This window comes from Methylotenera sp., from assembly GCF_030653755.1.
Lineage (GTDB): Bacteria > Pseudomonadota > Gammaproteobacteria > Burkholderiales > Methylophilaceae > Methylotenera.
On the sequence record NZ_JAURYU010000045.1, the window covers coordinates 57,672 to 115,342 of the forward strand.

Genomic DNA, 57,671 nt, shown 5'->3' on the forward strand with positions numbered 1-57,671 from the left:
TCAGCATGCAGACTTAACGGTTGCGAGGTTGTATCGCCCCATATCTCCATCGCCTGCATCTCAGTGATACGATTTGTATCCATTAGGGGCCAAATATCTAACTGACTTAGCCATTGCATATTGTTAGGACTAATTGCATAGATGCGCTGATCCCAATCATCTGCTGGATAACGCAAACGTTGCTGCGTTTGACTATCGACCAACACAACCTGATACCCAGCTTGAACCAAAGCAACGGTTGCAGCCAACCCCACAAGCCCTGCACCTACAATCGTTACATCTGTTTTTAATTGAGTGGCTGTCATTTCCCAAAACTCATTTTACGCACCAAGTGACGTTTAACAGGCTTAACGATATCAAACAAGCCTAAGCCTGCGCTTCTTAATTTGGCGAAGCCTAAAATGTCATTTGAGAAAATATTGACAAGAAAATCTGTAAATAACAGACCATTTTTAGTGTCAGTTTTTCGGCTTGCACGATATGCAGCTAACATCTCTTTAGTGCCAATGTCTCCTGCCGCCGTGTTCATTATTTGTTGCGCTAATACTTCAGCATCACGCAGCCCAACATTAAAGCCTTGTCCAGCAACAGGGTGCATTGTTTGCGCAGCATTGCCAATCACGACAAGATGTGGCGTGTCCACCGTTTGTAATTGTGATAGCTTCAATGGAAAGGTCATGCGTTTTTCTACGGTTAAAAAACGTCCAACACGATCTCCAAATTGCGCATGGAATTGTGTTAGAAACTCAGCGTCACTTAAATCCAGCAATGGCGATATCAATGCTTGCTTGCCTGTCCACACCAATGAAAAATCTCGTTCACCGTTAGGTAGTAACGCCATGGGGCCATCAGAGGTAAATCGTTCAAAAGCTATATTATGATGAGGCAACTCAGCACTAACCTTAGTGATTAAGGCATCATGCCCATACTCTTTAGTCTCACGCTTTAAACCTGCGGCTTCTTCCAAACTACGCCCACCATCTGCCAGCACTGCTAGCGGGCTATTTAGCTGGACAATTTCGCCGTGACGGCGATAACGGATAGTCGCTTGGTTCACATCATAGGTAATCGCCTCAGCCTGCGCTTCATCAACAAACTCAACGATGGGGAATCGTTGCAATTCAGCATTGAGCACGGTACATAAGGCACCGTAAGATAATACATAACCAAGCGCTTCTTGCTGATAATCCGATGCTTGCAGGATGCTACGACCTAGACTACCTTTTTGCGACACATGAATCGTATTAATGGGGGTAGCATAAGCAGATAAAGACTGCCAGATACCTAGTTTTTCAAGAATCTGTCTAGTGCCATAAGACAAAGCAAGCGCGCGCGTATCTTGATTTGCTGCGCCTTGTTTACGCACTTCAAGCACAGTACTGGCAATATTATGTTTAGCCAACAGTAACGATAGCACCATACCAACTGGCCCACCGCCTACAATCGCAATATTTCCTGATGTTGATATCATTGGTTAACCACGCATCAGCGCCTCAATATCAGCCACAGATTTTGGCGCATCTAGTGTTAAAACTTCACATACACCATCTGTCACCAACACATCATCTTCTATGCGAATACCGATATTCCAAAAATGTTCTGGCACATTATCTGCTGGCCTAATGTAACAACCAGGCTCCACTGTGAGTGTCATACCTGCCTCTAACTTACGCCAATCACCCACTTTATTTTTATACTCACCAGCATCATGCACATCTAAACCTAGCCAGTGCCCAGTTCGGTGCATATAGAACTGACGATAAGCGCCACTTTCCAATACAGCATCTTTACTACCTTGACACAGCTTCATGTCAATAAAGCCTTGCACCAAAACATCTAACGCGGCCTCATGTGGTGAGTTCCAATGATTTCTTACTGTGACTTGTGCAATTGCCGCGGTTTGTGCAGCTAAGACTAAATCATATACATCTCTTTGCGCTGCGCTAAACTTACCATTCACAGGAAAAGTGCGTGTTATGTCCGAAGCATATCCATCTAACTCACATCCAGCGTCAATCAGCAACAGATCGCCATCTTTCAATACACTATTATTGGCGTTGTAGTGCAAAGTGCAGGCATTCGCCCCTCCTGCCACGATGCTGGTATAAGCTGGGGCCTGCGCACCTGACCGATAAAATTCATGGAGAAACTCCGCCTCCACCTCATACTCCATTTGACCCGCACGCACATACTGCATGGCGCGCGCATGAGCACATGAAGCGATTTTGGCAGACTGTCGCATCAGGTCTAATTCGTAGCTAGATTTATAAAGCCGCATCTCATCGACCAACTTACGCACATCCACGACGCCATCAGGGGCGCTCATACCGCTTCTGGCTTGCGCTTTCACTTGATTTAACCAGCTAGTGACACGAGCATCCCAAGCCACATCGGCGCCTAAGCTATAAAACAATTTTGGTTGATTTGCCAATAACTTAGGCATCAACTCATCTAAGGTATTAAAACTGTATGCTTGATCAAAACCAAATTCATGCTTTGTGGCGTCTGGCCCATAGCGGAAACCATCCCAAATCTCACGCTCAATATCTTTATCGCGACAGAAAAGTATACTTTTACTATCTTCTCCTGCAACCAATACCAACAAAGCTTCTGGCTCTTTAAAACCTGTTAGATAGTAAAAATAGCTATCAAACCGATATGGATAATGGCTATCACGGTTTCGAATCAGCTCGGGCGAAGTTGGGACAATGGCAATACCATCACCCATCGCTTTGATAAGCTGATGACGGCGCGCTTTAAATTCATTTAAATTAAACATGTTAGGTTAGTTTCTCTTCTAAGCTTTAAACTCTGACCAAGGCTTTCAACTCTGACCAAGTAACTGCTGATTTAGTGCCATTAAACGTTCAGGCGTGCCTATATCGTGCCAAACACCTTTAAAATGTTCGGCTGTCGCTTTATTGTTAGCGATCGCTTGCCTTAACAAGGGCGCAAGTTTTGCGGGTTCTCCGCGCTTAATCTCAGCAAATAAGGCTGGGTGATAAACGCCAACACCAGAGAAGGTGAGCTTAATATCGCCTTCTAGCTTAATTGTCTCATTTTCAAAAAAAAAGTCGCCTTGACTGTGCTGTGGGGGGTTATCAATTAATACTAAATGCATTAATTTATTTGGTGCCAATACAAGATGTTCAAACGGGATGTCTGTAAACACATCTCCATTAATCACAAGAAATGGCTCACTACCCAATAGCTCAAGCGCATTGGCAATGCCGCCAGCAGTCTCTAGTGCCACATGCTCTGGGGAGTATTGAATATGCAAGCCCCATGTAGCACCATCCCCCAAAGCCGCCTCTATCTGGCTGCCTAGGTGCGCATGATTAATCACTACCTCTTTAAAGCCAGCTTGAGCCAAGTGTTCTAAATGCCAGACAATCAAAGGCTTTTCACCTACGGGCAACAACGGCTTAGGGGTGTGGTCAGTCAGTGGTCGCATCCGCTCTCCACGCCCTGCCGCCAATATCATCGCTTTCAAATTAGCACCTTTGGTCAAAAAACTGTTCTGTCATTATCTGGTTTTACTGCAGATGGCTAACTAAAAGGTATAACCGACTTGTGGTGTTGTACCTTCAAAACTCTCTAATAAGCGCAGCATTGGTTTTAACTCAATATAGCGCTCGCACACCTTACGCAAATACGTCATGACAAGCGGCATATCTTTTAAATAACCATCTTTACCATCACGATGGTAAAGCCTTGCAAAAATACCCAACACTTTAATATGACGCTGCGCACCCATATACTCAAAATCACGATAAAACTCGCTAAAGTCGTCAGGCACAGGAAGGTTTGCTTTTCGTGCAGCCTGCCAATAGCGCACACACCAATCAATGATCTGCTCCTCTTCCCAGCCGACATAGGCATCTTTCAACAAAGACACTAAGTCATAGGTAATCGGACCATATACCGCGTCCTGAAAATCCAACACGCCGGGATTATCTGCACAAACCATCAAGTTGCGCGCATGGTAGTCCCGATGCACATATACCTTACCTTGAGCCAAAATGTTTTGATTCAGTATCTCAAACGTTTTATGTAGGACAGCTTGCCATTTTTCATCTAAGGTAACATTGAGGTGTTTGCTAACATACCAATCTGGAAAAAGCTGCATTTCACGCGTGAGTAGTGCGGCATCATAATCAGGTAGCACATCTGGCTTACTCGCTAACTGTAATTTAATCAGCGCCATATTGGCATCATGATATAAATTCGGTGCGCTTTCTTTATTTAACTGACTTAAATAAGTGACATCTCCCAAATCACTCAGCAATAAAAAGCCATTTGCTAAATCCTGAGCAATCACTGTTGGCACATGCATACCAGCCCCGCCAAACAGCGCTGCAATTCTCACAAACGGCTCACAGTTTTCTTGTGGCGGTGGCGCATCCATTGCGATGAAGGTCTCTTCATCCCCATTGTCTGCAACCAGATGCACTCTGAAATAACGCCTAAAGCTTGCATCCGCAGAAGCGGTGCTTAGCCTAAATTCAGTAGATTTTAATACAGTGACTAACCACTCACTTAACTGCTGCTGCCTAACATCTTGTTGACCGTGATTCACATCTATCTTTCTAAATATTGATATATCTTGAGACCATGTATCGTTAACACTTCTATCCAAGTATAATTTGCCTTTAATTACAAATTAATACTGAAAAACTTAAAATCTTTTGTCTAAATTTAAGGTACTTACCGCAAGCTTAGCCAATTGCAAGAGCAATTTTTTGATTGCCAAAAATTGCAATATATGAGATTTTAACATCGATAAAATAAAAACAGTTTACCTATATACAGTGCTTCTAATTTCAACGTTAAACTCTACACATCGCCAGATGGTTTATTCATGCTAAAAAGTCGTTTTTTAGCTGCGATCTCCCCTATTGTATTTGCATACGCATTGCAATCGCACGCCAATGAAACTGCTCTTCCAGAGGTTGCACAATCAGAGAGCTTACCTATTAACGAGCAAGAGGCTGGTAGCATCGTCATCGATGGCGACAAACTAGAACTTCATCTTGATAGAAAAATGAGGGCCATCGGCAATGCATCCATCCATCAAGACGAGCAGAGCGCCTATGGCGATACTATCGAATATAACGTACAAAACGATGAGTTACATGTAACAGGTAATGCACGCATTGAAGTTGGCAATGCCACAATAACAGGGCCTGAGCTACGCATGCGTCTTTCAGAAAGCATTGGTGAAATGCGTGAAGCGTCGATCATCATGGAAAAGCAAGCCATTACACCCAAGCTAATGGATGACCAGACGTCAACTTCAAGAATCAGTAGTAAGAAAAATCCATACATTGGGAGTCAAAACGCAGCAAATGCATTCTTAGAGGACGATACAGGGACTAATAATTTCAGTGGGAATCAATTATCTTCAAGACCATCCAATGTTCGTGGCAATGCGGAAGCCATTTATTTTGATGGTGAAAACAGAAAGCGCTTAGTAGACGCACGTTACACAACCTGCCCAGTTGGCACGGATGACTGGTACATCAAAGCAAGTGAAATAACGCTAAATAACTACACCAATTCTGGCAGTGCTAAAAATGCATACATTGAATTTAAAGGTGTACCCCTTTTATACACACCATGGATAGATTTTTCATTTAACAATCAACGTAAAAGCGGATTGCTTGCACCTACCATCGGCAGTACAAGTCGTAGCGGCTTTGAGGTGTTAACACCGTTTTATTGGAATATCTCGCCCAATATGGATGCGACCCTTGCAGTACGCGCGCTTAGTAAGCGCGGCGTACAATTGCAGGGGGAGTTCAGGTACTTAGAAGAAAACTTCTCTGGTACCAACAGTGTAGAATATTTACCTAGCGACAGCCTAAGTAATGAAACTCGCTATTTCGCCAATCTAAAACACAGGCACCAACTGGGTAATGGATGGTCTGCTGGTTATAGCCTTGAGAAAGTATCAGATAATGAATACTTTTCAGAGCTATCTACACGAATTGTCACGACGAGCCGTATTAACTTACCGCAACAGTTTAACGTTGATTATGCAGATGACACTTGGCGCTTCAACGCGATTGCCCAAAAGTTTCAAACCTTAGACGACCTATCATACCCATATGAGCGCCTGCCACAAATGACACTAGTAGGTGACAAGCAATATGGTCATATTAATTTAAATCTATATAGCCAACTAGTTGCTTTCGACAGCAATAAAAACAGCCCTATCAGACCAACTGGCACTCGCGCCACGCTTTACCCCAGCGTTACCGTACCATTTACCCAACCTTTTGGTTACGTCACGCCCAAATTCGGCATTCATCACACGAGTTACAATCTAGACAATGTTCCAGCAAACCAAAGCTCACAACAGCGAACACTTCCAATATTTAGTCTAGACAGCGGATTGTTTTTTGATAGAGATTTTAAGATTGCTAACCGAGGTTATTCGCAAACCATTGAACCACGGTTGTTTTACGTTTACATACCTGGTAATAAGCAATCAGAAATTCCAATCTTTGATACCAGCTTAGCTGACTTAAACTTTTCCTCACTGTTTAATGAAAATCAATTCACAGGCAATGATCGCATCAATGACGCGAACCAGTTGAGCTTTGCACTGACTACGCGCTTTATTGAAAGCAGTAGTGGCACCGAACGTTTATCAGCTTCGATTGGTCAGCGCTATTACTTTTCAGACCAAGAGGTTGCGCTGGACTACAACAACCTCTCATCATTTCGCAAAAGCAACAGTTCAGACATCATCGCAGGTGTGACTGGTCAATTAAAAAACAGCTGGAGAATCGACACATTCTGGCAATACAATACTGATGACTCATCTGCAGTAAGAACAACCATGACAGGGCGATACAACCCTGAGCCTGGCAAAACGCTAAATTTAAGCTATAGCTATCGAAAAGATTTATTGGACCAATTCAACATTTCAAGCCAATGGCCTCTGAGTAAAGGCTGGTATGGTATTGGCCGAGTCAACTACTCGCTTCGTGAGAAAAGTATCATCGAAACGCTGGCAGGTTTAGAGTATGATGCAGGTTGCTGGCAAGCGCGTGGCGTGGTTCAACGCGTTAGTACGGCAACGGCAGATGCAAACTATGCATTATTTTTCCAACTTGAACTCGGCGGACTCGCTTCCATTGGCGCAAACCCATTATCAGTGATTAAACGAAATGTTCCAGGCTATGTCAGCTCTGGCTTCATTCCTGAAAATCCTCAACAATCATATTACGAGTAACTATGTTGCGTAACTTTATTAAAATTTCATTCTTAATTGCATTTAGTTTTAACCAATACAGTGCCTTAGCTGCTGACGTGGTCAAAATGGACCGCATTGTTGCAGTTGTCGACCAAACTGTCATTACTGAACAAGAGCTAGAAAGCCGCATTACCTCGTTGAGCGCTCAGTTGAGTAAACAAGGCACTGAGCTCCCAGAAGAGAGTATTCTGCGTAAGCAAATTCTGGAGCGTCTGATTTCTGATGCGCTTCAACTACAATATGCTGCACAAACAGGTATTAAAGTGGATGACACTCAGCTCGATAAAACCATTGAGCGTATCGCCGAACAGAACAAAATGACGACTCGTGAGTTTCACGATGCACTTAACCAAGATGGCATTAGCATCCGTAAGTTTAGAGCAGACATCCGCAACGAAATCATCATCGCTAGATTGCGTGAACGTGAAGTAGAAAGCCGAGTCAATGTTAGCGAATCAGAAATTGACAACTACTTAACGACGCAAGCTTCAAGCAATCAAAATCAAGATGAATATGAAATCTCTCATATTCTTATTCGCGTGCCTGAAGATGCAGCCCCAGAAGATGTACAGAAAGCAAAAGCAAAAGTAGATGAAGCATTAGCAGCCCTAGAAGCTGGTACCAGTTTTGCAAAAGTATCTGCTAGCCTCTCTGATGCGCCAAATGCACTAGAAGGTGGTAGTATCGGCTGGAAATCAAGCGCACAAGTACCAACCTTATTTTTAGATGCCTTAAAAACCATGCAAGCGGGCGACATTTCAGCAGCATTACGTAGCCCTAATGGGTTTCATATTCTAAAAGTGAACGACAAGCGCGGCGGCAGCTCCCCTCTGATTATTGAACAAACGCATGCGCGTCATATCCTGATTAAGCTTTCTGAAATTATGTCTGAAAAAGATGCAAAACAGAAAATGGACGGTATTAAAGAGCGCCTTGATAATGGTGAAAAATTTGAGGTGCTAGCACGTCAATTTTCAGAAGATGGTACAGCATCGAATGGGGGGGACTTAGGCTGGGTTAATCCAGGTGATACCGTACCCCAGTTTGAAAAAGCAATGAATATGCTTAAACAGGATGAAATCAGCGAACCTGTACTCAGCCCCTTTGGTTGGCATGTGATTCAGGTGATAGAACGTCGCAAACAAGATATGAGTAAAGAGGCTGCTCGTTTAAAAGCGCGTCAGGAAATTCGCACAAGGAAAGCGGATGAAGCTTATCAAGATTGGGTACGTGAGCTTCGAGATCGTGCATTCGTAGAACTTAGGCTTGAAGATAAGTTTTAATAGTACTAAATAACAGTACTCATTTAACTGCGCTAAACCAACACTATACTAAAGTGACAAAACCATTAACACGTATTGCTGTAACTGCAGGCGAGCCTGCCGGCATTGGCCCTGACCTGTGCATCATGTTGGCACATCAACCACTTGATGCGCAGTTAGTGGTAATTGCTAACGCAGAGATGCTGCGGGTTCGTGCAAAATCCCTCAATCTTGCACTTAACATCACGGCATATGACGCTAATACGCATCACACACACACAGGTACTGGGTCACTCACCGTTTTAGATTTATCAACAGAAAGCCCCGTGATTGCAGGCCAACTCAATACTAGCAACAGTGATTACGTACTAGAAACCTTAAAAAAAGCGGCTTTAGGCTGTATCAAAGGTGAGTTTGACGCCATGGTCACGGCACCTGTTCATAAAGGCATTATTAATGATGCCGGTATCGCTTTCAGCGGCCATACTGAGTTCTTGGCAGAATTAACCAATACAGCACAAGTAGTGATGATGCTGGTCGCGGGCAATCAATCAAACAGTATGCGCGTTGCGCTTGCCACCACGCATCTAGCGTTAAAAGATGTACCGCAGGCCATCACCAGAAAAAGCCTAGAAACGACTATTCGTATTTTGCATCATGATTTGGTCAATAAATTTGGTATTCAGAACCCTCGTATTTTAGTGGCGGGACTCAATCCTCATGCTGGAGAGGAAGGCTATCTAGGCCGTGAAGAAATAGAAGTGATTAACCCCATGCTAATCAACCTGCGCGAAGAAGGAATGAACCTGATTGGCGCATTGCCAGCTGACACCTTATTTGCAAAACACCATTTAAAAGATGCAGATGCCGTATTAGCGATGTATCACGACCAAGGACTACCTGTGTTAAAACATGCAAGCTTTGGTGAAGGGGTTAACGTCACATTAGGCTTACCGATTATTCGCACCTCAGTTGACCATGGCACCGCATTAAACCTTGCGGGCACAGGCAATATTGAAATTGGCAGTTTATTAGCAGCGATTCAATTAGCTATTCAACTTTCCAACAACAAGCCATTGCTTGCTTTGTAAACTTCCACAAGCACTTATCTATTATCGACTGACGCTATGAAACACATTGCAAAAAAACGCTTCGGACAAAACTTTCTGACTGACCAAGGTGTTATTTCTAGTTTGGTTGAATCCATCTCGCCAAAGAAAGATGACCTGATGGTAGAGATTGGGCCGGGCTTAGGCGCATTAACCAAACCGTTGATGCAACAACTAGAAATGCTACATGTAGTGGAAGTAGATCGTGACATTATTGCTTGGATGGAAAAAACCTATGTGCATAACAAAATCACTATCCACAATTCAGATGCGCTCAAATTTGATTTTTCAAGCCTGGGTAACGCAATTAGAGTGGTGGGCAATCTGCCGTATAACATTTCCACCCCTATCTTGTTTCACCTACTCGATAACGTAGCTGTAATCATTGATATGCACTTTATGCTACAAAAAGAAGTCGTAGAGCGCATGGTGGCAGCTCCTTCTACCGCCGCTTATGGAAGACTCAGCGTCATGTTGCAATACCGCTTGCAAATGGAGTATTTATTCACCGTACCTCCTGAAGCCTTTGACCCTGCACCCAAGGTCGAGTCAGCATTTGTACGCTGTGTACCTCATGCATCTTTACCATATACGGCAAAAGATGAAGCTTTATTTGCACAAATAGTCACGGCTGCATTTGGCCAACGCAGAAAAACGCTGCGCAACACACTCAAAGGCTTACTAAATGACGAAGGATTTGAGGCCGTAGGTATCGACTCACAACTTCGCGCTGAAAACCTAAGCGTTGCAGCGTTTGTGAACATCAGTAACTACCTAAGCCAGAAAAATTAAGTGTTACATCATCAATATCAACAAGAAATTGAGCCGATTAATCGCCTTAGCATCAATAATTTTAATTGGCTAGATTTAAGTAATGTCCACAGAGTACTCTGTGGTTAACGCTATTTTTAAGATAAAATCTACACTCAAACTTACAATTAAGGACTTCCAAACAATGCGAATCATTCTTTTAGGCGCTCCAGGTGCAGGCAAAGGCACTCAAGCTACTCACTTACGTGAGAAATTTAATATTCCACAAATTTCTACAGGCGATATGCTACGTGCAGCAGTAAAAGCTGGTACGCCGCTTGGCTTAGAAGCCAAGGCATTTATGGACAGCGGTGGATTAGTGCCTGATGCTGTGATTATCGGTCTAGTAAGTGAACGTATTAAAGAAGCTGATTGCGCCAATGGCTTTTTATTCGATGGTTTCCCACGCACCATTCCACAAGCAGAGGCGATGAAGAATGCAGGCGTAGGTATCGATTATGTGGTTGAAATTGACGTACCAGACGAAGCAATCATTGAACGCATGAGTGGTCGTCGTAGCCACCCAGCAAGCGGCCGCACTTACCACGTTAAATTTAATCCGCCAAAAGTAGAGGGTAAAGATGATGTGACTGGTGAAGATCTAGTACAACGCCCTGATGATGCAGCAGAAACAGTGAAAACACGTTTAGATGTTTACCACAGCCAAACCAAACCATTAGTGAAATACTACTCAGACTGGGCAAGCAGTGGCAACGCTGGCGCACCTAAACACATATTTGTGAACGGATTAGGTGATATGAACGTGATTCGTGACAATATTTTTGCAGCTTTAGTATAAAATCTAACTTAACAATCGTAATAAATGATTTTAAAATAGATCAGTAAACTAGCTATAGGAGAGGTCTTTATGCTCAAAAAAACATTTGATGATGAAATGCTCGAACGCATTATTGAGGCCTCTCTTATTTATATGTGCGCATGCCCGGCACAAGTCGCAAAAGAACTGTTAGACATGCGGCAACTTTATGCCTACCAACAAAACTGCCTGAGTAATAATCCATTAAACACTAAGGTACATGAACTGATTGCCGAGACAGTAACCGTCAATCATGAGCGCATGGAAGCAACACTAGATTCAATCCTTACCCTCGAGAACTGGGATCGTGAAACCCTGCAAATGCCAGAAGGCTTAAGAAAATTAAGAGATAAAATAATAGAAGAATCGTAGCAGCAGTCCTGACATCTCAATCAAGTCTAAAGATGAAAACTTTTTTAACGCTTTAGACTAGCCTTCATATTACTTTCCTGAGTAATTAGTACAAAACTCCAAAGTTGACTAATTTACTGACAAGCCTACATCTGTCAATATTCCCCCTCAATGATGTGTGTTTTGACACTTCGCTTATTCATACCCTACAAGGTATAATTCGATAATCTAAAAATTAACTCTTAAGCTACCTTCATGCAACAGCAATATCCTTTCAAAGACATTGAACAATCAGCACAAGCCTATTGGGAAACCAATCAAACCTTTGCGGCAAATGAACACTCTGACAAACCTAAATACTATTGTTTATCTATGTTCCCATACCCGAGCGGGCGTTTGCACATGGGGCATGTACGTAACTACACGATTGGTGATGTATTAAGCCGTTTTCATAAAATGAAAGGCTTCAATGTCATGCAGCCGATGGGCTGGGATGCATTTGGCCTGCCTGCTGAAAATGCAGCCATCAAAAACGAAACTGCGCCAGCCGCTTGGACTTATAGCAACATTGAGCACATGAAAGCTCAACTTAAACAACTGGGCTTGGGTGTAGACTGGAATCGTGAAATTGCGACCTGCAAGCCTGAGTATTACAAATGGGAGCAATGGCTGTTTACCGAGCTATTCAAAAAAGGCCTGATTTACAAAAAAACCTCAACAGTAAACTGGGACCCAGTGGATGGCACCGTACTTGCTAATGAACAGGTGATTGATGGTCGTGGCTGGCGCAGTGGTGCTTTAGTAGAAAAACGTGATATTCCACAGTACTTTATGAAAATCACGGCGTACGCCGAAGAGCTGCTTAACGACTTAGATCAGCTAGAGGGCTGGCCTGAACAAGTAAAAACCATGCAGCGCAACTGGATAGGTAAAAGCTACGGTTGCGAAGTGGAGTTCCCTATCGTTGGCCAAAACGACAATCTCAAGGTATATACCACACGCCCAGATACATTAATGGGGGCAACTTACGTTGCCGTTGCCGCAGAGCATGCACTAGCCACACAAGCCGCCCAAAACAACCCTGCATTGGCTGACTTTATTGCTGAATGCAAACGTGGTAGCGTAGCTGAAGCTGACGTTGCAACTGCCGAGAAAAAAGGCATGGCAACTGGCTTATTTGTCACGCACCCATTGAACGGCGAGCAGTTGCCAGTATGGGTGGCTAATTATGTATTGGCTAGCTACGGTGAAGGTGCAGTAATGGCTGTGCCTGCACATGACGAACGCGATTTCGAATTTGCTGGCAAATATAATTTACCAGTGAAAGCGGTTATTAAACATAGCGATACCGACACATTGCCAATGACTGAGCATGGCATCTTATTTGATTCAAAAGAGTTTGATGGCTTAGATTTTGATGGTGCAAGCACTGCCATTGCAACCGCCTTGTCATCTAAAAACTTAGGCAAGCGCCGCACACAGTACCGCCTGCGTGATTGGGGTGTTTCACGTCAACGTTACTGGGGCTGCCCAATTCCTATTGTTCATTGCCAAAGTTGCGGTGAAGTCCCTGTTCCAGGAGAACAACTACCAGTGGTATTGCCTGAAGATGTAGTGATGGATGGCGTTGGCTCCCCAATTAAAAAAGACCCAAGCTTTTATGAAACAACTTGTCCAACTTGTGGTGGCAATGCAACACGCGAAACAGATACCTTAGATACATTTTTTGAATCATCATGGTACTTTGCACGTTACGCTAGCTTTGATAGCACAACGGCGATGGCAGATGAGCGCGCTAACTACTGGCTACCTGTTGACCAATATGTAGGTGGTATTGAGCATGCGATTTTGCATCTATTATACGCACGCTTCTTTAACAAACTCATGCGTGATGTAGGGCTGATTAAAAACGATGAGCCATTTACAAACTTGCTTACACAAGGCATGGTACTTAAAGAAGGCACCAAAATGAGTAAATCTAAGGGCAACACAGTTGACCCGCAAGAGCTCATTGATACTTACGGTGCTGATACTGCGCGTTTATTCATGATGTTTGCCGCCCCACCAGAGCAAAGCTTAGAATGGGCAGACAGTGGCGTGCAAGGTGCACATCGCTTTTTACGCAGACTCTGGCAAGCCACTTATGACCACGTTGCGCTCGGTACTGTGGCAGCCTATACAGCTGGTGACTTAAATGCCGAACTTAAAACATTAAGACGCCAACTACATCTGACTATTGAAAAAGTAGCTGATGACTACGGCCGTCGTCATAGTTTTAACACAGCGATTTCATCAGTGATGGAGCTGATGAACGCGCTTGCAAAAGTCGAAGGTGTTGATGATGCCTCGCGTCAAGTACGCCAAGAGGTGTTACAGAACGCAGCGCTGTTACTATCACCAATTGTGCCGCACATTTGTCAGGCTTTATGGGCTGAGCTATGTCCAAACAGCCATATTCTTGATGCTGGCTGGCCAGTTGCAGATTTATCAGCGACAGTACAAGATAGTATCGAATATGTAATTCAGGTTAACGGAAAACTACGTGGCAGTATCACCGTTGCAAAATCTGAAAATAAAGAAAATTTAGAGAAGCTGGCTTTAGAGCAACCTTGCGTACAAAAATATATTGAAGAAAATATGAGTGTGCGCAAAGTAATTGTCGTACCAAATAAACTTATTAACGTCGTTGTGGGGTAAACCATGCAATACCTGAACTTAACATTTACACGTCATTTAAGTTGGGTCATTTTAGCCACCATGCTAATTTCAGCATGTGGCTTTCAATTGCGTGGCACAGCACCTTTAGCATTTACAAAACTGCACATACAAGGAGCAGGACTTAGCATAAAGAAAGATCTAAAGCGAGCCATTGAAACCAATGGCGTTAAGGTCGCTGAGCAAGCGGAAGATGCAGAAATGTTGGTTGATTTACTCAATGAAGCAAGTGAAAAACGCATTCTTTCTTTAAGTGGTCGTGGCTTGGTGAGAGAGTTTGAAGTTTACTATACAGTTAATTTCAGAACGCGTTATGCAAGCAATCCATTATGGGGAACAGCGCAAACCATTCAAATTCGTCGCGACTTCTCATATAACGATGACTCATTATTAGGTAAATTAGAAGAAGAAGCCAGATTAAATACCGACATGCGAAAAGAAGCGATCAGTGCAATATTGCGTCATCTTTCTGCTAAAACGCCTTATGTACAAGAAGCAACTCAATAAAGCAAGCTAATGCGTTTAACCCAAGCACAACTGGAGCCTCATTTAAAACAAGGCTTACAGCCAATCTATGTATTGGTAGGTGATGAGCCTTTAGCGCAACGCGAGTGTCTGGATGCGATTCGTGTTGCAGCCACCAACCAAGGCTTTGATGAGCGCACTAGCTTAATCGTTGAGCGTAGTTTTAGCTGGCAACAAATCCAGAATTTTGGTCAGTCGATTTCATTATTCTCCAGCCGCCGATTATTAGAATTAAATATTCCCAATGGAAAACCTGGCGTCGAAGGTGCCAAAGCATTACAAGCGTTAGCTGTTAAAGTATTACCAGATACCACGGTGATTATCATTTTGCCAACGCTTGAGCGGGATGCAAAAAATAGCGCATGGTTCTCAACGTTAGAAGCACATGCGCAAGTCATTACCCTCAATGAAGTAGAAGCTGCAAACCTACCAAAATGGATTGCTAACCGCCTCGCACAACAAGGACAGCATACCAGTATTCAAACATTAGAGTTTCTTGCACATCAAGTTGAAGGTAATCTGCTTGCAGCAAACCAAGAAGTACAAAAACTAAGCCTGCTCTACCCACAAGGTGAACTATCAGATGAAATCGTACGCGAAGCTGTCCTTAACGTATCACGTTACGATGCGTTCCAACTCGGTGAAGCTGTGCTTGCTGGTGATGCAGAGCGCACCGCAAGAATTCTGCAAGGCCTGCAAGATGAAGGTGAAACTGCCGTGGCCGTGATGAATCCGCTTATGTGGGTGTTACGTCCATTAGTACGCATCAAACAAGCGGAAATGCGTGGTAGTAATCTTACTACTGCGATGACTAATGCGCGCATTTATGGTGACAAACAAGCACTAGTAAAACGCGCACTAACGCGCTTAAGTCTGCGTCAGTTAGATGCTGCGCTACAAAAACTAGTGGACATTGATAAAATGGCCAAAGGCGTAATGCTGGGTGATGCTTGGCTAGAAATATCTAGGTTATGTTTTGGTTTGGCGAAGGTGCGTAGCCGCTAGCTTTTCAAACGCCCATTTATCTAACGCATATCATTTAACAATTATCAACTACACCTCATTGCCGTATCGCAAAAATGTTTTTTTATTAGCTGTAATAAAAAGTATAATTAATCATGAACATACAACAATACATGCAAAATATTGGCATAGAAGCACGCAAAGCCTCTCGCTTAATGGCAAGTGCCGAGACCAATCAAAAAAACACCGCACTCAAAGCCATTGCGGCAGCAATTCTACGTGAGAAGACAGCCTTACTTACAGCCAATCAATTGGACTTAGACGCAGCAAAAGCCAATGGCCTAGATGCTGCCATGCTAGATAGACTGGCCATTACTGAAAAATCCATCAACGGCATGGCTGAAGGCTTAATACAAATTGCGAGTCTTGCTGACCCAATCGGTGAAATGAGTAATTTTAAATATCGTCCAAGCGGTATTCAAATTGGTCAAATGCGCGTTCCATTAGGGGTGATCGGCATTATTTATGAGGCGCGTCCTAATGTGACTGTAGATGCTGCAGGCCTGTGCATCAAATCAGGCAATGCAGCTATTTTGCGTGGAGGCAGTGAGGCGATTCATTGCAATCAAGCCCTTGCAAAACTGGTACATGAAGGTCTTGCCGCAGCAGGTTTACCAACGAGCGCCGTACAAATTGTAGAAACTACAGATCGTGCAGCGGTAGGTGAATTAATCACCATGAAACAATACGTGGATGTCATTGTGCCACGTGGCGGAAAAGGCTTAATCGAGCGTATCTCCAATGATGCGCGTATCCCAGTGATTAAACATTTAGATGGCAACTGCCATGTGTATGTTGATGATGATGCAGACTTTGATAAAGCGTTGCGTATTCTAGAAAATAGCAAAACCCAACGACTTGGCACCTGCAACACCACAGAGTCATTGTTAATCGCACGTTCAGTTGCAAAAGAAATGTTGCCAAAACTAGCGGAAATGCTGACATCGCATGGGATTGAAATTCGCGGCTGCGCAGAAACTTGTGCGCTCGTCAATGAAGCAAAACCAGCCACAGAGCAAGACTACTATACGGAATATCTTGCAGCCATTATCTCGTGTAAGGTCGTGAGTGGTCTGGATGAAGCCATTGCACATATTAATCAGCATTCCTCTCAGCATACTGAAGCTATCGTCACTGAGAACTACACTAAAGCACGCAGGTTCTTACGTGAGGTGGATTCAAGTAGTGTAATGGTCAATGCATCTACGCGTTTTGCAGATGGTTTTGAGTACGGATTCGGTGCCGAAATTGGTATTTCAACGGATAAGCTACACGCACGTGGCCCAGTTGGCTTGGAAGGCCTCACTTCACTTAAATACATTGTGTTAGGTGATGGACACGTCCGTGCCTAATGCTAAAAACTCGTAGGATGACAGCCAAAAGTAGCCACCCTCCTCTTGCTTAAATGTAAACTAAATGAAAACCATCGGCATTCTTGGCGGCACGTTTAACCCTATCCACTATGGGCACTTACGCATGGCACAAGAGCTTGCCGAGGGTTTAGCCATTGATGCCATACGCTTTATCCCTGCCGCCAACCCACCACATAAAAGCACACATAACATTAGCGCATCGCATCGTGCTGCGATGGTAGATTTAGCCATTGCCAACAATCCATTATTCCACCTAGATGAGCAAGAGCTAAAAAGAACTGGTCACTCATACACCATGGATACACTGCTTAACTTGCGTGAGGAGTTGGGGCATGAAACAAGTATTATATTATTCATGGGTAGCGACGCCTTTACACAGTTTGACACTTGGCATCGCTGGCAAGAAATCATGACACAATGCCACATCGCCCTAGTGCAACGTCCTCAAGCCAGCAAAATTGAGCCTAATCATCAATTATCATCAACACTAGAAAACTTTCTGCACAGTCATTACACAGAAATAAGCGATGATTTACACGCAAGCCCAGCAGGCCATATCACAATGCAACAAATTACAGCCTTAGATATTTCATCCACAGCCATTCGTGATGGATTTCAGCATGGCAACTCTATACGCTACTTAATGCCAGATAGCGTCATAGATTACATTCAAACACATCAACTTTACAAATAACTAGCTACTCAAGCGATGATGATTAGCATAGAATAAACAATGCTTTATCATACAGCCGAATAGTGCATCCAAACAATGCGGCCGACCCATGCGAGTTTAACACCATGAAATACTATCTACAGAACATTGACCGAAAATTACCGTTTATTTTTCTATTAGCGCTGTCACTCATCGTGAGCGCCTGTGGGGTAAATCCTGTTACAAAAAAGCGTGAGTTTCAATTTGTCTCGGAAGCACAGGAAATCTCAATTGGCGCACAAAACTACTCACCTACTCGCCAATCTCAGGGCGGTGATTATGTGCTGGATCCAGAGCTGACAGCATATATACAAAGTGTTGGCAATAAATTAGCAGCAGTATCAGACCGCAAACTCCCTTATGAGTTTAATTTACTAAACGATTCAGTGCCCAACGCATGGGCGATGCCTGGTGGAAAAATCGCATTTAACCGCGGCCTGCTCTACGAGCTTAATAGCGAGGCAGAGTTAGCCGCCGTGATGGGGCATGAACTCGTACACGCAGCCGCTAGACATGGCGCGCAAGGTATGGAGCGTGGCGTATTGTTACAAGGCGCCATGATTGCTGTTGGCATTGGTGCACAAAACACAGACTATGCAAACCTCATTGTAGGCGGAGCACAAGCTGGCGCGCAGTTGGTGAATAGTAAATATGGTCGTGATGCCGAAAGCGAATCCGACTTATACGGCATGCAATATATGAAAAAAGCGGGTTACGACCCAGCCGCCGCCGTCACGTTGCAGGAAACATTTATACGATTAAGTGCCGACAGAAAAAGTAACTTTATCGAAGGCTTGTTTGCAAGCCACCCGCCGTCACAAGCCCGTGTAGATGCAAATAAAGAAACGCTTAAACTGATTGGCGCTGGCGGTGAATGGGGTAAAGAAATTTATGCCAAGAAAACAGCTAAATTAAGAGCAACCCAAGGTGCGTACAAAGCCTATGATGATGCAGTCAAAGCGCTCAGCGAAAAGAACCTAGATAAAGCAAAATCTTTAATTAACCAAGCAATCAAAGGCGAGCCACGAGAGGCTCGCTTTCAAGAGCTGTTAGGTGACATTGCACTGACAGAAAAAAAACCAGAAGAGGCATTAAAGTTATACGCAAAAGCCATCAATATGCAGCCTGATTACTTTAAGCCGCACATTCAAAGTGGCATTGCCTTATTTAATATGGGTAAAAAAACAGAAGCAGAACCATTCTTAAAACGTGCCAATGAGTTATTGCCAACAGCACCAGGACACGCACTATTAGGCCAAATTGCTGAAGGCCGCGGCCAAACAGATGTTGCATTACAGCACTACCAAGTAGCAGCCAGCTCTAACTCAGATATCGGTAAAGATGCGGTTGCCAGAGCTGTACGCATCGATTTGCCACGCAACCCTGCCAAGTACATTAAATCAGGCATACAAAGTGATCATTCAGGCAATTTATTTGCAGTCGTTCAAAACGACACGCCAGTAGTATTAAGCAGAGTGCAAGTCCGTGTCATTCAATACAATGCAAATGGACGCGCGATTGGGCAAAGTCAGCCATTACTGATTCATGGTGTAGCGTCAGGCAAACGTAATCAGGTTGCTGTAGGTACGCGAATTACAGACCCAAAAGCAATTAATTTTTACAAAGTGGTGGTCGAAAATGCGAGTATCTCAGAATAAAATTTGGAACGAAGCGTATTGCTTTGCTATCAAAAATCGGTGCTAAAACTCACTTCATTTTGCCAGCCAACCACACTAATACATGGCGCAGCGATACGTTGCTGTAAGCTTGCTAAGTTCTCATCAAAAACAGGCATATCCGCATCTACTTGATTAGCTACCCAGCCAACGAGTGTTAATCCTCGCGCTTGGATAGCCTCTACCGTAAGCAAGGCATGATTAATACAGCCTAAACGCATGCCTACTACCAAAATGAGGGGAATATTCAGTGTAACAGCCAAATCAGCTAAGGTTTCATGCTTATTCAATGGCACAAGAAAACCGCCAGCACCTTCTACGATTACCACATCCGCTAACTCAGTTAAATGATGATATGCCTGCTTAATTTTCTCACAGTCAACAATCTCTCCCACTTGCTCTGCGGCAATATGAGGCGCAATGGCAGGCGCAAAACGATAAAGATTAATGAGGTCTAACGGCGCAGCAACATTACTCGCTGTAGATAATGCAAGCACGTCATCATTGAGCAAATCGCCATCAGGGGTCTGCACGCAACCTGAAGCGATCGGCTTCATGCCTATTGTTTGATGCCCTTTATTAGCAAAGTGCCGTACCAAAGCACTGGCAACATAGGTTTTGCCTACGTTGGTATCGGTGCCAATAATAAAATAAGACTGTTTCATACGGGTTAGTTAGGTTGCGACAGAAATAGCACGATTACTTCTTACGTGTAAAATTGATTGGTACAGCACCATCAGGTAACACTTCTTTATCTTTAGCACGCCATGCATGCCCATAGACCACTTCAAATGTTGCAGGCAATTTTCCATCTTGTCTAAATCGCTCGTATTCAGCCTCTAGTTTCGTAAAGAAACCACGACCTAACAAACCTCTGGCACGGCCATCTGTTGCGTTGTGTGCGCCGATACTTTTGAGATCACGCATGACACTTTTCACATCATCATACGTTAGCGTAAACCGCTCTACATCTAATACTGGTGCGCTAAATCCAGCCCGCACTAAAGCATCGCCAATATCATGCATATCAATAAATCGACTTACACTCGTGTACTCACTATCACTCGCCGCACTGGTCGCTACTCGTAATTCACGCAAAGTATCTGGCCCAAAAGTGCTAAACATCAGCAAACCCTCTGGCTGCAATACACGATGAAACTGTTGTAAAGCCGCGTCCAAATCATTACACCACTGTATTGCCAGATTGGACCACACCAAGCTGACACTTGAATTGCTAATGGGTAAAGCCTCAATATCCGCACAAACTAAATTTTGCTTGGTTAGCCCGACAAAAGACTTGAGTAAATGTAACGCACCGATACTTGAGTACGTCTTACGGGTCTGTTGCAACATAGGATATGCAAAATCCAGTGACACCACTTGTGATGCTGGGTATTTTCTTTGTAGCGCGTGACTACCAAGCCCCGTGCCACAACCCGCGTCTAAAACCACCTGTGGATTTAATTTTACTAAATCTAGGCGGCCTAGCATTTCCTCACGCACCTGCTTTTGCAAAATAGCAGCTGCATCGTAAGTTTCAGCAGCACGACCAAAAGAGGCACGCGCACGCACTTTGTCTATGCGATAAATATCGTCTGTCATGTTGTTACTGCGCTTGGGGTTCTAAAAATTGGACAATCGCATCAATAAACTGCTCTTGATGTGATAAGAATGGCGCATGGGATGCACCCGCCATCACACGTAAGAAACCTACAGGCAGCGTTTTCATCATCCAATGGGCTGCTTGCACTGGTGCCAAAGTATCACGGTCTCCGTGTACTAGTAATGTAGGTTTTCTTAAATGTTCGATTTCTGCACGTAAATCTGTTTCTAATAATATATTCAATGCGCGATATAAAGTTTGCGATGTTGGCGTTGGGCGCTCAGCAAATTTATTACGTAATAATTTAACGGTACTTCTTGCGTCATTCGAGCCCATACACTGCAAGGTCAAAAACTGTGTCATGGTTTTGTGATAATCTTCATTGACACTATCTGCAAAGTTACCAAATACCTCTGGCTCAATGCCGATATCCCATGTGGATTTATACTCCACGCTATCTTGGTCAAAACTCTTATTCACAAAACAAGGTGTAGCACCTACTAGTACTAATCTACGCACTAGGTCTGGATAATCCAGTGCAATACGCATCGCGACCTGCGCGCCTAAAGACCAGCCGACAACATCCGCATGTGCGGGTAGCACTTCAGCCACCTTTTCTGCGGTAGCGTGTAGGTGAAATGGCTCTATCGGGCGGCTTAAGCCCATGCCTGGCAAATCTATAATATGCAGTGTGAATAATTTGCTCAGTTTTTTAACCAAAGGCTGCCATACAGCACCATTCATGCCCCATCCATGCAGCAATACAAGGTTCGGCCCCGTGCCTACTATTTCAACGTGGAGATGATTGGCAATCATGCACCAAGCTCACTTTCTGCCCGATGAATCGCGTCAACGAGCTTTTGCATATCATCCAATGTATGTGATGCTGATAGTGATATGCGCAACCTTGCAGTGCCAACAGGCACCGTAGGCGGACGAATTGCTGGTACTAAAATACCACAGGTTTGTAAATACTCACTTAGTGCTAATGCCTCTTTATTGCCACCTACCACCAACGGCTGAATTGAGGTATCTGAATCCATTAACTGCCATTGATTGAGCTTAAGGTTATTTTTCAAATAAGCGATTGAGCGGTTGAGATTTGCACGTAAATCATCACCTTGCTCAATCAACTTAACAGATGCCGAAAGCGTGGCTGACAAAGCTGGCGGTGCAGGTGTTGAATACACATAACTTTTAGCTTTTTGAATCAGATAGTCAATCACCACTTGCTCACCCGCCACAAAAGCACCTGCAACACCAGCGGCTTTACCTAAAGTAGCCATCATGATAATACGTGGTGATTTAATATTGAAGTGACTCAACGAGCCTTTGCCATGTTCGCCTAACACACCAAAACCATGCGCGTCATCTAAGTACAGGTAAGCGTCATATTTTTCGCAAAGTGCTAGATATTCAGGGATGGGTGCAATGTCTCCATCCATGCTAAACACTGCATCAGCAGCAATCAATTTATGTTTGGCGGTACTGGCCTGTAACAACTTTTCTAGCGCAGCCACATCATTGTGCGGGTAGCGTTGAAACTCTGCATGTGAGAAATAAGCACCGTCATTTAAACATGCATGATTTAACTTATCCGCGAATATTGCATCGCCTCGGCCTGTCAGTGCGCCAAGCACGCCAATATTTGCCATATATCCAGTAGAAAACAGAAGCGCAGCAGGTAAGTCAACAAATGTTGCAAGTTGCTTTTCTAAGGCATCATGATAGCGATGATGTCCAGTAATCAGGTTAGAAGCACCACTACCCACGCCAGAATCCCCAGCGGCTTTTTGCATGGCTACAATTAAATCAGGATGGTTCGCTAAGCCTAAGTAATCATTACTGCAAAAAGAAAGATACGGATGCTGATTCGCAACAATATGCTCAGCCTGGGGTGAGTCTAATAAACGACGCTGGCGCAACAAACCATCGGTTTTGCGCTGATCAAGTTCACGTTGTAAAGAAGCTAACATTGCGATGATTAAATCTTGTTAATGCCAAGTTTGGCAAATAATTGCTTGTCAGTTTCCGCTTCTGGGTTACCTGTCGTTAACAATTTTTCACCGTAGAAAATACTGTTTGCACCTGCCAAAAAGCACAAAGCCTGTATGCCTTCATGCATCGTCTGGCGCCCAGCAGACAAGCGTACAAAACTATTTGGCATGGTAATACGAGCGGCAGCGATGGTACGCACAAACTCTAATGGGTCTAACTCTTCAGTTCCGTGTAAAGGTGTACCTTCCACTTGGGTCAATAAGTTAATTGGCACGCTTTCTGGTGGGCGCTCCATATTAGCCAACTGTGCCAACAAACCAGCACGTTGATTACGTGACTCGCCCATCCCGATAATGCCGCCACTGCACACGTTGATATCAACGCTACGTACACGGTCTAATGTTTCCAATCGGTCTTGGTAAGTACGCGTAGTAATCACTTCACCGTAGAACTCTGGTGCTGTATCCAAGTTATGATTGTAATAATCTAAACCCGCGTCTTTTAACTGCTCAGCTTGTCCTTCTTTTAACATACCCAAAGTTGCGCAAGTTTCTAGGCCCATCGCTTTCACTTCTGCAATCATTTTAAGCACAGGGTCTAAATCGCGCTGTTTTGGGCCGCGCCAAGCAGCACCCATACAAAAACGGCTCGCGCCATTGTCTTTTGCCTCTTGTGCGGCAGCAATCACATCATCCAAAGCCATGAGTGGCTCACTTTCAACATCCGTATGATAACGAGCCGCTTGTGGACAATACCCACAGTCTTCAGAGCAACCGCCAGTTTTAATAGATAGCAGGGTACTCACTTGCACTGCATTCGGGTCGAAATTGGCACGATGTACATTTTGCGCTCGGTGCATCAAATCACTGAAAGGCATTTCAAACAAGTCAACAATCTCCGCCACACTCCAGCGATTCACGGTATTTTCTTCATGTGCATGTGTGCTACATGATTTATTTAAACCTGCCTTTAGGCTATCAGTATTGATAACCGCTTCATTAGTAGGTGTTGTTGCTTCTGAGTGAGTTGATGATTCAAGCATTGTATTTCCTTGTATATTTACTAAGGTATATTCACAAAAGTGGTGATTAAGTGAAATTGAGATAGAATTTAAGCGTGATTATACATTGTCAATAAAACTGGCTGCAAACTTTGAACAATAGATTAAAATTTAATCAAATACTGCCAAACTTGCAGCAAACATGCGTACTTTGTGCAAGCCACAAGGGTGGAAATCTCGGCCTATGTCAGCCATGCCTAAAAGACCTTCCTTGGCACAACGCGACACAATGTCCTCAATGTGCGCTTATTACAAACGGTACAATATGTGGCAGTTGCTTAAGCACATCACCCAGCTTTGATGCAACAGCAGCACTACTCACCTACGATTACCCCATAGACGGCTTATTACAACATTACAAATACAACGCAAGTTTAAATTTAGCCCACACTTTTGCATCGTTATTTGTAGAGAAAAAACACACGCAACTGACCATGCAAAATTCAATCAACCTCATCATCCCAATGCCCATGCATCAGAATCGCTTAAAAGAACGAGGCTTTAATCAAGCACTTGAAATAGCAAAGCTATTGAGCAAGGCTTTAACCATACCACTAGACTACACTGCCTGCCAGCGCACTAAACATACACCCCCACAAGCGAGCCTTAATCTGAAAGAACGTATCAAAAACATCAAAGGTGCGTTTAGTTGCCAACAGAATCTGCAACATTTAAACATTGCGATTATTGATGATGTAATGACAACTGGCGCCAGTTTGAATGAACTCGCTAAAACATTAAAACAAGCAGGCGCTGCCCATGTAGAATGCTGGGTGATGGCAAGAACGTTACCGAAATAAAGGCCCTATCGCATGCTAAACAGCAATAATTAGCGTGACACAAATCTAACTTAACGAAAAACTGATTTTACTTATGTTCCATATTGTTTTATTTGAGCCTGAAATCCCACCAAACACAGGCAACATCATACGGCTATGTGCCAACACCGGCGCGCAATTACACTTAGTGAAACCACTAGGGTTCAGCTTAGAAGACAAACAACTAAAACGCGCAGGCTTGGACTATCACGAATATGCCAACTTAAAGGTGCATGAAAACTGGGAGGCCTGCAAAGCAGCACTTGCAGGCAAGCGACTATTTGCAATTACCACCAAAGGCAGCACTACACATAGTGATATTGCATTTAAAGCTGACGATGTATTTGTATTTGGGCCTGAAACACGTGGCCTATCAGAGGATGTACGCAATGAATTCGCGGCTGAACAACGCGTACGTTTACCAATGCTACCCAATAGCCGTAGCTTGAATTTATCAAACTCTGCTGCGGTATTGCTTTATGAAGCTTGGCGACAAATTGGGTTTGAAGGCGGTAGCTAAGTCCGACTATTCAACCAGGCTATTGCTAAAAACATCATCAACGATGTTATACGCCTTCTGGCTTTTGCTCACGACCTAACAAATCCATCACGGCATCCTGAGCACTTTTACCATGTGATAATGCTTGATTTACCTCACGAGTAATCGGCATATCAACGCCTAATGTTTCAGCGCGACGCATCACCTCGCGTGCGGTGTTCACGCCTTCTGCCACATGACCAAGCCCTTGCAAAATATCTGCTAAGCCTTTACCGCTGGCAAGCTGCAAACCCACTTCTCTATTTCTAGAGTACTGACCAGTACAAGTCAGTATTAAATCGCCAACACCTGCCAAACCCATAAAAGTTTCCGCTTTAGCACCAAGTGCTAAGCCAAAACGCGTCATCTCAGTTAAACCACGAGTAATCATTGCAGCACGTGCATTATTACCAAAACCCATACCATCAGAAATACCAGCGGCAATCGCCATCACATTTTTAACCGCACCACCAACTGACACACCAATCACATCAGTCGTATCGTACACACGTAAATTTGCCCCATGAATCAATAACGCAGCTTCTTTAGCAAAAGCCTCATCATTCGCAGCCAAGGTAACCGCGGTAGGTAAACCACGTACCAGTTCAGCAGCAAAACTAGGCCCAGATAAAGCGCCCCACTTTTGCTCACTGCTCAACTCTTCAAGCGCCACTTCATAGGGCAATTTAGCGGTTTGTGGCTCTAGGCCTTTATGGGCCCAGATAATAGGCAGCGTACACTCTAGTTGCTTAATGTCTTTTAAAATATTTCTAAAGCCAGCAGTCGGTACCACTGATAAAATCAAATCAGCACCATCAAGTGCTATTTGCAAATTATCCTCAATCTGCAACTGGTCATTAAATTTAAAATCACCTAAATACAAAGGGTTTGCTCGCGCTTTACGCATACCAGAAACATGACCAGCATTACGTGCCCACAGTGAAACCTGGTGACGTTGACTGATATTCATCGCCAGCGCCGTTCCCCATGCGCCAGCACCTAATACTGCAATTTTTGCCATTTAATCAAAACCCTAGTTAATCAAAACCCCAAGTAGATGAAACTAAAACATATCCAGTAACACCATCTCGATGCTTTACCCTCAGCCATCCGTTATTAGAGTTAGCCTCTACCAACTCCAGCACAACATCTTTTTCTAATGTTGCAACGACATCGGCACCAACATCTGGATGAGCTCTCATTTCGGTCAGACTTTTAGTGACCAGTACCGAACGCTTAACAGACAAATGTTTAGCTTCTACCCAATTCATACTCCCCTGTGCATCACGAACCTTTAGCCAATCGCCAAGGTTTACCACAACTTCTACAGGATAAAGATGGCTGAGCAATAATACTTTTTTTGCTGAGCTTGATGGCGCATCATACAAGATGGCTTTGGAGACGGCGACAGACCTAAAATCTAATGCAGATGCCGTGATTGGCATCCACATCAGTGCGAAAATTAAAGCAACTTTCGAAAGTCGAGACATTACACTTATTGCACAGAACCTGCTTGTTCAGCTTCTTGTTGCTTTTGTTGTGCAAACAAAGCTTCAAAGTTAATTGGGTTCAACAATACAGGTTGGAAACCAGCACGTACCACTAAATCAGAAACACTTTCGCGTAGGTACGGGAACAGAATATTAGGGCAAGTGATGCCAACAATCATTTCCATATTTTCTGCAGGCACGTTACGAATTTGGAAAATACCCGCTTGTGTTACTTCTACCAAAAATACTGTTTTATCAGCAATTTTAGAGGTAACAGTCACTTTAATTGCCACTTCAAATACGTTTTCTTCAACTTGCTGCGCTAGGTTACTTAGCTCAATGCTTACCTGAGGTTGCGTACGATCTGTAAAAATTTGTGGTGCATGAGGGATTTCTAATGAAACATCTTTCACATAAATTTTTTCAATACTGAAACCAGGTTGTTGCGCTTGCTCTTGTGCTACGTTATTTTCTTCTTGTGCCATAATTTTCTACTTAAAAAATATTAATTAAAATGGGTACTCCGTGACAGAGTGATTTGATACTTATGAAGCTTATTAGAACTTAAGCGCCTATTTTAGCAGAGTTTAATTTCCGACTCTGCTGTAAATCATAGTGAATATACCCTTAACCATCAAAAACGAGTACTTAAGCCAACAATGGATCCAGCCCGCCAGCTAAATCTAAAGCCCGCAAATCATCAAAACCACCAATGTGGCGATCATCAATATAAATTTGTGGCACCGTACGACGCCCCGTCTTTTGCATCATTTCATCGCGTCTTTCTGGCTGCAGATCAATACGGATTTTGTTAATCTCTTTCACACCTTTGCTAGTTAACAAGCGCTCTGCATTGATGCAATAAGGGCAAACCGCTGAGGTGTACATCAAAATATTAGCCATACGATTACGCTTTCACGATGGGGAGTTTTGCTTCAACCCATGCATTAAGACCACCTTTAAGATTATGCACTTGCTTAAACTCAGCCTTACGTAAAATATCGCACGCTTTTGCTGAGCGCGCACCACGCTGACAATTAACTAACACTGGCTTATCTTTATATTTAGCCAATTCATTCAAACGACTAGCCAATTGATCTAGGGGGATATGTTTTGCATCAACAATGTGCCCATTTGCAAACTCGACATCATCACGCACGTCAATCACCAATGCATGGTTGCGGTTAATAAGCGTGACCGCTTCGGTCGTACCTAAGTTAGGCACACCACCCGCGCCTCTTCCAAAACTAGGCAACAACAACATGATGCCAGAGCCAAAGGCCAAGCCAATTAATAAGGCATTATCTTTTATAAATTCCACTGATTACCTTTCAAAGTTTTACGCATTTAATTGTAAGAACTGATATAGCGCTTAGCTAGTACACCTTACATATTTATAATCAGATTTTACGTGTAAATGCGCTAAAATGCTCGTATTGATATCACAATTTATGCAAAAGATTGAGGCGAAATATGTCCCCTAATAAAAATATCACACCAGTTTGTCTATTGATTCTAGATGGTTTCGGTTATCGTGAAGAAATCACCGATAACGCTATTGCACAAGCGAACAAACCAAACTGGGATGCGCTGTGGAAAAACTTCCCACACACATTAATTAACGCCTCTGAACACTATGTAGGATTACCTGATGGGCAAATGGGAAACTCAGAAGTTGGTCATTTGAATATTGGTGCTGGACGCATTGTGTTTCAAGACTATGAGCGCATTAACAATAGCATTACAACGGGCGAGCTTTTTGAACACCCTGTGTTAGCACCCGCTTTGGTAAACATCAAGAACAATGATAAAGCGCTACATATTTTTGGTTTGCTTTCAGATGGAGGCGTACACAGCCATCAAGACCACATTCATGCCATGATTAAAATGGCTGGGATTCACGGCGTGAATAAAGTGTACATACATGCATTCTTAGATGGCCGAGATACGCCCCCAATCAGTGCCGCACCTTATATTGATGCATTGGAGCAGCAATGCAAAAGCGTCGGAGTTGGTAAGATTGCATCAATCAGTGGACGTTTTTATGGCATGGACAGAGACAAACGCTGGCCACGTGTAGAAGCTGCATACAAGTTATTTACAGAGGGCATTGGTGAATTTACGGCCGAAACTGCCCTAGCAGGTTTACAAGATGCATACGCACGCGGAGAAAATGATGAGTTTGTGAAAACCACAGCGATTCATCAGGCCAATGAAGCACCAATCAAGATGGAAGACGGTGACTTGGCTGTGTTTATGAACTTCCGCTCAGACCGTGCACGTCAATTAACACACGCCATACTTGCAGAAGAGTTTGATGGTTTTCACCGTCGCCATGTGCCAAAACTAGCAGGGTTCTTTACATTGACCATGTACGACAAAAAAGAAACCAAAGCGACCGTGATGTTTCCACCTCAGGAAGTGAAGAATACGCTCGGTGAATACATATCAGCACAAGGACTCACCCAACTTAGAATTGCAGAAACTGAGAAATACCCACACGTCACCTTTTTCTTTAATGGGGGTGAAGAAAAGGTGTTTGCTGGTGAAGATAGAATTCTCGTACCATCTCCCAAAGTTGAAACTTACGACCTGCAACCAGAAATGAGTGCAAATGAAGTCACTGAAAAATTAGAAGAAGCGATTTTAAGCAAAAAATACAATACGATTATTTGCAACTATGCTAATTGCGACATGGTTGGTCACTCAGGTAACCTCAAGGCGGCTATTGCTGCTGTAGAGGCATTGGATATCTGTATCGGCCGTGTTGTAAACGCCATGCAGAGTATTGGCGGTGAAGTACTGATTACAGCAGACCATGGCAACGTGGAACAAATGTTTGACACTCAGAACCAACAACCACACACACAGCACACCACTAATCTAGTACCGCTCATTTACATTGGCAGAAAAGGCCAACTAAACGACAATGGCGCACTCTCTGACCTAGCGCCGACTATCCTCAATTTGATGGGTGTTGACCAACCCCATGAAATGACCGGTAAAAACCTAGTTCAATTTAACGCTTAAAGCTAAACACCTCAACACCATGATGCGCCACCGTATTTTGCAAACGACATCAGTGCTGACACTGATGCTCTCGCTACTGCTTCACGCATCATGGTGTTTTGCCGAAAAAAAATCAGAACAACCCAAACAAGCACTAAGTGAATTACAGAAGCAATTAAAAGCACTAAAAAAAGAACTAGACCAAGCACAGGAAGAACACAAAGATGCTACGGACGCACTTAAAGAGAGTGAAGTTGCCATTAGCGGCGCAAATAAAAAACTGCATGAAATCAGCAAGCAACAGACTGATAATAAAAAAGAATTAGCCAAATTAGAAGCCGAATCAAAATCAACCAACCTTGCACTTAGCAAGCAACAAAAACTATTAAGCGGGCAGCTTTATCAGCAATACATCCATGGCCAAGAAAGTTATGTACAAATGATTCTGCAAAGCCAGCGCCCAAGTGAAGTCGCTCGCGATTTGCATTATTACTCCTACGTCGCAAAAGCACGCGCAGACTTCATCAGCAAAATGCAAATGAACTTAAATAAAATTACAAAACTTAACGAGCTAACTACATCTAAGCTGCAAGAAATCACAGCACTCAAACAAAAACAAATGGATGAAAAGCGCATACTTGAGCTTCAAAAGACAAAGAAATCTAAAGTTGTAAAATCACTTTCACAACAGATTGCTGAACAACGTGGGCAAATTAAAAAACTGAGTCGTGACGAAAAGAGACTATCTGAGCTGGTAAGTCGCCTAGCCAAGATTATTCCAAAAAAGAAAAAAGTAGCGAAACCATCACCACAAACTATTCAAACAACACCCCAGGCTAAAGTTGCGATTAGTAATGAAAAGTTACCGAGTGATCATTTTACTGGTGCCAACTTCTCCGCCTTAAAAGGCAAGCTTCGCTTGCCTGTTCGCGGGGAGGTCAGTAACCGCTTTGGTTCCATAAGGCAGGATAGCGGCATCTCATGGAAAGGCTTATTCATAAAAGCCAACGAAGGGGCAGAAGTAAAAGCAGTAGCATCTGGTCGTGTCGTATTTGCCGACTGGTTGAGGGGCTTTGGCAACCTGATTATTCTTGACCATGGCGATGGATACATGAGCCTATATGGAAATAATCAGTCCGTTTTAAGGCAAGAAGGCGAGATGGTCAAAGGCGGAGACACGATTGCCTCAGTTGGCAACACTGGCGGCAATGAATCTAACGGGCTTTATTACGAGCTCAGAAACCAAAGCCGACCATTTGACCCAATGGCATGGAGTAGCTTGAATTAATCAGACTAAAGTAGTTTGTGAAAATAAAGCCACTTTATGAACACTCATAGTTGACTCCTAATCACGGCTGAATCACCAGGCCCAATAAAAAAGCACGCAGATAGCGTGCTTTTTTATTGATAATATCAGCGGTGTACCCGCTGATATTAATGGGGTTATTGCGGTTCTGAATCTGCAAAGCTTGCAACTTCACCAGCTGACGCCGTAGCTGCCGCTTCTGTTTCAGCAGCAATTTGTGCTGGGTCTAAAGTAATGCCAGGAACGCGTTCATCCGCAGATGGCTCATATCCGCCAGATACTGGCGCTACTGGTGCTGGCGCTTCTACTGATTCTGCAACAGGTGCTTCCTCAACTGGCGCAGCTTCCTCTTTCTCGCCACAACCTACTACCAACAAACTTGTCATTCCCAATACCAATAATGAGCGCAATAGCATAGACATAAAATCTCCTTTTATATTTAGATAGTTTAAACAGATGCTCATTGTTTTATATTCAATGATTTAAGCTGTTTTTTTTAAACCAGAGCTTATTCTAACGCATTCAAGATTCTCTGCAACCTTAATGCAAGATGTGCCTGCAATCAATAGTCATAAATCTCACATTTCTTACCGTAACTTAGCTTCAGCCACTTAAAAAGTTATCCATTAAGCACTTTTCAATGATAGAAACGATTAATCACCGATTAAATGAAAAATAACCCGTCGATGACTAGCCACATGTCGATGTTCATATAAGAAAATACCTTGCCACTGACCTAACGCAAGTTTACCTTCTAATAGCGGAATGGATAAATGAGTTTGTGTAAGCGCAGAGCGAACATGGGCAGGCATGTCATCAGGCCCCTCAACTGTATGTATAAATAGAGGATCACCATCAGGTACCAACCGATTAAAGAACGACTCCATATCCACCAATACATCGTGATCGTAATTCTCATTGATCAACAGACTCGCGGAGGTGTGTTGTATATAAAGCGTGACCATGCCTGTGCGTAATCCACTTGATTCCGCCCAATCAATGACTTGCGGCGTAATATCGTAAAGTTTACGTCCATGTGTGTGAATGTTAATTTGTCCTGTTTTTTGTTGCATTGACTACTCCAAACTCAACCATTAATTGCTTATGGAAACGCGAAATAAGTCGCCGAGCGAGATTAAAGTGCACCCGCAAGGGGCGTGCTCGTTAAGTGAAGCAGCTCGGCTTAACGCCAAAGGCGCACGGAACGCAGAAGCCAAGACAGTATGCGATATACAGCGAGGTTGCGACAACCTTTGGTTGCGGTGTAGGCTAACTCGCAAGGCGATGTTAAGTCACTGATAGTGGCGGCTAATCCAAAAAACCGCGCAACGCAACAATTTGCTCGCACAGGCACTTATTCCGCATTTCCTTAGCGTATATCTAAAAACTTAAGCAACACTCAATCCAAACTTACCAACAACCCCATGGCGAGAAATATCCTGCTCCCATTCCAAAGCGCGGACCAAATCTAGACCCATATGCACCAAACCCATAAGGGCTAAAACCAAAACGCTGGTATCGACAAAATGGATCGTCGAAACGCTGACGATTAATCATCTGTTGCTTAAGCTTTGCTAACTCAGCACGTTTATCTTGCTCGCGTTTGTTGATTTCTTCTGCAAGCTTATTTCTTAAGGCAAGCTCACGACTGGTATGAATGTAATCCAGTACTTTTTTATCTACACCACGGTTACTTAAATCTACACTTTGACTAGGCGTAAGCGCATAACTTGAATCTGTCTCTTTTATTTTTTGAATAATCTGCTCGTGGCTGAGCCCTTGTTTAGACAAAGTGACAATTTCATCCAAACTCAATACAGGGTGAGGCTGGGGCATCATTTTCTCTAAGGCCTCGGCAGAAACTCTATCAATTTGAGGATGTGCGCCTGCTTGCCTACCATCGGTTGCGCAACCAGTAGCCAAACTCACAAGCATAAGCAATGCAAAATAAGTATGCTTTTTACTATTGAGCATGATTATCCCCTTCGTTTAAAAATAGGAGACGGCTCAGTAATGGTGCCGTCAAAACTATGATTCTTAATTGGGTAACGAGCCTGTACTTTTTTCACATACTGACGCGTCTCAGGGAACGGCGGAATGCCATTGTATTTATTGACAGCCCCTTCACCAGCATTATATGCGGCCACAGCCAAGGCAACATCGCCTTTAAAGTAAGCGAGCAACCAACGCAAATAAGCCACGCCACCCTTGATATTCTGGCTTGCATTAAATGCATTTTTTACGTTAAATCGCTCGGCAGTGTCAGGAATCAATTGCATCAAACCTTGTGCATGTTGATTGGATTTTGCACCTGTTACAAAGTTTGATTCCACAGAAATAATCGATAACACTAACTTCGCATCTACTTTATACCAAGCTGAAATCGTATCGACCAAATGCAAAATCCAGCGTTTATCCTTTGGTAATCCAGCAATGTACTGGTCAATCACCTCGGCGTTCACATGTGCAGGCGGTGCTTTCTCTGGATCAATCTCAGCAAGCACACAAGATGGCAACTCAACCATGCTTAGCTCTATAGTCTCCAACATTTTTTGCGACTCATAATGCCCTTGCAAAGATGCCGTTGCAAACATCGCAGCGGCTAAGTCCCGATTGGCGGGAACGCCTTTACCAGAGGCATACAACATACCCAGCCTAAACTGCGCCTCTGCACTACCTAGGCGCGATGCCTGGCAATACAACCTCGCAGCCTGCCAATCGCTATCCACATTTTTCACATCCTGCTCCGCCTCTACTGCACGTAAGAGCAAAGACTGAACCACTTCTGGCTCATGATTAAATGCTTCCTGTTCATGTTGGCTGAGTTCTGCGTACGCCACATTTGCCACCGCAACTAGCATGGCAAACACGGCGCTCAATTTACGCATCAATAGAATACTAATCAATCCTCTCCTTTAGCTAAAGGCACTTCATCGTACGACTTTAGGTATTTACTTTTGTGAACACTAACTTTCCTGACTTCACATCAATTTTGACAATATCTTTGGCAATAAAATTCCCTGCCAATATTTCACGTGCTAATGGATTTTCAATTTCGCTCTGTATAGCACGCTTAAGTGGTCTTGCACCATAAACAGGGTCAAATCCTGCATTGGCAATCTCTGTCACTGCTGCATCTGTCAATTCCAACTGCATATCCATTGCCGCTAAGCGCTTAGCAAGGTACTGCAACTGAATTGCTGCGATCGATTTGATATTGGCTTCACCCAGCGCGTGGAATACCACGACCTCATCAATCCGGTTCACAAATTCAGGTCTAAAGTGTGTTTTCACTTCACCCATTACTGCCAGCTTAACCAACTGATAGTCTTGATCATTCATGCTCTGTATCATCTGACTACCAAGGTTAGAAGTCATAATAATCACGGTATTCTTAAAGTCTACAGTACGACCTTGCCCATCGGTTAAGCGACCATCATCTAATACTTGCAACAATACGTTAAATACATCTGGATGTGCTTTTTCTACCTCATCAAGCAAGATAACACTATATGGTTTACGACGCACAGCTTCAGTTAATGTACCGCCCTCTTCATAACCAACATAGCCAGGAGGCGCACCTATCATCCGAGCAACAGAGTGCTTCTCCATAAACTCACTCATGTCGATGCGAATCAGATGATCTTCTGAATCAAACAAAAAGTTAGCGAGTGATTTACATAACTCAGTTTTACCCACGCCTGTTGGCCCTAAAAACAAGAAACTACCATAAGGTCGGTTTGGATCTCCCAAGCCTGAACGTGAACGGCGGATTGCATCTGAAACCAAACGTACAGCTTCATCTTGCCCGACCACGCGCTCATGCAGTTTTGCCTCCATCGTCAGTAATTTTTCACGTTCGCCTGTCATCATTTTGCTCACTGGGATCCCAGTTGCGCGACTCACTACTTCTGCAATTTCATCCGCACCCACTTCAGTGCGCAACATTCTGTGTTTAGTTAAGTCCACACTCACTTCAGCATTGGATGCTTGTTTTAATTGTGCTTCAAGCTGAGGTAACTTTCCATATTGCAGTTCTGAGACTTTCTGCCAGTCGCCTTTACGCGTGGCTTCTTCCATCTCAAATTTTACTTTTTCAATCGCTTCTTTAATATGCGCAGAACCTTGCACCTGTGCTTTTTCTGATTTCCAGATTTCTTCTAAATCAGCGTACTCTTTTTCAAGTTTGCTAATCTCCTCTTCAATCAATTCAAAGCGTTTTTTACTACCCTCATCTTTTTCACGACGGACAGCTTCACGCTCAATTTTAAGCTGAATTAGGCGACGCTCCAACTTATCCATCACTTCTGGTTTTGAGTCGATTTCCATTTTAATGCGACTGGCCGCCTCATCAATCAAATCAATCGCTTTATCTGGTAAAAAACGGTCTGTAATGTACCGATGTGAAAGTTCGGCTGCGGCCACAATGGCAGGGTCAGTAATTTCTACGCCATGGTGCAACTCATACTTCTCTTGCAGGCCTCGCAAAATCGCAATGGTTGCTTCTACACTAGGCTCATCAACTAACACTTTTTGGAAGCGGCGCTCTAACGCGGCATCTTTTTCAATGTATTTTCGATACTCATCTAGTGTCGTTGCACCCACACAATGCAATTCACCACGCGCCAATGCTGGCTTTAGCATATTGCCAGCATCCATTGCGCCCTCTGCTTTACCTGCACCCACCATGGTGTGAATTTCATCAATAAACACAATGGTTTGGCCTTCATCTTGTGCAAGCTCTTTCAACACAGACTTCAAACGCTCTTCAAATTCACCACGGTATTTAGCACCAGCAAGTAATGCTGCCATATCGAGTGACAGTACTTTTTTACCTTTCAGAGACTCAGGCACTTCACCATTAACAATACGCTGTGCCAAGCCTTCTACAATCGCAGTTTTACCTACGCCAGGCTCACCAATTAGCACAGGGTTGTTTTTAGTACGGCGCTGTAACACTTGTATTGCACGACGGATTTCATCATCTCGCCCAATCACAGGATCTAGCTTGCCAAGACGCGCCCGCTCGGTTAAATCAATGGTGAATTTCTTAAGCGACTCACGCTGGCCTTCTGCCTCTTGGCTATCTACATTTTCGTTACCACGTACAGCCTGCACAGCAGCTTCTAAAGCCGTCTTAGTTAAACCGTTTTGCTTGAGCAACTTACCAGCATCGCCTTTATCATCCGCTAAAGCTAATAAAAACATCTCACTAGCAATATAAGCATCTCCGCGCTTTTGCGAAAGTTTATCAGTGACATTCAACAAATTATTCAAATCACGTGAAATAGCCACTTCACCACTGGCATCCGCTGATTTAGGTAGGTTTGCAATGGCTGCAGTTAAGCCTATTTTAAGCTGATTAAGTTGTACGCCTGCGCGCGCTAATAGCGATGCCGTACCTCCGTCGTCTTGCTGCAACAATGCTTGTAGTAAATGTTGCGGTTCAATTGCAGTATTATCAGCGCCCAAAGCAAGGCTTTGCGCATCGTTAATCGCCTGTTGAAATTTAGTGGTTAATTTATCAAAGCGCACAGGTTTCTCCTTATGATTACGCTAATGTTTAAATACTTATATGCAAGCTAGGTGGGGCTGAATGTTTGTTTTTCAATATATAATACAAAGTATTAATTCGTTATTTAAATGGCAATGGAATTAATCGTCTTTTTGACGACGCCATTGCATGGAGTGGATTTTTGCTAACCGATACTTTAAGTGCTGAAGACACACTACCTAATCCAGCTTGGGCGATTTTAGATACCGAAGACCAATGGCAAGCGTTTAGCCAAGCTGTTGACCAAGGTGCGCAGTCTACGTCTGAAACCTTAATAAAATCAGACTTATTACTAGACGGACTTCGTTGCGCGGCCTGCTCAGGCATTATTGAACAAGGCTTACAAGCAACACCAGGCGTCATCAGCGCTCGTGTCAGCATGTCAAAAAAACGCGCCGTGGTTGTATGGTCGCCAAGTGTAACCTTACCCTCCAAAATATTGACGGCGATTCATGATCTTGGTTATAGCGGCTTTCCTGCAACCCAACATGAAGATGACTTAGTCTCCCTGCAAAAACAAAGAGCAGCATTCTGGCGCTGGATGGTGGCTGGCTTCTGCATGATGCAAGTCATGATGTATGCTAGCCCAACTTACTTTACCGCTCCAGATGAAATTTCTAGCGACATTTTGCATCTACTGAACTGGGCATCATGGTTACTGAGCTTACCAGTCCTTTTATTTTCAAGCAGATCTTTCTTTAGTAATGCATTGCGCGACCTAAAACAAAAACAAATCAGCATGGACCTCCCCGTTGCCCTCGGTATTATCATCACATTTATTGTGAGTTCAGCCGCAACGTTTGAACCCAATAGCTGGTGGGGCAATACTGTCTATTTTGATTCGCTCACAATGTTCGTATTTTTCTTACTTTCTGCACGCCTGATTGAAGTAAAAATGCATCGTAAAACGTTAGGTGCACTTGAAAGCTTAGCAAGCCGAATTCCAGAAAATACTGAACGACAAAATCCAGACGGCACATTTACACGGGTGCTGAATACAAAGCTTAAGATTGGCGACATTGTGCGCGTGCAAATTGGCGAGGCATTTCCCGCTGACGGAAAAATCATGTCGGGCAACACCAGTGTCGATGAGTCTCTACTCACTGGTGAATCTACCCCTATCCAAAAAAATGTTAATGATGATGTGATTGCCGGCAGTTACAACCTACGTCAGCCAGTGTGCATCACACTCAATACCATTGGTGAGTCTACAAAGTACGGCCAAATTGTTAACCTTATCAACAATGCGGCAGTAGAGAAACCTCGCCTATCAAAACTCGCAGACCGTGTTGCACGGCCATTCTTAATTTTTGTTATCTTAAGTGCAGCAATTGCAGCAGCACTATTATGGGACGTTGACCGTGGGCGCGCACTGATGACTGCGGCCGCTGTGCTAATCGTTACCTGCCCGTGCGCACTATCTTTGGCAACACCTGCGGCAATGCTTGCTAGCGCCAGTGCTTTTGTGAAACGAGGCATTTTAATCAAGCGCTTGCAAGCCATTGAAAATATTGCAGATATTGATACTGTGATTTTCGACAAGACAGGCACGCTCACTGAAGACCATATTCAGATTAAAGCGATAGAACCCAAAGCAGGGTTTACTCAATTCGATGTATTAGCACTTGCTGCTACCATTGCTCAACATTCGATGCATCCTATTTCTCGCGCACTTTTTAACGCCAATAAAGCAGGCAATTTGAACACGCTAAACTTTGAGTCAAATAATGCCGAATTAAGTAATAGCGAGTTAAATAATACCAAGCTAAGTAATATTGAATTAGATAATATACAAGAAACAGCTGGTGCAGGTATCAGCGCAACCCTCAAGACAGGCACACTTGATACGCCATTATCTGACTTTAATCTTGCAGGTAGCGAGCTAAAACTTGGCTCAGCAACATTTTGTGGCATCTCTGAGCGCAACACAAATTTACAACAAGTCTACTTAGCTAATCACCAAGGCTGGCTAGCGACATTTACCTTACAAGAAGCGATCAAACACAACGCCGCCATTGCAATAAAGTCATTAAAAGACGTTCAGCTAAGTATCGAACTACTCTCTGGCGACCGCTCAATCGCAGTAGAAAATACGGCAAAACAGATTGGTATTACACAATTCCAATCTGCCTGTAGTCCAGAAGATAAACTTTTACGCTTAAAAATACTCAAACAACAAGGTAAGAAAGTATTAATGGTAGGTGACGGCTTGAATGATGGTCCTATTTTAGCCAGCGCTCATGTCTCTATCGCTATGGGTAAAGGAGTGCCACTCACATTAGCACATGCGGATTATGTATTCTTAAATGGTGACATTAGCCAGATTCCGCACCTAATTCGCCATGCCAAGCAAACGATGAGGATTATTAAAGAAAATATCGCTTGGGCGATTGTTTATAATTTAATCAGCATCCCACTCGCTTTCTTCGGCATACTGTCTGCATGGCTGGCTGGTTTAGGTATGGCAGTTAGCTCACTGATTGTGGTGGCTAACGCATTACGTTTAACTAAATTTACATCATCAGAAACTGACACCAACAGTCATCAATAAAGGCTCTCATCATGGACATATTATTTGTACTTATTCCACTCTCAGTCATCATGGCACTCGTTGTACTTGGTGGATTATGGTGGGCAGTTTATCGTGGTCAATTTGAAGATATTGAAGATGAAGGCAAGCGTATTTTAGAAGATGATGACTAAAATAATTTTGTAGTTAAAAGAAATAACTGTTGCACACACATAGATTTGTTTGCAACGCACTGCCAGCATAATCCCAGCCTCAAACTGTGCTTTTCCCCAGTAGCACATGCGCTGAAAAAATCTTTCATAAATATTTCCATTTGTTTCAAATCTGTAACAAATTCTCTTGAGTAATTAATTTTTTTATGCTAGTTTCTGACATGCGTCAAATTGACGCATATGGAATTATGTTAGCAAATCATCAATTGAAACGTAAGGCTTGGATGATGCATGACGGTTTCTGGCTCAAACGGCAACATACTGATTGCAAAGCCAAATAACTCACTATCCCCAACAGGATTTGTCTGGTTGTTTGTGGGTGTTTTCACCATCACCTCGACAATTACTGTGGGGTTTGTTTTAGCAGGTGCTTGGTTGGTGCTGCCGTTTGCTGGGCTTGAGATTCTAGTACTAGCCTACGTGTTAATGAACGCTTATTTGCACTACGGTGACTATGAAAGCATTTCGTTAATTAATGATGATGTAGTGGTTGAGCAATACAGTTACAAAAGTTTTAAGAAATACACTTTTCAACGTTACTGGGTTAGGGTGACATTACGTGAGACCCTAGACGGTACGGTCGCGATTTTCATTGGCTCTCATGGCAAGGAAATCGAGTTTGGCAGTCGTTATATCAACAAAGAAGAGCGAGAGTCCATCGCCAAGCAACTGAAGCAAGATTTAAAAATCGTTTAATGGTTTTTGTTTTGGGAGAAGGTATGTTGAAGCAGGCTATGAAAAAGATTGGTTTCGGTTTATTTTTGTTACTTACAGCGCCCCTAGCGCTTGCTGAGTATCGCTGGAACTTTCCTGAACCAGTAACACCGATGGCGCTTGATACGCTACATGTTCACAATAAATTCATGCTGATTGTTGCCGTGATTTTTGTTGTAGTACTCGCCATCATGATTTACTCATTGATCAAACACCGCAAAAGTGTTGGTCATCAAGCGGTGGCAGACAAAGCACCGTCAACCGCTACAGAAATTTTCTGGACACTCATCCCATTCGTTATTTTACTCGTCATTGACTTTGTCATCATGGGCATTCCTGCATATCACAGCGTGGTTATGATGGAAGACACCAGAAACGAGTCTGACATGGTGCTCAAAGTCACGGGTTCACAATGGCGCTGGCAATATGAGTACATGGGCAATACCGACAAAGGAAGCCAAGATGGTTTGGTCGATGCAAAAGGTATTAAGTTTGTCAGCAACCTTTCCACTCCTCAAAACCAAGTGGATGGCACCGTACCTCCTGTAGACACCCCCGACAGCCCTTATCTATTAGATGTAGACAACCGACTTGTGCTACCAGTCGGTGCAAAGGTCCGCATATTAATGACATCGACCGATGTATTGCACAACTGGTGGGTACCGCAATTCGGCTCCTCCCGTCTGGCAGTGCCAGGGTTTATTCGTGAAACCTGGGTACAAGTGGATAAAGCAGGTACTTATCGCGGTCAATGTAAAGAGTTGTGTGGCAAAGGCCACGGTTATATGCCTGTGGTGGTAGACGCACTGCCTAAAGAAGAATACGCCGCATGGGTCGCGCTTAAAAAGAATGAGATTAACGAGCAAGCGGCAGGTGCAGATAAAGAGTGGTCTAAAGACGAGTTAATGGAGCAAGGGAAAGTCGTCTACGAGAAAAACTGTGCAGTGTGCCATATGGCATCAGGTGCAGGGTTACCTCCAGCCTTCCCTGCGCTTACTGGCAGTAAAATTACAACCTCACCAATATTTGATGCTGATGGCAAATATCTACCAGATAGCCATATGGATCGAGTACTAAACGGTGTGCGTGTCATGCCAGCATGGAAAGCACTATTAAATGATACGGAAATTGCCGCTGTCATTACTTACGAACGTAACGCGCTGGGTAACAGCGTAGGCGATGTTGTTCAGCCTTCGCAAGTTAAAGCTGCGCGTCAATAAATATAGGTACAGGAGATAATTATGAGCACTACAACAGTCGCACATCATGATGAGCACACTGACCATCCCACTGGGATTATGCGTTGGCTCACCACGACCAACCATAAAGACATTGGCACCATGTACCTGACATTTTCACTTATTATGTTCTTGGTAGGTGGCTCAATGATTTTGGGCATTCGTGCAGAGCTATTTCAGCCTGGTCTACAATTGATGAACCCCGATTTCTTTAATCAGCTCATCGGCGTGCATGCCCTTATTATGATTTTTGCTGCATTAATGCCCGCTGCTACAGGCTTTGCTAACTGGATGATTCCGCTACAAATTGGCGCTCCAGATATGGCTTTGCCGCGTTTAAATAACTGGGGTTTCTGGCTACTGCCACCTTCAGCAATTTTACTCACACTTCCATTTACCTTAGCACTATTTGGGATTGGTGATGGCGCGTTAGCTACTGGCTGGACATTCTACCCACCACTCTCCATTCAAGGTGGCATTGGTGTCGACTTCGCAATTTTTGCAGTTCACTTACTCGGCATTTCATCTGTATTAGGTTCTATTAACATCATTGTTACATTATTTAATATGCGTGCACCTGGCATGACATTTATGAAAATGCCGATGTTTGCATGGGGCTGGTTGATTACCGCATTCTTGTTGATTGCAACCATTCCAGTACTCGCTGGTGCCGTGACGATGCTACTCACAGACCGTCATTTTGGCACGCACTTTTTTGACGCGGCTGGTGGCGGTGACCCTATCATGTTCCAGCACTTATTTTGGTTCTTTGGTCACCCTGAGGTTTATATCTTATTGTTACCAGTATGGGGTTTCATTCCACAAATTTTACAAACATTCTCACGCAAACCAATGTATGGCTACAAAGCACAAGTTTATTCATTAATAGCCATTGGCGCGATGTCTATCATTGTGTGGGCACACCATTTCTTTACTGCGGGGATGCCTGTCCCAGCTTTGCTCTACTTTATGTATAGCACAATGGCGATTTCACTACCGCTTGCAGTGCTGTTTTTCTGTTGGATTAAAACCATGTGGCGCGGCTCTATGAGCTTTGAAACACCCATGTTATTTACTGTCGGCTGGATTATTCTATTTGGTATTGGCGGCCTAACTGGCTTAGTGCTAGCAGACGTTGCAGCAGATGCGCAATATCACAATAGTTACTTTGTAGTGGCGCATTTCCACTACACACTATTTGCTGGCGGCATCATGGGCATTATGGCTGGCGTTTATTACTGGCTACCAAAAATGACTGGACATATGTATAACGAAAAGCTTGGCCAATTGCACTTCTGGTTAACCGCAATTTCGTTTAATCTAACATTCATTCCACAGTTCTTCTTAGGCTTAGCTGGCATGCCACGTCGCATACCAGACTATGCATTACAGTTTGCTGAGTTCAATATGATCTCTTCAATTGCTGCGTTTGTACTCGGGTTATCACAACTCATCTTCGTGTATAACATTATCAGCACCGTCAGAGGTGGCAAAAAAGCTACTGACCAAGTGTGGGAAGGTGCTGAAGGGCTGGAGTGGACATTATCATCCCCCCCTCCTTACCATAGCTTTTCAGAGCAACCGACAGTTAAATAAGACACGGTTAAATAAGATAAGTTAAATAGGATAAAAGTGATTGCAGCGATATGAAAAACCAAGAAACTACTAGACGCAATAAAAACAAAAAAGTGGCAATCGTTTTGGCTGTGATTGCATTTATTTGGTATTTGGCATCAATGTTTACCGTATGGAAATAGATGCCGACAAAAGAGAACCCAGCTCAACTGAGCTAAGATCGATAGCCAATAAGAAGTTAGGCTACAAAATGGTGTGGATTGTAGCTGGGTCTCTTTTGTTTGCGTTTGCGCTAGTGCCACTTTATGACGTGTTATGTACGATTACAGGACTAAATGGCAAAACAAAAAGTACAGCAAGTGAGTTAAGCAACACAAAAGTTGATGAAACCAGATGGGTAACAGTGCAGTTTACGTCCAGCACGATGCCAGGGTTAGGCTGGAACTTTTATCCTAAACAATCCAGTATAAAAGTGCGCCCAGGTAAAGTTGAAACAGTATTGTTTGAAGCCAAGAACATTACAAGTAGAGTAGTTGCAGGCAGGGCTGTACCGAGCGTTACACCAGGCGCAGCTGCCGCCCATTTAAAAAAACTGGAATGCTTTTGTTTTGAAAGGCAGGCCTTAAATCCAGGAGAAACAAAAGTAATGCCTTTACGTTTTTTTGTTAGTCCAGATATACCCGCAGACGTAAAAGAGATGACCTTATCCTATGCGTTTTTTAGTATAGATTAAACAATCATCAAAATAAGTAATACCAAAACAGATAATAAATAGATAAGCAGTTGATAGTTATAGATAATAAATCTGAGAAATAACGAAAATTAAACCTCGAGATAAATCAATTAAGCATCATTATTGATTTTATTTTAGCTACAAGTAAGTTAAATAATGTAATGGGGAGCTTATGCATGACAACACATTCAAATAATCATTACTATGTCCCACATGGTGCTTTGTATCCTGTGACGATATCAGCAGGGTTACTGGCGCTCGCGTCAGGCTTTATTTTTAGTGTCGCTACTGATACCAACAAAGACCTTGCTTACCTGCAAACACCAGGAAAGTGGATGATGTATATAGGCGCAGCAATCATCATTCTCATGACTTTTAAATGGCTCAGCGCAGTGGTGATTGAAAGCATTACTGGTCAATATAAACAATGGGAAGATAAATCTTTTCGCATCGGGATGATTGCGTTTATTTGCTCTGAACTTGCCTTCTTTGCAGCATTTTTCGGCGCATTATTTTACATGCGCATCATTTCAGTACCCGACCTTGCTGCATTCGACCCCTTGTTCACACCCTATAAAGACTTTCTAGGTACGTGGCCATCAGCAGGCCCTGGCGGCGTAGTATTAGGCACAGAGTACACACCAGGCAAACTCACCCCGATGGGCGCATGGGGCTTGCCAGCAATCAATACCGCATTACTGCTAACCTCTGGCGCCACGATTACCTGGGCACATTGGGGTTTGCTTAAAGACAACCGTAAACAGTTAATATTAGGTCTATTTCTGACCGTTGCATTAGGTACTGCATTCTTAATCTGCCAAGCATTTGAATATTATGAAGCATACACCCACATGGGCTTAACAATGGGTAGTGGTGCTTATGGGGCAACATTCTTCATGCTGACAGGCTTTCACGGCTTTCATGTCACATTAGGTACCATCATGCTAATTGTCATTTTATTACGCTCAATGAAAGGCCACTTCTCTGCCAAAAATCACTTTGGATTTGAAGGCGTTGCATGGTACTGGCATTTTGTAGACGTAGTCTGGCTAGGTCTATTCATTTTTGTGTATTGGCTATAACGTAATAAAAAATAAGCGGTGCATTTGCACCGCTTATTTAACCTATCACTACTGCATTAAAACTTGAGCATTAAACGTTTGCTCAATAATAAACTACACAGAAGCGTGTGGGATCCAATTGAAGTAATATCCTATTAACAAGAAAGCAAATAATACGATTGAAAGACCAATACGTAAGGTCAATGCTTTTGCAGTGCGAACGCCAGCATCTTTGTCTTTAGCTAGAAAATATAACGCTGAGAACAAGCTGGCAATAATAACGAACAGTACCAACACAATAACAACTTTGAATATCATAATTATGTCCTATCAGTTTAGTTGAGTCATTATGCGATGCACGTCACACAAATGCAATTTAGATTAGGAAATTACTTATTTTGCCCATCTTGGCTAGGGTTCATCATCCTCATGATTTGCATTCCATTATTCATCAAACTTGGCTTGTGGCAATACAACAAAGCGGAGCTAAGAAAAGAAATACAATCTAGCTACAATGCCTCTCTAGATCACGATGCATTAACTTTACCTAACAACATCAATCACCTAGATGCTTGGAAATACAAAAAAGTAAAAATAAAAGGTCATTACGAAACAAAATATCAAATCCTGCTCGACAATCAAGTTGAAGAAAACGTTGCAGGTTTCCACGTCATTACGCCATTAAAATTGGATGGTAGCAATGATTATGTATTGATCAATAGAGGTTGGGTGGCTGGCGGGGCTAATCATACAGATATTCCAGCAATCAGCACCCCCAATGAACCACTTGAAATTATTGGATTAGTTTGGGTTCCAAGCAAAAAGATTTTCACGCTAGAAAGTGATGCGGAAAAAAATCACTGGAATACAGTCTGGCAACACATGGATATGGATCGCTACCAAAAGAATGTGCCTATTCACATCTTGCCGCTGGTGATTAAATTAGATGTTAAAAGTGATGCTGGCGGCTTTGTGCGCAACTGGCAACTACCAGCGAGTAAAATTGCTACCAATATAGGCTACGCTTATCAATGGTTTGGGTTCACGATTGCAAGCATTCTTATCTTTTTATTCACCAGCATTAAAAAAGCCAACAATACAAAAACATAGGCAAAGTGACATGATAAATACTGACACAAGCAATATTGAGCACATTGATCAACAACGCAGAGGACGGCTAATCCTTCTTTGTATGTTGATTTTTTTCATCACCCCTGTCATTGCAGTCATTGCGATGTACAAACTGGACTGGCGCCCCAAAGGTGAAAGCATAGGCGAGCTGGTAACACCAGCAAAAGCGCTTACCATGAATCAGTCACTTATTGATAGCAATGGCACGGTAGTCACCATCGATCTTTTGAAAGAAAAATGGAGCATGGTTTACATCACTGCCGACTGCGATACGCAATGTAAAGACAAACTGCATCAAATGCGCCAACTGCATGTATCTTTATACAAAGAAATTCCACGCATGCAACGTGTACTATTCACCACCGCATCAGAAATTACGGAGATCAAACAAAACTACCCAGACCTCTTGATTGTGAATCAACCTAGAACCGATGTTATTTCATTCGGCGAGCAATTCAACATTCACGATGAATCATCCATAAGCGCAGGCAGAATCTATCTCATTGATCCACTAGGCCATCTTATCATGAGCTATAGCCCATCAACATCACCAGCGCTAGTTCGCAAAGACATTACGCGGCTAATGAAATACTCTTGGACAGGCTAACCATGAGCTACAAGCTATTCAAGAGCCTGTCATTTTTTGGCGCAATACTCGCACTCTGTGTTGTGGTGCTAGGGGCATACGTGCGGCTATCTGATGCGGGGCTTGGCTGTCCTGATTGGCCAGGATGCTATGGAACACTCACAGTTCCCCAAAGCGAGGCCGCCATCCAGCAGGCACAAGCTCTGCACCCAGACAGCCCAATTGAAACAGCTAAAGCATGGAAAGAAATGGCGCATCGCTACTTAGCTGGCACATTAGGATTATTAGTATTGGCAATATTTGTGTTGGGATGGCACAATAAAAACCAATTAAAAGTAGCACCTAGCCTCACTACCGCATTGCTCATCATCATCGTTTTTCAAGCACTATTGGGAATGTGGACGGTGACCATGCTATTAAAACCAGTGATAGTCAGCGCACATCTCATTGGCGGACTCACCACGCTAGGCCTGCTTACATGGATAGCGCATCGGCACAGCACTACACATCACCATCAATCATTACCTCCACTACTAAAACTAATGGTGCGTGGTGCAATATTCGTCCTGCTAGCACAAGTGCTACTAGGAGGATGGACTAGCACCAACTACGCAGCCCTGGCATGCACCGACTTTCCAACATGCCATGGTCGCTGGATGCCTGATATGGACTTCAACGATGCATTTCATCTAATCCGCGAGCTTGGGCAAAGTGCGAATGGTGGAAACTTAACGCTAAGCGCACTTACCGCCATCCAATGGACTCATCGAGTTGGTGCGCTCGTGACTTTTATTTATATTGCAACTCTTGTTTTCTTACTTTTTAAAGTAGTAACCTTCAGAAAAATAGCATTAGTGCTACTCACCCTATTAGTCGCGCAAATCGCAATCGGCATCGCTAATCTAATTCTGCAATTACCGTTAGTATTAGCCGTTTCTCATAACCTAGGTGCGGCATTACTGGTCATCACTATTATCGTTCTTAATTCCAAAATCACGGAGCATCAAAATGAGCACTCAAAAACTTAAAAGTGAGCTACACATGCACGTTAACCTCATGAACCAAATCAAAGTACTAGCTCCGCGATTAAAAAACTTCTTTCCGCTGTGCAAGCCTCGCGTCACTTCTCTGATTGTTTTCACCGCACTGATTGGTATGTTTTTAGCAACACCAAACATGGTACCGCTTCCATTACTGTTAGCCACCACACTTGGCATTGCATTTGCATCAGGCGCTGCTGCTGCATTTAACTGTTTAATCGAACACAAAATTGATGCCAACATGGCACGTACACGCGCACGCCCACTACCCACTGGCCAAGTATCTTCAAATGAAACTATGATATTCGCCACATTACTCGGCGGCACTGGCCTTGCAATTCTATATTTCTACGTGAACCCGCTTACTATGTGGCTAACCCTTGCTACGTTTGTAGGTTACGCCGTGATTTATACCATTTTCCTTAAACCTGCCACGCCAATGAACATCGTGATTGGCGGTGCATCGGGCGCTATGCCCCCGATCTTGGGTTGGGCAGCTGTCACCAACACAGTCTCACCTGAATCACTGATTATGTTTTTAATCATTTTTGCATGGACGCCTCCCCATTTTTGGGCGCTCGCATTGTATCGCCGAGAGGAGTATGCCAAAGTCGGCATGCCGATGCTACCTGTGACACACGGCGAGGCATTCACCTTACTGCACATCCTGCTTTACACTGTAATTTTGGTGGCAGTTTCACTGATGCCTTACGGTTTGGGCATGAGTGGCATGTTTTATTTAGTATCCGTCACTATATTAAATGCAATCTTCATGGCTTATGTCATCAAACTTTACTTACATTACTCAGATGATTTAGCAAAGCGCACTTTTAGGTACTCAATTATTTACTTAACACTATTATTTGCAGCTTTATTAATCGACCATTACTTACCACTTTGATTTCAAATACATGTACTGTAAAAATAATCTCTAAAATAATATTTAGATTGATTCTGAACCATATAAAAAGTCAGGTTTCAAATGTAAAATTAAAGATTACGTTGTATAATCCCGCGGTTAAAGCACGTGCATTATTGTTTAGAATTGAAACAGATGCTGGTATGACTGAGGCGCAACAATAAACCTCTACTCATCAATATGATTTAGTTTTATTTAAGGATGAAAGTAATGAGCACTAATAATGTAGAAACGTTTTACGACGACTACGTCATACGCAGATTTAGCGTAATGGCAGTAGTCTGGGGTGTGGTAGGGATGTTGCTGGGTGTTATTGTTGCAGCGCAACTTGCCTTCCCAGAATTAAACCTTGGTTTACCTTGGACAAGCTTTGGTCGCTTGCGTCCGTTGCATACAAATGCAGTGATTTTTGCATTCGGAGGCTGTGCATTATTTGCAACATCCTATTACGTAGTTCAACGTACCAGCCAAACTAAACTAGCGTTTCCATTGCTAGCACGCTACACCTTCTGGGGCTATCAAGCAGTGATTATTGCTGCAATAATTTCGCTTCCATTAGGCTACACGCAAGGTAAAGAATATGCAGAGCTAGAATGGCCTATAGACTTATTATTACTAGTCGTTTGGATCATGTACGCACTGGTTTTCTTTGGTACGATTGCTCAAAGAAAAATTAAACATATTTATGTTGCTAACTGGTTTTATGGCGCGTTCATCATCGTTGTGGCAATTTTGCATATTGTTAACAGTGCTGCAATTCCTGCAGAATGGATGAAATCATATTCAGCATACGCTGGTGTACAAGATGCAATGGTGCAATGGTGGTATGGTCACAATGCAGTTGGTTTCTTCTTAACAGCTGGTTTCTTAGGCATGATGTATTACTTCGTCCCTAAACAAGCAGAGCGTCCAATATATTCATATCGTCTATCGATTGTGCATTTCTGGGGTTTGATTTTCACTTACATGTGGGCAGGTTCACATCACTTGCACTACACAGCGCTACCAGACTGGACACAATCAGTAGGCATGGTGCTATCTTTAATACTATTAGCGCCAAGCTGGGGCGGTATGATTAATGGCATGATGACCATGTCAGGTGCATGGCATAAACTACGTGATGACCCTATCTTACGCTTCCTGATCGTTTCATTATCTTTCTACGGCATGAGTACGTTTGAAGGCCCAATGATGGCAATTAAAACGGTAAATGCGCTATCGCACTACACAGACTGGACAGTTGGTCACGTTCACTCAGGTGCTTTAGGTTGGGTTGGCTTCATTTCAATGGGTTCACTATACTTCTTAGTGCCTCGCTTATGGGGCGTAAAACAAATGTATAGCAAAAAAGCTATTGAGCTGCACTTCTGGTTAGCCACAATTGGTGTAGTGCTTTACATTACCGCAATGTGGATTTCAGGCGTTACGGCTGGTTTGATGTGGCGCGCGATGAACGATGATGGCACACTCACTTACACATTCGTTGAATCTGTTAAAGCAATGCACCCATTCTATGTAATCCGTATGATTGGTGGCTTGATGTATGTGAGCGGCATGATCATCATGTTGTGGAACGTCATCAAAACAGTGCAAATGGGGCAAGCAACTCGCGCCAGAATCCCTTCAACAGTTGTTCATGCTTAAGAGATCAAAAAATGTCAGATAAAGAACAAAAAGGCTTTACCCACGAAAAAATTGAAACCAACAGTTTTCTGATGGTAATTTTGATTCTAGTCGTGGTCTCATTTGGTGGCTTAGTTGAAATCGTGCCACTTTTCTTCCAAAAATCTACGACACAGCCTGTGGAAGGTTTAAAACCTTACACTGCGCTAGAGTTGGCTGGTCGAGACATTTATACACGTGAAGGTTGCTACAACTGTCACTCACAAATGATTCGTCCTTTTAAAGCTGAAACATTACGATACGGTCACTACTCTGTGGCTGGGGAGTTTGTTTACGACCGTCCATTCCAATGGGGTAGTAAACGTACTGGTCCAGATTTACACCGCGTAGGTGGCCGCTACAGTGATGAATGGCACCGTATTCACTTGATTAATCCACGTGACTTGGTACCAGAGTCTGTTATGCCAGCTTACCCATGGTTAGAAAAAAACCTTGTAGATGCTAAAAACATGCCAGCTCATATGCGTGCTTTAAAAATTGCTGGTGTTCCATATACTGATGAAGAAATCAAAAGTGCAGCAAATGACGTATACGGAAAAACAGAAATGGAAGCAATGATTGCCTACTTGCAAGTGCTGGGTACAGCACTTAAACAATAAGTAATTAATCATGGACATTATAGATTTACGCAGCATAGCCACAGTCGCAGCCCTAGTTACCTTTGTAGGCATCTGGGTCTGGGCTTGGTCTGGGCGGCATAAAAAAGACTTTGACGAAGCGGCAAAATTGCCGCTTGAGGGAGATGAAGAATGAGTGATTTTACAAGCGATTTCTGGCCGTACTTTATTTCGGCAATCGTGATTGGCGGTATCGTATTCTGTTTAACGATACTATTTATGACTAGCAAGTCACATGACCCAGCGCACACTGGTGAATCAACTGGCCATGTATATGACGAAGACATCGTCGAAATGAACAACCCAATGCCAAGATGGTGGATGTGGATGTTTATCATCACCTGTGTATTTGGTGTAGTCTACCTATTTCTTTATCCAGGCTTAGGTACTTACGCTGGTAAATTGGGCTGGACTCAAGTAAAGCAGTATGAGCAGGAAGTTAAAGAAACGAACGATCGCATCGCACCTATTTATGCAAAGTTTTCATCTATGTCAGGTGAAGAAGTTGCACAAGACCCTAAAGCGATGGCAATTGGCGAGCGTTTGTTTATGAACAACTGTTCACAATGTCACGGTTCTGATGCACACGGCAGCAGAGGCTTTCCAAACCTAACGGATAATGATTGGTTATATGGTGGTGCACATGAAACCATTAAAGAAACGATCACTAACGGCAGAAACGGTATGATGCCTCCAATGGCTGCAGCAGTAGGTAGCCCTGAAGATGTTAAAAACGTAGCGCACTACGTACTCAGCTTATCAAACAGCGAGCATGAGGCAAGTCGTGCCGCGTTAGGTAAAGAGAAGTTTGTAGCATGTGCAGCGTGCCATGGTCCAGACGGTAAAGGTAACCAAGCAATTGGTGCACCAAACTTAACTGACGACATATGGCTTCATGGCGCTGGTGAAGCAGCGATTATTCACCGCATCAATAACGGCTTAAACAACAAAATGCCAGCACAAGGTTCACGCCTGACACCTGAGCAAATTCATGTGCTAGCCGCTTACGTATGGCGCTTCTCTAATGTTAAATAGTCTAATGCTAAATAGTTTCATTTAGCGCTAAATATCTAACTTAACGCTACTGAACAAAAAGCATCTTAACGCCCACTATTTAGCTTATGCTAAAATAGTGGGCGTTTTTATTTTAGTCACAATTTTTAATCAAGTCTGAATAAAGTGTCCATCCAGAAAAGTAAATCAAAAAAAACGATTCCGATCGTCAATGATCCTGCGCAGCCTGTCACTAGATCACTTTACGAACCACATCAAAAAATCTACCCTCGCAACACTGCTGGTCTTTATAAAAACTGGCGCTGGGCTATGATTTGGATTACACAAATTGTGTTTTACGGTGTGCCTTGGTTACAATGGGGTGAGCGACAAGCTGTATTATTGGACATTAGTACCCACCGGTTTTATATTTTTGGTTTAGTACTATATCCGCAAGATCTCATTTACTTGGTGGTGATTTTAATCATCGCCGCGTTAGCTCTTTTCTTATTTACTGCTGTAGCAGGTCGACTTTGGTGCGGCTTTGCCTGCCCACAATCAGTCTACACAAAAATATTTTTATGGATTGAAAGACAAGTTGAAGGCGACCGCGCAGCGCGCCTTCGCTTAGACGCAAGTAAACTTAACCGGAACAAAGTATTCAAAAAAACACTGAAACACAGCCTTTGGATTAGCTTCTCCGTATGGACTGGCTTTACTTTCTTAGGATACTTCGCACCGATACGCGACCTGATGCAGAGCATTTTACAATTCCATTTAAGCCCTTGGGAAACCTTTTGGATTTGTTTTTATGGTTTTGCCACTTACGGTAACGCAGGGTTCCTGCGCGAACAAATCTGTAAACATATGTGCCCGTATGCGCGCTTTCAAAGTGCCATGTTTGACAATGACACGCTCATTGTGACTTACGATGAAGAGCGTGGTGAACCACGTAGTGGACGCTCACGCAAGGTAGATGCCAAACAAAGTGGCTTGGGAGACTGTATTGATTGCAACTTCTGTGTACAAGTATGTCCAACTGGTATTGATATCCGCAATGGATTGCAATATGAATGTATTAGCTGCGGCTTATGTGTGGATGCATGTAATAGCATTATGGACAAAATGGAATATCCTCGTGGCTTAATTCGTTTTTCTACTCAAAATGCGCTAACTAATCACTGGACACAAGAGCAAGTCGTGAAGAAAATTTTACGTCCTCGTGTGCTCATTTACACAGGTTTGCTCCTGCTCATGAGTGCAGGCTTGGTGTATTCACTAGTGACACGCATACCATTCAAGGTAGATATCATCCGTGATCGTGGTGTTATGTCACGACTAGTGTCAGGTGGAAAAGTTGAAAATGTCTATCAAATGCAAATCACCAACGCGTCTGAACAAGTTGAAACTTTCAAGATTTCAGTCTCTGGAATTGAGGGTTTATCACTAGCTTCGAGCAAAGAGTTTACAGTGAATGCGGCTGAATCCAGAATGGTGGCAGTCAGCTTACAAATTGCAGATGGCTCTATCAAAAGTGGCTCACATCCAGTAATCTTTGAAATTGTTGCAAATGATTCAAACGAACGTCTATTTGAGAAGTCTATTTTTTACATGTCACGCTAAAAGGTCAAGTAATGTCAATAAAGCAAACCAACTATCAAAAAGCTAAATGGTGGAAATCAGGTTATGCATGGCTAGTATTTGGCGGCCCAGCGATTGTGGTAGTCGCTAGCCTAACCACCGTTTATATAGCTGTAAATGGACAAGATCCATTATTAACACGTGATGAAAATGTAGGCACAAAAACTCAATCACTAACGGCTGAAGAGAAGAATGCGCTTGAACCAGCTATTCGTGCACGCAATCATGCCGCTACTGGCGTGAATAATCCATAAACCATGCAAACAGCGCTCATTTATAGCTCATTACTCATGGGCATTGCAGGTGGTCCACACTGTGTTGCCATGTGTGGCGCCGCATGTACTGCGCTGACGCAATCACCTCAAACACCTTACGCGATTTACCACTATCACATTGGTCGGCTCTGTGGCTATGCCTTGCTGGGGGCAATTGCAACTTTTGCCATCCAAAGTATTGCTTGGCTATCGAGCTATAGCAGTGTACTTCACCCGCTATGGACTTTTTTCCATGTGCTAATATTTTTCTGGGGTGTGCTATTGATTATTTATGCGCGCCAGCCAATTTGGGTGGATCGTGCAGGACGTAATATTTGGGGGCACGTAAAGAAACTGAGCACCAAACAAGGTGGCCATTTTTACATAGGCATGCTTTGGGCACTGATGCCGTGCGGCTTATTATATTCAGCGCTGATTATTGCTTCGTTTAACGGCAATCCTTTAGATGGCGCATTAAGTATGGCCGCTTTTGCTATAGGATCTAGCGTTTCTTTATTTTTAGCACCTTGGCTTTGGTTGAAGCTCAAAACAAAAACCATTGAGCCTTACGGCATGCGCTTAGCTGGCGTGTTACTCAGTGCTGCAAGCGCTTGGGCGATATGGATGGAGCTCACGCACAATACAAAAGTCTGGTGTGCCACATAGCACTAGGTGTTGCATTTTTCGCAACCAATAAAACTAGATAGCGACAGCCTTTAACCCCTCTGTTGACGTATTCCACATCAAGAATACCTGTTTATTTTTTTGTAGCAATATTGGGTAGTCAGCACTGGCTGTGGTATCTGCAATCACAGTGGGTGTTCCCCAACTTTTACCTTCATCATCAGATTTCATCAACCATATTTGACTCTTACCTGCATCTTTTTCACGCCAAACCAGCCAGACATTATCGCCAACTGCCGCTAAAGCTGGATGCCCTGCCTGTTTCTTCATATTCCCAAACTTTTTAGAGGGAGATGACACCCAAGCCTCGCCGTCCATGCGTGCATAATATAGCGTAGCCTTCTCGCCAGCTTCATCATTACCACCATCAAACCAAGCCATGTGATAACCCCACCAGCGCTCCCCCTCTCCCCCACTCGCAAGTGCTGCGCCATGATGAGGGCAGCCATCTATCTTCCAGCGGCCGAAAGTTGCACGTTTGGGCTGTGGCGTTGTTTGATTGCTTGGAATCTCTGCAATCATGTGATCGCGCTCACTGCCTTCGAACACATGCCGCCACATTGCAACGACTGTACCATCGGGTTTGTTGGTAAGTGCTATACGACAACACTCGCAACTACTATCTGCAAGTTTTTGCTCTAATGAAAAGCTTACGCCTTTATTTTCTGAAACAGCATAGTAAATTGCAGCACCCTCATAAGCTTGATTGGCTGCCTTAGCAGCAAACAAATCTCGCTTATCTACCCAAGTCACAGTAATTTTGCCATCTGCGCCGACATTTAATGAATCAAAGCGATGCGTAATTTCGTTACGGTCCTGATGCACGATATAAGGTGTTTCAAACGTTTTACCTGCATCGATTGAACGCGCAAACCATATATATCCAGCAAATGGTTTTTTAAGCGCCTCTGTCCATGTTAAATAAATATAGCCTTCTGGTGAAATAGCCACCTTAGGACGCGCTTCTCCATCTGCACCAATTTTATGTGGGATGTGATTAACATTTGTCGGTTTTGAGAAGGTTTGCCCAGCATCTACACTCTTACTGACCTGTAAGAACCCATCATGCACTAACGCGCGCCATAAATTACCCTGCGCATCAAAAGCTACACTTACCGCGACAGCTGAACTCTGTTGCTTGGTATGTTCTTCGTGGGCATTTAAAACAAACGCACAACAAAATAAACTTAATCCAAAAAAATATTTAATCATCAGTAATCAAATTTCAATTGCACATAAGCCGTGCGTTGTGGGTAAGGGTGAAATACATAAGATTTATAATTATTCAAATTATCTACGCCCAAACTAGCAGTATAGCCTTTAGCAAACTTGTAGTTAGTTTTAAAGTCTACGACAAAAAACTTACTTGCAGCGCCAAATGTACTGTCATTTACATCACTATTATCAAGTGCATTATATTGGCGACCACTATAACGAGCGGCTAAACTATACGTAAGATTATTCCCACTGCGGTAAGTGGCTACCGCTTTCAACATATTGCGCGGAATACGCGGTGGTTTATTGCCTATCGTATTGGGTGCAGCTTCATTACTTAACACCTCAGCCTCTGTAAAAGTAGCGCTTCCTTGAAAATCCAAACCATGGATTAATACATCCTGCCACTGTGTAGCCAACTCTAGTCCGCGTGTACGAATATGGTCTACATTCTGTACAAAACCACAAGCAGACCTTGTACAAACACCAGTATCGTAAGGAATTGCACTACCATTCGCAAGGCTTTGCGAAATAAGCGCATCGTATTTATTTTCACTAAACAAACTAGCTCTAATCAAGCCGCTATCGTAGCGTCGCTCAACTGTGAGCTCTGCTGCAATCACCTCTTCTGGTTTTAAATTTGGATTAGCTTCAACAAAATAAGCTGTAGCACCATTCTGCAATGGCTGAAACATTTCGCTTACTGTTGGGAAGCGATATGCTTGACCTAACGCTAAGCGATATCCCCAAGCTGGTTCAGGCTCAAAGCTGATGGAAATCTTAGGTGAGAATTTAGTTTCAGACTTATCTTTATAGTTTGCTGTTCGCAATACACTAGCAATTGTGGTTTTATTTTGGCCATCTTCAGCTTGCCAATGTTCTGCTCGCGCTCCCAAAGTGAGCGCCCATTTTGGGTTAATCTGCCATTTATCTTGCGCATAAATTGCATGGGTGACAGTTTCTCCACGTGCAGATGTATTTAAAGCCTCGTCATTGCCAGCTTTCCAGTCCGCAGTATTATGCGTATCACTTTTTAACGTGTATCGATCAACATGGTAGCCTAAATCAACAGTATGCTCATGTGGTCGTAAAGTAGCGCGTGCATCAAACACTGTCCAACCTGTTCCTGACAAGTCAGTGATGCGGCCAGTTCTTGTGATGTAAGGGTTACCTTGAGTCACCGTACCTGAAGCTATTGCATTAGCTGTGCTGTTTTTATCTTTTTGGTAGTCATAATCAGATAACGTTAATTGCCAATCAAAAAAGCCTTTCGTATTAGACTTAACATCCAGTGCCTGCATGACATGAAGTGACTCAGTTTCAGCAGGATTCATTCCCGAAACATCATAACGTTGACCATTAAAACTGACCCTACCGTTGTATACAGGATTTCCCGCAGCATCCTTAATATAACTCTCAACATCTGTTGTGCCTTTCATATCCCAAACTGCCAAGGTATAGGCTATCTTAAGTGCGGGATTGATGTCGTAAGCTGTCTTCAGCTTAATGTTAGTCTGTTTGTTGCTATCAATACTGTTTGCCCCAAAAATCACTCGATCTGCATTTGTCTCACTTTTATCCTGATATGCTCCAGTTACTACAGGGCTTGCTCCAGGTGCAGTAGATGAAAGATTAGCCGTTGAAAAATTCATCGGCTGCCCTTCATTTTCCAAATAATCAGCACCCAACCAAAATGAAAAGTCATTCACCTTGTTACCAAAAGAGGCAGTCAAGTGATTGCCTTGATAGTGCTCATCAGTGCCATAAAGTTTAAAGTCCTGTGCAAAAGACTGTGCACTTGCGTGTGCCTCAAACTTTTCTGGCATACGCGT

General features: G+C 43.3%; 57 protein-coding genes (2 of these 57 cut by a window edge). 34 read left to right on the forward strand and 23 right to left on the reverse strand.

The annotated features are described in order from the left end of the window. The 5 genes from Q7U33_RS08315 to Q7U33_RS08335 all read right to left on the reverse strand — a co-directional run. A protein-coding gene (locus Q7U33_RS08315; protein WP_304859662.1) for an FAD-dependent monooxygenase crosses the window boundary here: on the reverse strand, positions 1–305 show its 5' portion. It extends 892 nt beyond the left edge of the window; only the first 305 of its 1,197 coding nucleotides appear in the window; the start codon lies at positions 303–305; its stop codon lies off the left edge, out of view. Continuing rightward, positions 302–1,471: an FAD-dependent monooxygenase gene (locus Q7U33_RS08320; RefSeq protein WP_304859665.1), complete on the reverse strand. Its 1,170-nt coding sequence runs from the start codon at positions 1,469–1,471 to the stop codon at positions 302–304. The genes Q7U33_RS08315 and Q7U33_RS08320 overlap by 4 nt, the downstream gene beginning before the upstream one ends. A gap of 3 nt (positions 1,472–1,474) precedes the next feature. Further along, positions 1,475–2,779: an aminopeptidase P N-terminal domain-containing protein gene (locus tag Q7U33_RS08325; protein WP_304859667.1), complete on the reverse strand. Its 1,305-nt coding sequence runs from the start codon at positions 2,777–2,779 to the stop codon at positions 1,475–1,477. Positions 2,780–2,824: 45 nt separating this feature from the next. Beyond that, a complete protein-coding gene (gene murU / locus Q7U33_RS08330; protein ID WP_304860194.1) occupies positions 2,825–3,484 on the reverse strand; it encodes an N-acetylmuramate alpha-1-phosphate uridylyltransferase MurU in 660 nt (219 codons plus the stop codon). 69 nt (positions 3,485–3,553) lie between these two features. Then, positions 3,554–4,579, reverse strand: a complete 1,026-nt coding sequence (locus Q7U33_RS08335; RefSeq protein WP_304860197.1) for an aminoglycoside phosphotransferase family protein — start codon at positions 4,577–4,579, stop codon at positions 3,554–3,556. Between the two features lie 282 nt (positions 4,580–4,861). Here Q7U33_RS08335 and Q7U33_RS08340 point away from each other — a divergent pair, with 282 nt between their 5' ends. From Q7U33_RS08340 to Q7U33_RS08395, 12 genes are all read left to right on the forward strand, one after another. Continuing rightward, complete coding sequence (locus tag Q7U33_RS08340) at positions 4,862–7,243, forward strand: LPS-assembly protein LptD (RefSeq protein WP_304859669.1); 2,382 nt, start codon at positions 4,862–4,864, stop codon at positions 7,241–7,243. Between the two features lie 2 nt (positions 7,244–7,245). Beyond that, the gene (locus Q7U33_RS08345) at positions 7,246–8,547 is read left to right on the forward strand and encodes a peptidylprolyl isomerase (RefSeq protein WP_304859671.1); all 1,302 of its coding nucleotides are present in this window, start codon (positions 7,246–7,248) and stop codon (positions 8,545–8,547) included. A gap of 53 nt (positions 8,548–8,600) precedes the next feature. Further along, entirely contained in the window at positions 8,601–9,617 is a 1,017-nt protein-coding gene (gene pdxA, locus Q7U33_RS08350; RefSeq protein WP_304859674.1) for a 4-hydroxythreonine-4-phosphate dehydrogenase PdxA, read from the forward strand. A gap of 36 nt (positions 9,618–9,653) precedes the next feature. Beyond that, positions 9,654–10,427 (forward strand): 16S rRNA (adenine(1518)-N(6)/adenine(1519)-N(6))-dimethyltransferase RsmA, encoded by a 774-nt coding sequence (gene rsmA, locus Q7U33_RS08355; protein WP_304859676.1) that lies wholly within the window; start codon positions 9,654–9,656, stop codon positions 10,425–10,427. 163 nt (positions 10,428–10,590) lie between these two features. Beyond that, entirely contained in the window at positions 10,591–11,244 is a 654-nt protein-coding gene (adk, locus tag Q7U33_RS08360) for an adenylate kinase (protein WP_304859678.1), read from the forward strand. Positions 11,245–11,313: 69 nt separating this feature from the next. After that, positions 11,314–11,634, forward strand: coding sequence for a hypothetical protein (locus Q7U33_RS08365; RefSeq protein WP_304859680.1), 321 nt, complete (start codon positions 11,314–11,316; stop codon positions 11,632–11,634). A gap of 234 nt (positions 11,635–11,868) precedes the next feature. Then, positions 11,869–14,310 (forward strand): leucine--tRNA ligase, encoded by a 2,442-nt coding sequence (gene leuS, locus Q7U33_RS08370; RefSeq protein WP_304859682.1) that lies wholly within the window; start codon positions 11,869–11,871, stop codon positions 14,308–14,310. A gap of 3 nt (positions 14,311–14,313) precedes the next feature. Then, positions 14,314–14,835, forward strand: a complete 522-nt coding sequence (lptE, locus tag Q7U33_RS08375; RefSeq protein WP_304859685.1) for an LPS assembly lipoprotein LptE — start codon at positions 14,314–14,316, stop codon at positions 14,833–14,835. Positions 14,836–14,844: 9 nt separating this feature from the next. Beyond that, a complete protein-coding gene (holA, locus tag Q7U33_RS08380) occupies positions 14,845–15,858 on the forward strand; it encodes a DNA polymerase III subunit delta (protein WP_304859687.1) in 1,014 nt (337 codons plus the stop codon). A 113-nt stretch (positions 15,859–15,971) separates the two neighbouring features. After that, positions 15,972–17,228: a glutamate-5-semialdehyde dehydrogenase gene (locus Q7U33_RS08385; protein WP_304859689.1), complete on the forward strand. Its 1,257-nt coding sequence runs from the start codon at positions 15,972–15,974 to the stop codon at positions 17,226–17,228. A 64-nt stretch (positions 17,229–17,292) separates the two neighbouring features. Continuing rightward, positions 17,293–17,943, forward strand: a complete 651-nt coding sequence (gene nadD / locus Q7U33_RS08390) for a nicotinate-nucleotide adenylyltransferase (RefSeq protein ID WP_304859691.1) — start codon at positions 17,293–17,295, stop codon at positions 17,941–17,943. A 104-nt stretch (positions 17,944–18,047) separates the two neighbouring features. Further along, the gene (locus Q7U33_RS08395) at positions 18,048–19,619 is read left to right on the forward strand and encodes a M48 family metalloprotease (protein ID WP_304859693.1); all 1,572 of its coding nucleotides are present in this window, start codon (positions 18,048–18,050) and stop codon (positions 19,617–19,619) included. A gap of 29 nt (positions 19,620–19,648) precedes the next feature. Here Q7U33_RS08395 and bioD read toward each other — a convergent pair whose 3' ends face one another. From bioD to bioB, 5 genes are read right to left on the reverse strand one after another with little or no spacing between them, the layout of a single operon-like run. Beyond that, complete coding sequence (gene bioD / locus Q7U33_RS08400) at positions 19,649–20,302, reverse strand: dethiobiotin synthase (RefSeq protein ID WP_304859696.1); 654 nt, start codon at positions 20,300–20,302, stop codon at positions 19,649–19,651. A 34-nt stretch (positions 20,303–20,336) separates the two neighbouring features. After that, complete coding sequence (gene bioC, locus Q7U33_RS08405; protein ID WP_304859698.1) at positions 20,337–21,239, reverse strand: malonyl-ACP O-methyltransferase BioC; 903 nt, start codon at positions 21,237–21,239, stop codon at positions 20,337–20,339. Between the two features lie 4 nt (positions 21,240–21,243). Next, positions 21,244–22,056: a pimeloyl-ACP methyl ester esterase BioH gene (gene bioH, locus Q7U33_RS08410; protein ID WP_304859700.1), complete on the reverse strand. Its 813-nt coding sequence runs from the start codon at positions 22,054–22,056 to the stop codon at positions 21,244–21,246. Beyond that, entirely contained in the window at positions 22,053–23,216 is a 1,164-nt protein-coding gene (bioF, locus tag Q7U33_RS08415; RefSeq protein WP_304859702.1) for an 8-amino-7-oxononanoate synthase, read from the reverse strand. Before bioF ends, bioH begins: the two co-directional genes overlap by 4 nt. Before the next feature lie 8 nt (positions 23,217–23,224). After that, positions 23,225–24,280 (reverse strand): biotin synthase BioB, encoded by a 1,056-nt coding sequence (gene bioB, locus Q7U33_RS08420; protein ID WP_304859704.1) that lies wholly within the window; start codon positions 24,278–24,280, stop codon positions 23,225–23,227. Positions 24,281–24,390: 110 nt separating this feature from the next. On the opposite strand from bioB, the gene Q7U33_RS08425 reads away from it, so the two are divergent. Continuing rightward, positions 24,391–25,098, forward strand: coding sequence for a ComF family protein (locus tag Q7U33_RS08425; RefSeq protein WP_304859706.1), 708 nt, complete (start codon positions 24,391–24,393; stop codon positions 25,096–25,098). A 73-nt stretch (positions 25,099–25,171) separates the two neighbouring features. Next, positions 25,172–25,636: a tRNA (uridine(34)/cytosine(34)/5-carboxymethylaminomethyluridine(34)-2'-O)-methyltransferase TrmL gene (gene trmL, locus Q7U33_RS08430; RefSeq protein WP_304859709.1), complete on the forward strand. Its 465-nt coding sequence runs from the start codon at positions 25,172–25,174 to the stop codon at positions 25,634–25,636. Positions 25,637–25,682: 46 nt separating this feature from the next. On the opposite strand, the gene Q7U33_RS08435 is transcribed toward trmL, so the two are convergent. From Q7U33_RS08435 to Q7U33_RS08455, 5 genes are all read right to left on the reverse strand, one after another. Further along, positions 25,683–26,675 carry an NAD(P)H-dependent glycerol-3-phosphate dehydrogenase gene (locus tag Q7U33_RS08435; RefSeq protein ID WP_304859711.1) on the reverse strand — a complete coding sequence of 331 codons (993 nt, stop codon included), beginning with the start codon at positions 26,673–26,675 and terminating at the stop codon, positions 25,683–25,685. Between the two features lie 16 nt (positions 26,676–26,691). Next, a complete protein-coding gene (locus tag Q7U33_RS08440; RefSeq protein ID WP_304859713.1) occupies positions 26,692–27,144 on the reverse strand; it encodes an SH3 domain-containing protein in 453 nt (150 codons plus the stop codon). Between the two features lie 5 nt (positions 27,145–27,149). Continuing rightward, positions 27,150–27,629 carry a protein-export chaperone SecB gene (gene secB, locus Q7U33_RS08445; RefSeq protein WP_304859715.1) on the reverse strand — a complete coding sequence of 160 codons (480 nt, stop codon included), beginning with the start codon at positions 27,627–27,629 and terminating at the stop codon, positions 27,150–27,152. Positions 27,630–27,792: 163 nt separating this feature from the next. Further along, entirely contained in the window at positions 27,793–28,047 is a 255-nt protein-coding gene (gene grxC, locus Q7U33_RS08450; RefSeq protein WP_304859717.1) for a glutaredoxin 3, read from the reverse strand. Between the two features lie 4 nt (positions 28,048–28,051). Further along, positions 28,052–28,465, reverse strand: coding sequence for a rhodanese-like domain-containing protein (locus Q7U33_RS08455; RefSeq protein ID WP_304859719.1), 414 nt, complete (start codon positions 28,463–28,465; stop codon positions 28,052–28,054). A 152-nt stretch (positions 28,466–28,617) separates the two neighbouring features. On the opposite strand from Q7U33_RS08455, the gene gpmI reads away from it, so the two are divergent. Both gpmI and Q7U33_RS08465 read left to right on the forward strand, forming a co-directional pair. Beyond that, positions 28,618–30,174 (forward strand): 2,3-bisphosphoglycerate-independent phosphoglycerate mutase, encoded by a 1,557-nt coding sequence (gene gpmI, locus Q7U33_RS08460; RefSeq protein ID WP_304859721.1) that lies wholly within the window; start codon positions 28,618–28,620, stop codon positions 30,172–30,174. Between the two features lie 22 nt (positions 30,175–30,196). Then, positions 30,197–31,441 (forward strand): murein hydrolase activator EnvC, encoded by a 1,245-nt coding sequence (locus Q7U33_RS08465; RefSeq protein ID WP_304860199.1) that lies wholly within the window; start codon positions 30,197–30,199, stop codon positions 31,439–31,441. A gap of 155 nt (positions 31,442–31,596) precedes the next feature. Here the strand turns inward: Q7U33_RS08465 and Q7U33_RS08470 are convergent, their stop codons facing one another. The 5 genes from Q7U33_RS08470 to clpB all read right to left on the reverse strand — a co-directional run bounded on the left by Q7U33_RS08470 (position 31,597) and on the right by clpB (position 36,994). Further along, positions 31,597–31,881 (reverse strand): hypothetical protein, encoded by a 285-nt coding sequence (locus Q7U33_RS08470; RefSeq protein WP_304859723.1) that lies wholly within the window; start codon positions 31,879–31,881, stop codon positions 31,597–31,599. Positions 31,882–32,112: 231 nt separating this feature from the next. Then, positions 32,113–32,532: a secondary thiamine-phosphate synthase enzyme YjbQ gene (locus Q7U33_RS08475; RefSeq protein WP_304859725.1), complete on the reverse strand. Its 420-nt coding sequence runs from the start codon at positions 32,530–32,532 to the stop codon at positions 32,113–32,115. Between the two features lie 337 nt (positions 32,533–32,869). Beyond that, complete coding sequence (locus Q7U33_RS08480; RefSeq protein ID WP_304859727.1) at positions 32,870–33,433, reverse strand: hypothetical protein; 564 nt, start codon at positions 33,431–33,433, stop codon at positions 32,870–32,872. Positions 33,434–33,435: 2 nt separating this feature from the next. Continuing rightward, complete coding sequence (locus tag Q7U33_RS08485; RefSeq protein ID WP_304859729.1) at positions 33,436–34,365, reverse strand: lytic transglycosylase domain-containing protein; 930 nt, start codon at positions 34,363–34,365, stop codon at positions 33,436–33,438. A gap of 37 nt (positions 34,366–34,402) precedes the next feature. Next, entirely contained in the window at positions 34,403–36,994 is a 2,592-nt protein-coding gene (clpB, locus tag Q7U33_RS08490) for an ATP-dependent chaperone ClpB (protein WP_304859731.1), read from the reverse strand. 161 nt (positions 36,995–37,155) lie between these two features. Between clpB and Q7U33_RS08495 the strand changes: the two genes are divergently transcribed. From Q7U33_RS08495 to Q7U33_RS08525, 7 genes are all read left to right on the forward strand, one after another. After that, entirely contained in the window at positions 37,156–39,564 is a 2,409-nt protein-coding gene (locus Q7U33_RS08495; protein ID WP_304859733.1) for a cation-translocating P-type ATPase, read from the forward strand. 11 nt (positions 39,565–39,575) lie between these two features. Next, the gene (ccoS, locus tag Q7U33_RS08500) at positions 39,576–39,716 is read left to right on the forward strand and encodes a cbb3-type cytochrome oxidase assembly protein CcoS (RefSeq protein ID WP_304859735.1); all 141 of its coding nucleotides are present in this window, start codon (positions 39,576–39,578) and stop codon (positions 39,714–39,716) included. A 270-nt stretch (positions 39,717–39,986) separates the two neighbouring features. Next, positions 39,987–40,451, forward strand: a complete 465-nt coding sequence (locus tag Q7U33_RS08505; RefSeq protein ID WP_304859736.1) for a DUF2244 domain-containing protein — start codon at positions 39,987–39,989, stop codon at positions 40,449–40,451. Between the two features lie 23 nt (positions 40,452–40,474). After that, complete coding sequence (gene coxB, locus Q7U33_RS08510) at positions 40,475–41,689, forward strand: cytochrome c oxidase subunit II (RefSeq protein WP_304859738.1); 1,215 nt, start codon at positions 40,475–40,477, stop codon at positions 41,687–41,689. Positions 41,690–41,710: 21 nt separating this feature from the next. After that, entirely contained in the window at positions 41,711–43,303 is a 1,593-nt protein-coding gene (gene ctaD / locus Q7U33_RS08515) for a cytochrome c oxidase subunit I (protein WP_304859740.1), read from the forward strand. A 151-nt stretch (positions 43,304–43,454) separates the two neighbouring features. Next, positions 43,455–44,015, forward strand: a complete 561-nt coding sequence (locus Q7U33_RS08520) for a cytochrome c oxidase assembly protein (RefSeq protein WP_304859742.1) — start codon at positions 43,455–43,457, stop codon at positions 44,013–44,015. Between the two features lie 176 nt (positions 44,016–44,191). Continuing rightward, complete coding sequence (locus Q7U33_RS08525; protein ID WP_304859744.1) at positions 44,192–45,097, forward strand: cytochrome c oxidase subunit 3; 906 nt, start codon at positions 44,192–44,194, stop codon at positions 45,095–45,097. A 93-nt stretch (positions 45,098–45,190) separates the two neighbouring features. On the opposite strand, the gene Q7U33_RS08530 is transcribed toward Q7U33_RS08525, so the two are convergent. Continuing rightward, positions 45,191–45,394 (reverse strand): twin transmembrane helix small protein, encoded by a 204-nt coding sequence (locus tag Q7U33_RS08530; protein WP_304859746.1) that lies wholly within the window; start codon positions 45,392–45,394, stop codon positions 45,191–45,193. A 51-nt stretch (positions 45,395–45,445) separates the two neighbouring features. Here Q7U33_RS08530 and Q7U33_RS08535 point away from each other — a divergent pair, with 51 nt between their 5' ends. The 11 genes from Q7U33_RS08535 (at position 45,446) to Q7U33_RS08585 (ending at position 54,606) form a co-directional block, all read left to right on the forward strand. Next, positions 45,446–46,186 (forward strand): SURF1 family protein, encoded by a 741-nt coding sequence (locus Q7U33_RS08535; protein WP_304859748.1) that lies wholly within the window; start codon positions 45,446–45,448, stop codon positions 46,184–46,186. A gap of 10 nt (positions 46,187–46,196) precedes the next feature. Next, the gene (locus Q7U33_RS08540; RefSeq protein WP_304859750.1) at positions 46,197–46,814 is read left to right on the forward strand and encodes a hypothetical protein; all 618 of its coding nucleotides are present in this window, start codon (positions 46,197–46,199) and stop codon (positions 46,812–46,814) included. A gap of 2 nt (positions 46,815–46,816) precedes the next feature. Continuing rightward, a complete protein-coding gene (locus tag Q7U33_RS08545) occupies positions 46,817–47,821 on the forward strand; it encodes a heme A synthase (protein WP_304859752.1) in 1,005 nt (334 codons plus the stop codon). Between the two features lie 13 nt (positions 47,822–47,834). Next, on the forward strand, positions 47,835–48,734 hold the full coding sequence (gene cyoE / locus Q7U33_RS08550) for a heme o synthase (protein WP_304860201.1): 900 nt from the start codon (positions 47,835–47,837) through the stop codon (positions 48,732–48,734). A 228-nt stretch (positions 48,735–48,962) separates the two neighbouring features. Continuing rightward, positions 48,963–50,396 carry a cytochrome-c oxidase, cbb3-type subunit I gene (gene ccoN / locus Q7U33_RS08555; protein ID WP_304859753.1) on the forward strand — a complete coding sequence of 478 codons (1,434 nt, stop codon included), beginning with the start codon at positions 48,963–48,965 and terminating at the stop codon, positions 50,394–50,396. A gap of 11 nt (positions 50,397–50,407) precedes the next feature. Next, positions 50,408–51,034, forward strand: coding sequence for a cytochrome-c oxidase, cbb3-type subunit II (gene ccoO / locus Q7U33_RS08560; RefSeq protein WP_304859755.1), 627 nt, complete (start codon positions 50,408–50,410; stop codon positions 51,032–51,034). 10 nt (positions 51,035–51,044) lie between these two features. Further along, positions 51,045–51,188, forward strand: coding sequence for a CcoQ/FixQ family Cbb3-type cytochrome c oxidase assembly chaperone (locus Q7U33_RS08565; RefSeq protein WP_304859757.1), 144 nt, complete (start codon positions 51,045–51,047; stop codon positions 51,186–51,188). Then, complete coding sequence (gene ccoP / locus Q7U33_RS08570) at positions 51,185–52,087, forward strand: cytochrome-c oxidase, cbb3-type subunit III (RefSeq protein WP_304859760.1); 903 nt, start codon at positions 51,185–51,187, stop codon at positions 52,085–52,087. The genes Q7U33_RS08565 and ccoP overlap by 4 nt, the downstream gene beginning before the upstream one ends. Positions 52,088–52,231: 144 nt before the next feature. Further along, entirely contained in the window at positions 52,232–53,668 is a 1,437-nt protein-coding gene (ccoG, locus tag Q7U33_RS08575) for a cytochrome c oxidase accessory protein CcoG (protein ID WP_304859762.1), read from the forward strand. A gap of 11 nt (positions 53,669–53,679) precedes the next feature. Then, entirely contained in the window at positions 53,680–53,940 is a 261-nt protein-coding gene (locus tag Q7U33_RS08580; RefSeq protein WP_304859764.1) for a hypothetical protein, read from the forward strand. 3 nt (positions 53,941–53,943) lie between these two features. Continuing rightward, positions 53,944–54,606 carry a sulfite exporter TauE/SafE family protein gene (locus tag Q7U33_RS08585; RefSeq protein WP_304859766.1) on the forward strand — a complete coding sequence of 221 codons (663 nt, stop codon included), beginning with the start codon at positions 53,944–53,946 and terminating at the stop codon, positions 54,604–54,606. Between the two features lie 33 nt (positions 54,607–54,639). Here Q7U33_RS08585 and Q7U33_RS08590 read toward each other — a convergent pair whose 3' ends face one another. Continuing rightward, complete coding sequence (locus Q7U33_RS08590) at positions 54,640–55,836, reverse strand: sialidase family protein (RefSeq protein WP_304859768.1); 1,197 nt, start codon at positions 55,834–55,836, stop codon at positions 54,640–54,642. After that, on the reverse strand, positions 55,836–57,671 hold the 3' portion of the coding sequence (locus tag Q7U33_RS08595; protein ID WP_304859770.1) for a TonB-dependent receptor. 480 nt of this gene lie beyond the right edge of the window; only the last 1,836 of its 2,316 coding nucleotides appear in the window; its start codon lies beyond the right edge, outside the window; the stop codon is at positions 55,836–55,838. Before Q7U33_RS08595 ends, Q7U33_RS08590 begins: the two co-directional genes overlap by 1 nt.

What these genes read in the sequence shown, in the direction of transcription:
- gpmI (WP_304859721.1), top strand. Translation starts at nt 28,618, where the DNA reads ATGTCCCCTAATAAAAATATCACACCAGTTTGTCTATTGATTCTAGAT.
- Q7U33_RS08565 (WP_304859757.1), top strand. Translation starts at nt 51,045, where the DNA reads ATGGACATTATAGATTTACGCAGCATAGCCACAGTCGCAGCCCTAGTT.
- ccoS (WP_304859735.1), top strand. Translation starts at nt 39,576, where the DNA reads ATGGACATATTATTTGTACTTATTCCACTCTCAGTCATCATGGCACTC.
- bioB (WP_304859704.1), bottom strand. Translation starts at nt 24,280, where the DNA reads ATGCTTGAATCATCAACTCACTCAGAAGCAACAACACCTACTAATGAA.
- Q7U33_RS08535 (WP_304859748.1), top strand. Translation starts at nt 45,446, where the DNA reads ATGCAATTTAGATTAGGAAATTACTTATTTTGCCCATCTTGGCTAGGG.
- Q7U33_RS08325 (WP_304859667.1), bottom strand. Translation starts at nt 2,779, where the DNA reads ATGTTTAATTTAAATGAATTTAAAGCGCGCCGTCATCAGCTTATCAAA.
- ccoO (WP_304859755.1), top strand. Translation starts at nt 50,408, where the DNA reads ATGTCAGATAAAGAACAAAAAGGCTTTACCCACGAAAAAATTGAAACC.
- holA (WP_304859687.1), top strand. Translation starts at nt 14,845, where the DNA reads ATGCGTTTAACCCAAGCACAACTGGAGCCTCATTTAAAACAAGGCTTA.
- Q7U33_RS08520 (WP_304859742.1), top strand. Translation starts at nt 43,455, where the DNA reads ATGGAAATAGATGCCGACAAAAGAGAACCCAGCTCAACTGAGCTAAGA.
- Q7U33_RS08475 (WP_304859725.1), bottom strand. Translation starts at nt 32,532, where the DNA reads ATGCAACAAAAAACAGGACAAATTAACATTCACACACATGGACGTAAA.
- bioH (WP_304859700.1), bottom strand. Translation starts at nt 22,056, where the DNA reads ATGATTGCCAATCATCTCCACGTTGAAATAGTAGGCACGGGGCCGAAC.
- secB (WP_304859715.1), bottom strand. Translation starts at nt 27,629, where the DNA reads ATGGCACAAGAAGAAAATAACGTAGCACAAGAGCAAGCGCAACAACCT.
- bioC (WP_304859698.1), bottom strand. Translation starts at nt 21,239, where the DNA reads ATGACAGACGATATTTATCGCATAGACAAAGTGCGTGCGCGTGCCTCT.
- Q7U33_RS08480 (WP_304859727.1), bottom strand. Translation starts at nt 33,433, where the DNA reads ATGCTCAATAGTAAAAAGCATACTTATTTTGCATTGCTTATGCTTGTG.
- Q7U33_RS08580 (WP_304859764.1), top strand. Translation starts at nt 53,680, where the DNA reads ATGTCAATAAAGCAAACCAACTATCAAAAAGCTAAATGGTGGAAATCA.
- lptE (WP_304859685.1), top strand. Translation starts at nt 14,314, where the DNA reads ATGCAATACCTGAACTTAACATTTACACGTCATTTAAGTTGGGTCATT.
- Q7U33_RS08470 (WP_304859723.1), bottom strand. Translation starts at nt 31,881, where the DNA reads ATGTCTATGCTATTGCGCTCATTATTGGTATTGGGAATGACAAGTTTG.
- Q7U33_RS08435 (WP_304859711.1), bottom strand. Translation starts at nt 26,675, where the DNA reads ATGGCAAAAATTGCAGTATTAGGTGCTGGCGCATGGGGAACGGCGCTG.
- Q7U33_RS08540 (WP_304859750.1), top strand. Translation starts at nt 46,197, where the DNA reads ATGATAAATACTGACACAAGCAATATTGAGCACATTGATCAACAACGC.
- rsmA (WP_304859676.1), top strand. Translation starts at nt 9,654, where the DNA reads ATGAAACACATTGCAAAAAAACGCTTCGGACAAAACTTTCTGACTGAC.
- trmL (WP_304859709.1), top strand. Translation starts at nt 25,172, where the DNA reads ATGTTCCATATTGTTTTATTTGAGCCTGAAATCCCACCAAACACAGGC.
- coxB (WP_304859738.1), top strand. Translation starts at nt 40,475, where the DNA reads ATGTTGAAGCAGGCTATGAAAAAGATTGGTTTCGGTTTATTTTTGTTA.
- Q7U33_RS08505 (WP_304859736.1), top strand. Translation starts at nt 39,987, where the DNA reads ATGACGGTTTCTGGCTCAAACGGCAACATACTGATTGCAAAGCCAAAT.
- cyoE (WP_304860201.1), top strand. Translation starts at nt 47,835, where the DNA reads ATGCACGTTAACCTCATGAACCAAATCAAAGTACTAGCTCCGCGATTA.
- Q7U33_RS08340 (WP_304859669.1), top strand. Translation starts at nt 4,862, where the DNA reads ATGCTAAAAAGTCGTTTTTTAGCTGCGATCTCCCCTATTGTATTTGCA.
- ccoN (WP_304859753.1), top strand. Translation starts at nt 48,963, where the DNA reads ATGAGCACTAATAATGTAGAAACGTTTTACGACGACTACGTCATACGC.
- bioD (WP_304859696.1), bottom strand. Translation starts at nt 20,302, where the DNA reads ATGAAACAGTCTTATTTTATTATTGGCACCGATACCAACGTAGGCAAA.
- Q7U33_RS08320 (WP_304859665.1), bottom strand. Translation starts at nt 1,471, where the DNA reads ATGATATCAACATCAGGAAATATTGCGATTGTAGGCGGTGGGCCAGTT.
- Q7U33_RS08530 (WP_304859746.1), bottom strand. Translation starts at nt 45,394, where the DNA reads ATGATATTCAAAGTTGTTATTGTGTTGGTACTGTTCGTTATTATTGCC.
- Q7U33_RS08465 (WP_304860199.1), top strand. Translation starts at nt 30,197, where the DNA reads ATGCGCCACCGTATTTTGCAAACGACATCAGTGCTGACACTGATGCTC.
- Q7U33_RS08345 (WP_304859671.1), top strand. Translation starts at nt 7,246, where the DNA reads ATGTTGCGTAACTTTATTAAAATTTCATTCTTAATTGCATTTAGTTTT.
- grxC (WP_304859717.1), bottom strand. Translation starts at nt 28,047, where the DNA reads ATGGCTAATATTTTGATGTACACCTCAGCGGTTTGCCCTTATTGCATC.
- ctaD (WP_304859740.1), top strand. Translation starts at nt 41,711, where the DNA reads ATGAGCACTACAACAGTCGCACATCATGATGAGCACACTGACCATCCC.
- adk (WP_304859678.1), top strand. Translation starts at nt 10,591, where the DNA reads ATGCGAATCATTCTTTTAGGCGCTCCAGGTGCAGGCAAAGGCACTCAA.
- Q7U33_RS08395 (WP_304859693.1), top strand. Translation starts at nt 18,048, where the DNA reads ATGAAATACTATCTACAGAACATTGACCGAAAATTACCGTTTATTTTT.
- Q7U33_RS08525 (WP_304859744.1), top strand. Translation starts at nt 44,192, where the DNA reads ATGACAACACATTCAAATAATCATTACTATGTCCCACATGGTGCTTTG.
- Q7U33_RS08365 (WP_304859680.1), top strand. Translation starts at nt 11,314, where the DNA reads ATGCTCAAAAAAACATTTGATGATGAAATGCTCGAACGCATTATTGAG.
- Q7U33_RS08440 (WP_304859713.1), bottom strand. Translation starts at nt 27,144, where the DNA reads ATGTCTCGACTTTCGAAAGTTGCTTTAATTTTCGCACTGATGTGGATG.
- bioF (WP_304859702.1), bottom strand. Translation starts at nt 23,216, where the DNA reads ATGTTAGCTTCTTTACAACGTGAACTTGATCAGCGCAAAACCGATGGT.
- Q7U33_RS08585 (WP_304859766.1), top strand. Translation starts at nt 53,944, where the DNA reads ATGCAAACAGCGCTCATTTATAGCTCATTACTCATGGGCATTGCAGGT.
- Q7U33_RS08590 (WP_304859768.1), bottom strand. Translation starts at nt 55,836, where the DNA reads ATGATTAAATATTTTTTTGGATTAAGTTTATTTTGTTGTGCGTTTGTT.
- Q7U33_RS08385 (WP_304859689.1), top strand. Translation starts at nt 15,972, where the DNA reads ATGAACATACAACAATACATGCAAAATATTGGCATAGAAGCACGCAAA.
- nadD (WP_304859691.1), top strand. Translation starts at nt 17,293, where the DNA reads ATGAAAACCATCGGCATTCTTGGCGGCACGTTTAACCCTATCCACTAT.
- Q7U33_RS08545 (WP_304859752.1), top strand. Translation starts at nt 46,817, where the DNA reads ATGAGCTACAAGCTATTCAAGAGCCTGTCATTTTTTGGCGCAATACTC.
- ccoP (WP_304859760.1), top strand. Translation starts at nt 51,185, where the DNA reads ATGAGTGATTTTACAAGCGATTTCTGGCCGTACTTTATTTCGGCAATC.
- murU (WP_304860194.1), bottom strand. Translation starts at nt 3,484, where the DNA reads ATGATATTGGCGGCAGGGCGTGGAGAGCGGATGCGACCACTGACTGAC.
- leuS (WP_304859682.1), top strand. Translation starts at nt 11,869, where the DNA reads ATGCAACAGCAATATCCTTTCAAAGACATTGAACAATCAGCACAAGCC.